Raw genomic sequence first — 56279 nt, forward strand, 5'->3', positions numbered from 1 at the left:
CTGTTCACTGGTAATATCCCGCGAGGTGTTTTTTGTGAGCGAAGGTCACAGAAAACCCGAGACATATCGCGCGAATTTATGCGATTAGCATAAATTCTGTGCATCGCGCAGCGTGTTGCTGGGCACGGAGTGAACAGTAACAAATAATATAAAATATCTATAAAATCAGGGCATCGGCTTTTACGCCGGTGTCCTTTTTGTTATAATAAATTATAAAACAACATTTCTCCGTATACCGGCATATAGTAAAAGAAGAAAAGAAATACGGGCGGAAAAATATGGCATATAAGATTGTAGTGGACAGTGGACACGGAGGAGAAGATCCGGGTGCAGTCTATCCTGGCAGGCAGGAAAAGGAAGATACGTTACGGCTCGCACTGGAAGTAGGGAGACTTCTGGAGGCAGGAGGACAGGATGTGGTGTATACAAGAACCACGGATGTCTACCAGACACCCTTTGAAAAAGCGCAGATTGCAAATCGGGAAGAAGCGGATTATTTTATTTCGATTCACAGAAATTCCAGTCCAAGACAGAATCAGTATCAGGGGGTAGAGACACTGATCTATGACAAGTCGGGAATCAAACTGAAGATGGCAGAGGCAATTAACGGGGCTCTGGAGGAGGTGGGATTCCGTAATCTCGGGGTGAAAGAACGACCGGGACTTGTAGTGTTGCGAAGAACAAATATGCCGGCACTTCTGGTGGAGGCAGGATTTATTAACAACGATCAGGATAATCAGCTGTTTGATGAAAAATTTACAGAAATCGCAGGAGCAATTTCTGAGGCGATTCTCGGTACACTGGATCAGGAAACTGTGGAAGATCCACTTTTATATCGGGTGCAGGTGGGAGTTTTCAGAAATAAAGAAAATGCAGACCGGCTGAATTATGAACTTCTGGATAAGGGATATCCATCTTATATTTTACAGCAGGACGGATATTATAAAGTCCAGGTGGGAGCTTTTGAACAGCTTGGGAATGCTGTTTTGATGGAACAAAGGCTTCGAAAGGATGGGTATCAGACTCTGATCACAACCCGCTAGAAGACAGGATGAAGAAGGGAGCAGATCCATGGGAATACAAAAGAAAGACAGAGAATATGAACGTTTTTTAGATCAGATCAGTGATTTCATTTTTGTGGAGGATAAACCGGAGAGGGCAGATATCATTTTTGTACCGGGTAATGGATTTCCACAGATGTCCATAGAAGCGGCCAGACTGTGGAAAGAGGGAATGGCACCCTGGATACTGCCTTCCGGAAAATACAGTATCGGAAAAGGTGCATTTACAGGGGTACAGGCCATGAAGGAAAAATATCAGGGACCGTATCAGACGGAATGGGAATTTATGAAAGATGTGCTGCTAAAAGAAGGCGTGCCGGAAGAAGTGATCCTGCGGGAAGACGGGGCTACATTTACCTATCAGAATGCGATCAACTCCAGAAAAGTGACAGATGCAGTGGGCATTCGGGTGAAAAAGGCAATTATCTGCTGCAAAGCCCAGCATGCCAGAAGATGCAAGCTGTATTATCAGTACTTATACCCACAGACAACCTTTCTCATTTGCCCTTCGGATGTGGGAATCAACCGGGAAAACTGGTTTGATACGCAAAAAGGCAGAAAGGAAGTACTGGGAGAAGTAGAAAAATGTGGGGAACAGCTGCAACGGATCTTTTGCAGGGAAGCGGATTCATGGAGTATCTGAGAGATTCGGATAAACAGATGATACGAACAGGATGTTATCATTTCATACGGAAGGCAGGAGGGTGTTATGGCAGCATATGTGGAAATGGATCAGGTTACAAAAACCTATCAGATGGGAGAAGTGACGATCAAAGCTGCGGATGGTATTTCTTTTCAGGTAGAAAAGGGAGAATTTGTGGTCGTGGTCGGACCAAGTGGAGCAGGAAAAACAACGGTGCTAAATATTCTCGGCGGCATGGATACTGCAACGACCGGAAAAGTATCTGTGGACGGAACACGGGTGGATAAGCTGAAAGGGAAAAAGTTGATCCAGTATCGGAGAGAGGATATTGGTTTCGTGTTTCAGTTTTATAACCTGATGCAAAATCTGACTGCACTGGAGAATGTGGAGCTGGCACTTCAGATCTGTAAAGATCCGCTGGATGCAAAGACAGTTCTTGAAGAAGTGGGGCTTGGGGAACGGATGTATAATTTCCCGGCACAGCTTTCAGGTGGGGAACAGCAGAGGGTGGCGATAGCCAGAGCCCTGGCAAAAAATCCAAAGTTACTGCTCTGCGATGAACCGACGGGTGCGCTGGACTATGTGACCGGAAAATCGATACTGAAGTTATTACAGGATACCTGTCACAAAAAGGGAATGACTGTGATCGTGATCACACATAACTCTGCACTGACACCTATGGCGGATCGGATCGTCCGGATACGAAACGGCAGGGTGGCAGAGATGATACAAAACGAGAATCCAACACCGGTGGAAGAGATAGAATGGTAGGTGGAGAGGATGAAAGCATTTCGGAAAGATTTTTTCAGAGAGATTTTAAAGAATAAAGGACGGTTTTTATCTGTTTTTTTCATCTCCCTGCTGGGTGCGGCGTTCTTTTCGGGTATTCGGTCAGCAGAAGGAGATATGAAAACTTCAGCGGATGCTTATTACGATCAGACAAATTACATGGATCTGCGGGTGCTGGGAACGCTCGGTCTTACAGACACGGATATGGAAGATATCGCAAAGGTGAAAGGCGTAGCACAGGTAACCGGCGGGCATACGTTAGAAGTATTACATAAAGAAGGGGAAAAAGAACAGACAGTGAAGCTGATCGCGTTAGAAGATGGCGTAAATGAACCACAGATTCTGGATGGGCGGCTGCCGCAGAAAACGGATGAAATTCTGGTGGATCAGAAATTCCTGGATGGAACCGGAAAAAAGATCGGCGATCAGGTGATATTTGAGAGTGGTACGGACACTGCACTTTCGGATGACCTTGTTCATGAAACGTTTACGATTGTGGGATCGGCAACGTTACCCTATTATATGGAACTGACCCGTGGAACGGGAAGTATCGGAAACGGCAGTATTGACAGTTTTGGGCTGTTACTTCCGGAGACGTTTACCAGTGAGATTTATACAGAAATCTATGTGCAGGTGGATGGGGCAAAGGAGCTGGAAAGTTACAGTACCTCTTACGAAAAGGCTGTAAAACAGGTACAAAACCGGGTAGAAGAGCTGGAAGAGGAAGCATGTCAGAGGAGATATGATACGGTTTATCAGGAGGGGCAAGACAAGCTTTCCGATGCCAGAAAACAGGTAACAGACGGTGAAAAGGAACTGGCGGATGGAAAAAAGACGCTGGAAGACGGTACTTTGCAGATCGAAGAGGCAAAAGATACCGTCGCTGAAAAGGAAAAAGAACTGAAGGAAAATGAATCCCTTCTGGCAGAAAAAGAGACAGAATTGCAAAATGGGGAGAATCAGCTTGCTGCAAAGGAGAAAGAACTGACTGCCGGAGAACAACAGCTGCAGCAGAAAATGCAGGAACTTGCAGCCGGAAAACAGGAGCTTGCGACAAAGCAGACAGAACTGACGGATGGAAAGGTACAGCTGCAGATACAGGAAGAAGAGCTGAATACAGCCAAAAGTCAGCTTGAGGAGCAGGCGGCGAAACTGGAAGAACAGAAAAGTCAGCTGGAAGAAAAAGAAAAGGAGCTGGATGAAAATGAGGTGACAGTAACTGCGGGTATCACACAGGTACAGGAAGGGCAGGAACAGCTTGCCACCGGTATGCAAAGTGTGCAGGAAGAAATCACCCGACTGGAAGCACAGAAAGAACAACTCTCGCAGATGGAAGAACCGGATGCGGAACAGCTGCAGCAGATCGAGACTGCTTTGCAGGAGTTAAAACAGCAGCTTACCGGACTGGAAACACAAAAGGAAGTGCTGTCACAGAAAGAGACGGAACTGACCGGGAATCTTACACAGATCCAGTTGGGCAAAGGAGAACTCGAGCAGGCAAGGACGCAGCTGGATGCCGGAGAAGCGGAAATCAGTATGCATCGTCAGGAACTTGCGGCGGGCGAGGAGAAAATCGCACAGGCAAAGGAACAGCTTGCAGCAGGAGAAAGACAGATCAGTCAGGTACAAAAACAGCTCGCGGATGGTGAGGCGCAGATTGGGCAGGCAAAAGCACAGATTGCGGACGGAAAGAAGCAGCTTGCCGGAGCAAAAGCTGCACTTGCAGATGGAAAGACGCAGCTTTCTGCCGGAAAACAGCAGATTGTGGATGGAAAAAGCGCACTCCGGGAGGCAAAAGATGAGATTGATGCGAAAGAGACGGAACTGGAGGACGGCTGGAAGGAATACAGAAAAGAAAGCCGGAAAGCAGAGAAAAAACTGGCAGACGCAAAAGAAGAAATTGCAGACGGAGAGAAAAAACTGGAAGATCTGAAGGTTCCGGACTGGTATGTATGGGGACGAGATCAGGTGTCTTCCACGGAAAATTACGGACAGGATGCAGTGCGCATCACAAATATAGGAAAGTTCTTTCCGGTCATTTTCTTTCTGGTGGCAGCGCTTGTCAGCCTGACGACGATGACTCGAATGATCGAGGAACAGCGTCAGCAGATCGGTACACTGAAAGCTTTGGGATACGGAGACGGTGTGATCGCGGTAAAATATCTTGCCTACGGACTGATGTTTACCATCTCCGGTGCATTTGTCGGAGTGCTGCTCGGTGAGAAAATTCTGCCGTGGGTGATCATGAATGCGTATGGTATGCTGTATACGGGTATGAAAGAGTATCTGACCCCGTTAAACTGGGAAGAGGGCGGACTTGCGATCCTTGCGAGTGCACTCTGTACCGGTGTGGCAACTGTAGTGGCATGTTATAAGGAACTGGCAGCGCGCCCGGCACAGCTGATGCGCCCGGAGGCTCCAAAAAACGGAAAGAGGATTCTGCTGGAACGGATTCCATTTTTATGGAAATATCTGAACTTTACAACAAAATCAACGATCCGGAATCTGATCCGATATAAAAAGCGGTTCTTTATGACTGTCATTGGTATCGGTGGATGTATGGGACTGATCGTGGTGGGATTTGGCTTGCAGGATTCGATTACTGCGATTGCAAAGAATCAGTTTGTCAATCTGTTTACCTATCAGGCAAGCGCTGTTTTTAACGGGGATGCCACGGAAGAGAAAAAGGCACGGGTACAAAGCGAGATGGAGACGTATCCGGGGATACAGCAGATTCTGGAGATGTATTGCCAGAGTGTGGAACTGCAGTCACCGAAGCGCAGTGTGGATGCGGTGATGGAAGTACCGAAAGATCTGACTTGTTTTGGAGATTTCTTTGATCTGCGTGATCGCATCAGTGGAAAACATTATGATTTCCCGGCGCAGGGGGCTGCCATCAGTGAGAAGACGGCAGATATTCTGGGACTCAAAGTCGGTGATACAGTGCAGATGAAAAAGGGTGATCAGATTGTGAAAGTCGAAATCACGGAGATTGTTGAAAATTATGTGCGGCATTTTATCTATATAACGACAGACACATATCAGACCTTGTTCGGGGAAGCGGCAGAGTATAATCAGCTGTTGCTTCGCTACGAAGATACGTCAGACAGTTACGAGGACGGACTGGGACAGACGATCATGGAATATCCGGAGATCGCAGCTATCTCCTTTACGTCAGATCTGATCAGTGAGATCGACAACATGCTTCGCTCTCTGAATATCGTCATTGTGGTTCTGATCGTATCGGCAGGTTTGTTGGCATTTGTGGTGCTGTATAATCTGAACAATATCAATATCACAGAACGTCAGAGAGAGCTGGCAACACTGAAAGTGCTTGGATTCTACGACGGAGAAGTGGCTTCGTATGTATATCGTGAGAATATGGTGCTTACGGTATTCGGAATCCTCGCAGGTGTGGGAATCGGTGCTTTTCTGCATGGAAAGGTGATCCGAACCGTAGAAGTGGATATGATGATGTTCGGAAGAAGTATATTTTTCAGAAGTTTCTTGTACAGCGGACTGATCACACTGGCATTTGCATTGTTAGTCAATGGAATGATGTATTACCGGCTGAAAAAGATTGATATGATCGAATCACTGAAAAGTGTGGAATAAAAAAGAAGAAGAGGTTAATCCTCTTCTTCTTTTTTATCGTAAAAATCTTCCGGTATATAGATGTGTACAAGTTCGATACGGTTTTTGTCCACCTGATCAACGACCAGTTTCAGATGATTATCTGTGATACAGGATTCACCGGGAACCGGCAGGTGATCGAGCTGTTCGATCACAAAACCTCCGATAGAATCGTAATCTTCCGTTTCCAGATGCAGATCCAGAGCTTCATTCAGATCGTCCAGTTTGGCAGAACCTTTTGCAAGATATTCTCGTTTTGGAACGATTTCTTTAAAGTCTTCCTCTTCGTCGGCATCGTATTCATCACGGATCTCTCCGACGATTTCCTCGAGCAGGTCTTCCAGTGTGATCATACCGGCGGTTGCGCCATATTCATCAAGGACTATTGCCAGATTGACGGCATATTCTTTCATCTCCATCAGAAGATCTGCCGTACCTTTGTATTCATAGGTAAAATATGGGTTTCTGAGAAAATCCCGTACAGAAAACGTTTTTTTCGGATCTCGCAGAATCAGGTCTTTCATATTCAGAGTGCCGATGATGGTATCTGTTGAATTTTCATAGACCGGATAACGTGTATAACCGTCTTCGCGGAATGCCTGAATTACTTCGTCATAAGTGGCATCCACATTAATCAGAGACATATCGATACGGGGAACCATCACATCCTTGGCCTGAGAATCACCAAAATCGAAAACGTTATAGATCATCTGCCGTTCTTCGCTCTCGATGACACCGTCTTCATGACTGACATCCACGATGGTACGAAGTTCCTGCTCTGTCATGGCATTTGGCTTGGCATCGGGATCTACATGAAGCAGAAATAAGACACCGCGCGAAAGCAGATTCACAAGGAAAATTACAGGAGTCAGCAGCCTGGTCAGAGGATAGATTACCGGTGCATAGGCAAGAGAGATTTTTTCTGCCTGTAATGTTGCCAGGGTTTTCGGAGTAATCTCACCAAACAGAAGAATCAGCAAGGTCAGAACGCCGGTGATAAAACCAATAAAGGCATTACCAAGAACTCTCGTGGTCCAGGTGGTTGCCAGAGAAGATGCCGACAGGTTGACAATATTATTGCCGATCAGGATCGTACTCAGAAGCTTTCCCGGATTTTCAATAATTTTCAATAAGGTTTTTGCTTTTTTATTCCCATCGTCAGCAAGAGACATGATACGGATCTTGTTGACTGTAGTCATGGCCGTCTCTGCGGAAGAGAAAAATGCGGAAAGCAAAATTAACAGCAGTAACACAATTAGTTGTATGGCGTCGCCAGAATCCAAAAATATTCACTCCTTTGAAAATATGTAGTAGTTGTACTTGAATATACAGGAATTCGATTCAAAAATCAAGACAAATTCTTGTAAAATCATATTTTTTGGGGTGTTGAAAAAGAGAAGTATATGTTATAATATAAAATTGAATAACTGTGAAAGTAGTAAAAAAAGCTGCGAAACCGCAGCTGAGAATACAAAGCAGGAGAGATGTGGATAATGAAGAAAAATAATAAACCGGCAGCGAAGCGATACATGAAGACGGTGGGAATGGTGATGGCATCTGTGATGGTTCTTTCTTCCACAACCGGTCAGATGGTATATGCGGAGTCTGCAAAAGACCAGAAAGATACTCAGGATGGGGAAAAGAAAGAAGAAAAAACTATCGTATATCTGAATGGAAAAACGGGAAATGATAAGAATAGCGGCGAGAGCCAGGATGAGGCAGTAAAAAGCTTTGAAAAGGCAGCAGAACTTGCAGGATCCTGCGGTGTGATCCGAATCTGTGGTACAGTTACTGTAGATGAGGAAGAAACCTGGGAATTACCATCCGGAGTTTCTATCCGCCGCGCAGAAGATTTTGAAGATGCACTGGTTCGCGTGACCGGCTGTCTGAAGCTGGATAATGTCCGCCTGTATACAGAAGATATCACCGGCGATGGTGAAGTAGAAGGAGCAGCAGAAAAAGAAAAAGTTTATGTTCCGAAAGTAATTACGGTAAAAGATACAAAAGCACTGTCAGAGATTTCCCTGGAAGGCTGCGATGGAGACGGAGTATTTTCCTGGGAAAAAGAGGATGCAGTTCCAACAGAATACGAGACAGACTATCAGGTGGTTTTCCATCCCTATGACGCGAAAAAGATTGATTACAGCAAGGAAAAAGGATGGGACGAAGACAGCGAAACTGTGACCAGAAAGGTTACTGTTCGCGTAAGTTCTCTGAAACCGGAAGTCACACCAACGCCGGAAGCAACCGATACACCGGAAGTCACACCGACTCCGGAAGCAACACCTGAGGTTACAGTGACACCGGAACCGACAACAACACCGGAAGTCACACCGCAGCCGGAGAGCACGCCACAGCCAACACCTGAGGTTACGGAACCGGCAGATCCGGGTTCAGAAGTGACACATCCGGACACAACGATTACCCCGGAGCCAACAGAAGTGCCGGATGTTCCGACGGAACCGGAAGTACCGCCAACGGATCCGGCAGCACCAACGCCTGAGACACCAAAACCACAGCCGGAGGTACCGTCTGATACCGTACCAGAGACACCGGCAGATACAGAAAGCACAGAAGGATCCGGACTTACCTGGGAGCAGATGAATGAGATTGCAACGGTACAGGAACAGCTGGATTTCCTTCCAAGCGAAGTGACGACAACGGAAGAGGTAGAAGCAATCATAGCGGCTACAAAAGAATACGAGGCACTGTCTGAAGCACAGAAAGCTTATATAGAGGCTGACAGTCTGGTACTGTTACAGACAGCCCAGGAACAGGCGAAGACGGTCAACCGAACAAGCAACGACGTTACGGTAGACGGTGATTTTCCATGGTACATACAGTTTCAGGTACAGTTGAATAATGATAAATCTGACAGTTCCGTTCTGAACGGTCAGAATGTAGATACTTTTATCAGCCCATATGAGATGAAGCTGTGGGATATGATGAATGATAATGAATATCAGTTGAACGGACAACAGGTGCGCATCACGATGCCGGCACCGGACGATCAGCTCTATACACAGCTTGTTGTGATTCATTATCTGAAAGATGGAAGCATCGAGTATATTACTCCGATTTATAATGCAGACGGAACACTGAGCTTTGTGACAACTTCTTTCAGTCCGTACAATGTGGCAGGTCTGAAGATTGCAGGAAGCCAGTCTCTGGTAGGCAATACGGATAAGGCATATACAAATAAAAATACAACAACTTCCGGAAGTACTACGACAAAACTGACACCGAATGTGTCCGCAGGAAATACAGGCAGCAGTTCAAACGGAAGCACATCCGGCAGTGTGACAAAGAAAAACACACAGAAGAGCCAGACACAGCAGGCTTACGGTACGACACTGAAAAGAGTCAATCCGAAGACCGGAGACTATCAGCAGACAGCCTGGTATGCAGGACTCGCGGCAGCAGCGCTTGCAACACTTGGTATCGCAGGCAAGAAAAACCGAAAAAAAGAAATCTGAAGCCGATAAGGTATAGAATGTACAACCCTCCCATATAGTACTGTATGGGAGGGATTTTTTTGGATACAGGGAAAAACATCTGGATACAAAAGAGCAGCAGAGTCATAAAAGGTCTGATCGTGTCCTATCTGGTCAGCGGGGCAGGGCTTTTGCTTCTGGCATTGCTGTTGCTGAAGTACCAGCTGGATGAGAGAAAAGTGTCCGCTGGTATTCTGGCTGTTTATATTCTATCCGGATTATCGGGAGGAATTTATATGGGAAAAACAGCAGAAAGAAAAAGATATCTGTGGGGAATGATACTTGGCAGTATATACTGGGGTATTCTGATGCTGCTTACCATCTTTTCCGGTGGAGGTACGGGATCGGGGGTAAAAGGTGCATTTCTTACACTTCTTATCTGTGCAGGGTCGTCAACTTTGGGAGCAATGGTGACGGGAGCCTGAAAACAGTGGCAGATCGTGAAAATAGCCGGAAGTTGCGAAAAAAACTCTTTGAAAATGAAAGAACATATGCTATAATGCAAGAAGTAATAACATAAGGAGGAAGCAAAATGAAACATATTAAAACTTTAAATACAAAAAGTTTACAGAACACAATGAAAAAAGGTGGATGTGGTGAATGTCAGACATCCTGCCAGTCTGCTTGCAAGACTTCTTGTACAGTAGGAAATCAGAGCTGCGAAAACACAAAATAAGAAATCAGCAGGCTCTATGATGCTTGGAACATACAGGCAGCGGTCCAAAAGCCGCTGCTTGCTTTTTGTTACATAGCATATCAAGAATTGATCCGGTGGATCAATTGTGATTACATTGTATATCGAAGCAGAAGATGCTGCTGCTCAAGAAAAGAAAAAGGAGAACAAATAAGTGATTCATCAGTATAAAAGTAATGGATACGCAATTGTTCTGGATGTAAACAGCGGATCCGTTCATGTGGTGGACGATATTGTATATGACTGTATCGCCCTGCTGGATCAGGGATGTTCCAACGAAGAAGTGACAGAAAAACTGTCGGCTTCTTATTCCGGAGAAGACCTGAAGACAGCTCTTAAAGAGATTCAGGAATTGACCGATGAGGGAATGCTGTTTACCGAGGACATTTATGAAAATGCGATAGAGCATTTTAAAGAACGGCCAACTGTAGTCAAAGCACTGTGCCTGCATATTGCCCACGACTGTAATCTGGCCTGTAAGTACTGCTTTGCGGAAGAAGGAGAATATCATGGAAGACGTGCACTGATGTCCTACGAAGTAGGAAAGAAAGCACTGGATTTTCTGATTGCCAACTCCGGAAGCAGGAGAAATCTGGAAGTAGACTTTTTCGGAGGGGAACCTCTGATGAACTGGCAGGTTGTCAAAGACCTGGTAGCTTACGGAAGAGAGCAGGAAAAGATACATAATAAAAACTTCCGTTTTACCCTGACCACCAATGGTGTTCTGGTTAACGATGAAGTGATGGAGTTTTGTAATAAAGAGATGGGCAATGTGGTTATGAGTATCGACGGACGAAAAGAAGTCCACGATCATATGCGTCCGTTCCGCAAAGGTGCCGGAAGCTATGACCTGGTAGTTCCGAAGTTCCAGAAATGGGCAGAGAGCCGTAACCAGGACAAATATTATGCCCGCGGTACATTTACCCATTATAATCTTGACTTTTCCAAGGATGTACTGAACCTGGCAGATCTGGGATTCAAACAGATATCTGTAGAGCCGGTTGTAGCACCTTCGGATGCGGACTATGCACTGCAGCCGGAAGACCTTCCGAAATTGTTTGAAGAATATGATACCCTGGCAAAAGAGATGATCAAACGAAATAAAGAAGGAAACGGATTTAATTTCTTCCACTTTATGCTTGATCTGACCGGGGGTCCTTGTGTATACAAACGTCTGTCCGGATGTGGGTCAGGAACAGAGTATCTGGCAGTTACCCCATGGGGAGACCTGTATCCGTGCCATCAGTTTGTAGGAAACGAAGATTTCCTTCTTGGTAATGTGGACGAGGGAATCACAAAACCTGCAATCTGTAAAGATTTTAAAAATTGCAACGTCTATGCAAAAGAGGCATGTAAGAAATGTTTTGCACGATTCTACTGCAGTGGCGGCTGTGCGGCAAACTCCTATAACTTCAAAGGGAAAATCGATGATGTTTACGAAGTGGGCTGCGAGCTGGAACGTAAGCGCGTAGAGTGTGCAATCATGATAAAAGCTGCTATGGCAGAAGAAGAGGTATAAGAAGATGAAGAAAAAACAGGGAGTTCTTGTGCTGATTCTTACAGTGGTTCTGATTGGTCTGTTAGCCTTTACAACCGCTGTGGGATTCGGCCCGACCGGAACCGGGTCTGCAAAAAATATCAAGACCGGTCTGGATCTGTCCGGTGGTGTAAGTATCACATACCAGGCAAAAGGAGACGATCCGTCTCAGGAAGATATGGATGATACCGTCTATAAACTTCAGAAACGTGTGGAAGACTACAGTGAAGAAGCACAGGTATATCAGGAAGGTGATGACCGTATCACCGTAGAGATTCCTGGTGTAACCGATGCAAATAAGATTCTGGAAGATCTTGGTAAACCGGGATCTCTGGAATTCCAGGATGAAAGCGGCAACGTAGTTCTGGACGGAAGCGATATCGCAGGTGCAGACGGCGGTGTCACAGAAGATCAGACAACCGGAAGCAAACAGTATGTCGTAGAACTGACACTGACCAAAGACGGTACCACAAAATTCGCAGAGGCAACTGCAGCAAACCTGAAAAAAAGAATCTCTATCGTATATGACGGAGAAACTATCAGTTCACCGGTTGTACAAAGTGTGATCTCTGACGGTAAAGCACAGATCAGCGGACAGCAGTCCATCGAAGAAGCAAAAGAACTGGCATCTATTATCCGTATCGGTTCTCTGAAACTGGAACTGGAAGAACTTCGTTCTAACGTGGTAGGTGCACAGCTGGGACAGCAGGCAATCAAGACAAGCCTGATCGCCGGTGCCATCGGTCTGGTACTGGTCGGAATCTTTATGATTATCGTTTACGCTCTGCCGGGTGTGGTAGCTGCTTTGTCACTGGCTATCTATACCGGACTGGAACTGGTAATGCTGAATGCTTTTGACCTGACGCTGACCCTTCCGGGTATCGCAGGTATCATTCTTTCCATCGGTATGGCGGTGGATGCAAACGTTATTATCTATGCACGTATCCGTGAGGAAATTGCAGCAGGTAAGAGTGTAAGAAGCGCCATTAAGACCGGTTTCGAGAAAGCTATGTCCGCCATTGTGGACGGTAACATCACAACTCTGATCGCAGCTGCTGTTCTGGGAGCAATGGGAAGCGGAAGTGTCAAAGGATTTGCCATGACACTGGCTCTTGGTTTCGTTCTTTCCATGTTTACCGCACTGGTAATTTCCAGACTGCTGGTGAACGCATTCTATGCAGTGGGACTTCGGAATGAAAAGTTCTACGGAAAACAGAAAGAAAGAAAAACCATCGATTTCCTCGGAAAGAGAAAATTATTCTTTACGATTTCTGTTATCCTGATTCTGCTTGTTCCGGTTGGAATGGGCGTGTTCCATGCAAAAGACGGAAAAGCATTGAACTACAGCCTGGAGTTCATGGGTGGTACGTCTACGAACGTAACTTTCAATGATGACATGTCCATCGATGACCTTGACAGCCAGGTAAAACCGGTAGTACAGGAAGTAACCGGTGATGCAAATATTCAGATATCCAAAGTCGCTGACAGCAATGCGGTTATCATTAAGACAAGATCTCTGAGCCTGGATGAGAGAGAAGAACTGAACCAGAAACTGGTAGACAGCTTTGGTGTGGATGACAGCAAGATCACCGCAGAGAGTATTTCCTCTACGGTAAGTTCTGAGATGAGAAGAGATGCGATTGTGGCAGTCCTGATCGCTACGATCTGTATGCTGCTGTATATCTGGTTCCGTTTCAAAGATGTACGTTTTGCATCCAGTGCGGTTCTGGCACTGTTACATGATGTAATGGTAGTACTTGCATTCTATGCACTGTCAAGAATCTCTGTAGGTAATACCTTTATTGCCTGCATGCTGACGATAGTTGGTTATTCTATCAACGCGACCATCGTTATTTTCGACCGTATCCGTGAGAATCTGAAGAGTGCCGGCAAGAAAGCGGATCTGAAAGAACTGGTAAATATGAGTATTACCCAGACACTGACCAGAAGTATTTATACATCCTTCACTACATTTATTACCATATTTGTAGTATTTGTTATGGGTGTATCTTCTATCCGCGAATTCGCACTTCCGATCATGGTAGGTATCGTATGTGGTGCTTACTCTTCTGTATGTATCACCGGTGCTCTGTGGTATGTCATGAAAACGAAATCAGGAAAAAGTACAAAGTAGAAGAAATGGGTAATCAAAAAGCTGTTGCAGCGATGCAGCAGCTTTTTTCAATCACAGCGAAGATGAGGAGCAGACAACATGGAAAAATGGATGGTAGCAGCTAAGCGGGCTGATTTTAAAGGGATCGGAGAACGGTTTGGCATTGATCAGGTTACAGCGAGGATTATCCGCAACCGTGATGTGATCGGGGAGAAAGCAATTGAGAAATATCTTCACGGAAGCCGGAAAGATTTTTACAGTCCCTGGCTGTTGAAAGATATGGAAAAGGCAGTGGCTATCCTGCAGGAGAAAATAGAAAACAGAAACAGGATCCGGATCATCGGAGATTATGATATTGACGGAGTAATGTCTACATATATTTTACTGGAGAGTCTCCGGGGGCTTGGATGTGATGTGGATATGATGATTCCAAACAGGATCACAGACGGATATGGAATCAATGAACATCTGATTGAACAGGCCTGGCAGGAGGGGAGAGATACGATTATTACCTGTGATAATGGAATCGCTGCAGTGACGCAGATACGGAAAGCAAAAGATCTGGGAATGACCGTGATCGTGACAGATCATCATGAGGTGCCGTTTGAAGATCTGGAAGGGGGAAGAAAGGAGATTCTGCCACCTGCAGATGCCATAGTCAATCCAAAACAGAAGGCCTGTTCCTATCCTTTTGCAGGACTCTGCGGTGCAGTAGTTGCAATGAAAGTGATGGAAGCGTTATATGAAAAAATGGCACCGGAAGTGGATCTGGTGGACAAAATGCTTCCATTTGCAGGAATCGCTACAATCGGTGATGTGATGGATCTGCAGGATGAAAACCGGATTCTGGTGAAAGAAGGATTGCAAAGGCTTCATCACACCACGAACCTTGGTCTGCAGGAGTTGATCCGGGTAAATAATCTGGAACCGGAGAATATCAGTCCGTACCATATCGGATTCATTCTTGGTCCGTGTCTGAATGCTTCCGGACGACTGGATACGGCAAAACGGGCATTACAGCTGTTGCTGGCAGATAGCAGAGAGGAAGCGGCCGTACTGGCAGGTGACCTGAAAAATCTGAATGAGAGCCGTAAGGAGATGACGGCACAGGGACTGGAAAAAGCCATCGAGCAGGTGGAATCCACATCTATGATGGAAGATACGGTTCTGGTAGTCTTTCTTCCGGAATGTCATGAGAGTCTGGCGGGCATTATTGCCGGGCGGCTGCGGGAGAGATACCATAAACCCTCCTTCGTGCTGACAAGAGGAGAAGAGGGTGTCAAAGGTTCCGGACGGTCGATCGAATCGTATTCGATGTATGAAAAACTCTGCGAGTGCAAAGAATATCTGACAAAGTTCGGTGGACATCCGATGGCAGCAGGTCTCTCACTGGAAGAAGAAAATGTGGAACGTTTCCGAAGAAAACTTAATGAACAATCAGGACTGACAGAAGAAGATCTTGTGGAAAAGGTGACGATTGATGTGCCGATGCCAATTCATTATATCCGAAAAGATCTGGTGCAGGAACTGTCACTGCTCGAACCCTTCGGAAAAGGAAATGAGAAACCACTGTTTGCACAGAAAAATCTGTGGATCAGCCAGATGCGTGTGTTCGGGAAGAACCGGAACGTGGTAAAGATGCGTCTGACGGATGAAAACGGATATCCGATGGACGGTGTGTACTTCGGGAATGGAGATGAATTTGCGGAAGAAGGGAGCGGAAAAAGGAAAATTTCTATCGTATACTACCCGGATATCAATATGTATCAGGGACGTGAAAGCTTACAGGTGATCATCCGGCATTATCAGTTTGATTGAGAACGTTATTGAACAGTTACAAAATAACAAAAAATATTGCTCAAAAAGATAGTATATGGTACTATATATACAAAAGTATGGTATGCAGACCATGAATATAATGAAGCAGGAGAAAAGAGCGAGCTTACCTGGCGGCGCGCGCCGCTTTGGTTTCGTTTGCTCTTTTTCTTTTGAAATGTTTTGGGAGGAAAGAATGGCAAAATATGTAATGGCACTGGATGCAGGAACAACCAGCAACCGCTGCATCCTGTTTGACGAAAAGGGAAAAATGTGCAGTGTGGCACAGAAAGAATTTACCCAGTATTTTCCCAAGCCGGGCTGGGTAGAGCATGATGCCAGTGAAATCTGGTCCACTCAGCTTGGGGTAGCGGTGGAGGCTATGTCAAAGATTGGAGCATCAGCGGAAGATATCGCAGCTATTGGGATCACGAATCAGAGAGAAACTGCTATCGTGTGGGATCGTCATACCGGAGAACCGGTGTACCGGGCGATTGTCTGGCAGTGCCGCAGAACTTCAGAGTACTGTGACTCTCTGAAAGAAAAAGGACTGACAGAAGTTTTTCGTAAAAAAACCGGTTTGATCATAGATGCATATTTTGCCGGTACAAAGGTAAAATGGATCCTTGATAATGTACCGGGTGCACGGGAAAAAGCAGAAAAAGGAGATCTGTTATTCGGAACAGTGGAAACGTGGCTGATCTGGAAATTGACAAAGGGAGCTGTTCATGTGACAGATTATTCCAACGCATCCCGTACATTGTTGTTCAATATTAATACTCTGGACTGGGATGAAGATATTTTGAAAGAATTGAATATTCCAAGATGTATGCTTCCAAAACCGATGCCGTCAAGCTGTGTATACGGTTGCGCGGATCCGGCATTTTTTGGAGGAAAGATTCCCATCGGTGGAGCGGCAGGAGACCAGCAGTCTGCATTGTTCGGACAGACCTGTTTTACACCGGGAGATGCAAAAAACACCTATGGAACCGGTTGTTTTCTGTTGATGAACACCGGAGAAGAGCCGGTATTTTCGGAAAATGGGCTGGTTACAACCATCGCCTGGGGAATCAATGGGAAAGTTTATTATGCACTGGAAGGATCCATTTTTGTGGCTGGAGCTGCGATACAGTGGCTGCGCGATGAACTGCGGGTGATTGATTCCGCGGCAGACTCCGAGTATATGGCTAAGAAAGTAAAAGATACCCACGGCTGCTATGTGGTTCCGGCATTTACCGGACTGGGCGCACCGTACTGGGATCAGTATGCCAGAGGAACCATTGTGGGTCTGACCCGTGGAGTCAACAAATACCATATTATCCGGGCAACTCTGGAATCAATAGCTTATCAGGCACATGATGTCATCAAGGCTATGGAAGCAGATGCGGGGATCCGGCTGAACGGGTTGAAAGTAGATGGCGGAGCAAGTGCCAATGATTTTCTGATGCAGACCCAGGCAGATATGATACAGGCTCCGGTAAAACGTCCGTCCTGTGTGGAGACAACAGCGATGGGTGCCGCGTATCTTGCGGGACTGGCTGTGGGATACTGGAGGGATCAGGAAGAGGTAAGAGCCAATTGGTCTATTGACCGTACCTTTGAACCGGAGATTACTGTGGAAGAACAGGAAAAACGGATGAAGGGATGGAAAAAGGCGGTCCGTTATTCATTTAACTGGGCAAAAGAAGAAGACTGAGAACAACAGCAGTCAAGGTAAAGTAAACAATCAAATAAGAACTTGCAGAGAACAGAGACAGGCAGGAAAAACATCCGGTGACGGGTGCTTTTCTGTCTGTCTTTTTTATTGAGTTACAGGAGGAAACAGTATGTATGATGTAATCGTTATAGGAGCCGGTGTAAGCGGAAGTGCGACTGCCCGGGAATTATCCAGGTATGATCTGAAAGTGGGAGTACTGGAAAAAGAAGAGGATGTATGTTGTGGAACATCCAAGGCGAACAGCGGGATCGTTCATGCCGGATTTGATGCCCGTCCCGGCAGTTTGATGGCAAAGATGAATGTACGGGGGAATCAGATGATGGAACAACTGACAGAAGATCTGGATATTCCTTTCGAGAGAAACGGTTCTCTGGTGTTATGTTTTGCAAAAGATGAAATGGAACGCCTGGAAAAACTGAAAAAACAGGGTGAAGAAAATGGGGTAAAAAGACTTCAGATTCTTTCCGGCGAAGAAGTACGCCGGATGGAACCGGATCTTTCCAAAGAAGTATATGCTGCACTGTATGCACCGACCGGTGGTATCGTGTGTCCTTTTGAACTGAATCTGGCTCTTGCGGAAAATGCCTGTCAAAACGGAGCAGAATTTTATTTTGATACGGCGGTGGAGCAGATAGAAAAGACGGAAGGTGGATATCGGATCCATGCCGGAGAGAAAACATATGAGACCCGTTGTGTGGTAAATGCAGCGGGTGTTTATGCGGATGTTTTTCACAATATGGTCAGTGAAAAAAAGATCCGTATTACACCACGGAAGGGAGAGTATTATCTGCTGGACAAAAAAGCGGGCACAACCGTACACCATACGATCTTTCAGATACCGGGAGCATACGGGAAAGGAGTCCTGGTGACACCTACTACTCACGGCAATCTTCTGGTGGGGCCAACGGCTGTGGATATTGAGGAAAAAGAAGGAACGAATACCACAAAAACAGGTCTGGATGAAGTGGCACAGAAAGCAATGCGAAGTGTTCCAAATCTGCCGCTTCGCCAGGTGATTACTTCTTTTGCAGGGCTGAGAGCCCATGAGGACGGACATGAATTTATCATTCGGGAAGCGGAAGATGCAGAGGGATTTTTTGACTGTGCGGGAATCGAATCGCCGGGACTTACCAGTGCACCGGCAATCGGAGAACTGGTGGCAGAACTTGTAACCGGATATTTGTGTGCAAAGAAGAAAAAGCATTTTGTGGAGAAAAGAAAAGGGCTTGTGAATCCGAAAAATCTTTCCAGAGAAGCTTATCAGGAGCTGATCCGGGAAAATCCGGCCTACGGCAATGTAATCTGCCGGTGTGAGACGGTGACAGAGGGGGAAATTGTGGAAGCCATTCATCGATTGATTCCCGCGAAGTCACTTGACGGGGTGAAACGGAGAACCAGGGCCGGTATGGGAAGATGTCAGGCAGGCTTTTGCTCTCCGAAAACCATGGAGATTCTGGCAAGAGAATGGAAAGTGCCGATGGAGACAATCACAAAGGCCGGAAAAGATTCCCGGCTGATCAGAGGATACAATAAGGACAGCCTGTAGGCGAGGAGGAGTAAGATGAAGACAACATATGATATCGTAGTTATCGGTGGAGGACCTGCAGGTCTTGCCGCAGCCTGTGCAGCATACGACCAGGGGATACAGGATGTTCTGATCCTGGAGCGTGACAAAGAACTGGGAGGTATCTTAAACCAGTGTATTCATAACGGATTTGGACTGCATACATTTCAGGAAGAACTGACAGGACCGGAATATGCAAAAAGGTACGAGGTGGAAGCAGAAAAGAGAAAGATTTCCTGCCTTCTTGAGACGATGGTTCTGGATATCAGTCCGGAAAAAGAAATCACAGCCCTGAATCGGAAAGACGGATTATTTACCATTCAGGCGAAAGCGGTGATTCTTGCCATGGGGTGCAGGGAACGGCCGCGAGGGGCTTTGAATATTCCGGGGTATCGTCCGGCAGGCATCTATTCTGCAGGAACTGCCCAGAGGCTGGTTAACATTGAGGGATATCTTCCGGGCAGAGAAGTTGTGATTCTTGGCTCCGGAGATATTGGACTGATCATGGCAAGGAGAATGACGCTTGAAGGTGCGAAAGTCAAAGTTGTGGCAGAACTGATGCCGTATTCCGGCGGACTGAAACGTAATATTGTCCAGTGTCTGGATGATTTTGGAATCCCGTTGAAATTAAGTCATACAGTGGTGGATATCAAAGGAAAAGAACGGGTGGAATCTGTGACACTGGCACAGGTGGATGAAAACCGGAAGCCGATTCCGGGAACGGAAGAAGAGTATGCCTGTGACACCCTGCTGTTATCCGTGGGACTGATTCCGGAAAATGAACTTTCTGATAAACTCGGTGTTCAGCTTCATCCGGTGACCGGCGGTCCTGTGGTAAATGAGAGCCTGGAAACCAGTATTCCGGGTATATTTGCCTGTGGTAACGTCCTGCATGTGCATGATCTGGTGGATTTTGTATCTCAGGAGGCAACTATGGCAGGAACCTGCGCGGCTGCATATGTAAACGCAGGAAGAACAGAAGAAACAGAAGAGATTCCGGTAAAATGTGGATCCGGTGTGCGCTATACAGTTCCGGCAAAGATCCGTCCGGCCTGTATGGATGAAACACTGCCGGTGAGATTCCGGGTGGGACAGGTGTATCAGAGGGCAAGCATTATGGTACGATCCGGTGATACCGTACTTTTGAGAAAAAAACGTCCCATAATGGCACCGGGAGAGATGGAGACGGTATACATAAAAAAAGATTCTCTCTCACCGGACAATATCGGGAATGACATAACCATCAGCATAGAGGAGGAGTAAACCATGGAAGAGAAAAAACTGACCTGTATCTGCTGCCCCATGGGATGTCAGCTGCAGGTTACAATCAGAGACGGACAGGTGGAAAAGGTAGAAGGAAATACCTGTAAAAGAGGAGCAGAATACGGGAAAAAAGAGGTGACCAACCCGACAAGAATTGTGACAACGACAGTGCGGGTACATGGTGGCAGCCTTCCGGTGGTACCGGTAAAGACAGCTTCAGATATTCCGAAGAGTGCAGTGATGGACTGCATCCGACAGTTAAAAGAAGTGGTTGTAGAGGCTCCGGTGTACATCGGGGATGTGGTGCTGACAGAAGTTGCAGGAACAAAAATCGCGGTAATAATTACTAAAAATATCGAAAAACTTTGTGAAAAACAGAACTTGTGATCCCTCAGACTCTTAGGTAAAATAAATCGTAACTATTCAGTAGGTAGTATCTCGCAAGGCGTTTTGGCTCGTAACTGTGAAGGTACTGAACAGTTACAATAAATCAAATAAAAGCAAGAAAAGGAGACGGGAAGGAAATAATTATGGCGGTAAATGAAAAAAATATGACCAGCGGATCCCCTGGGAAACTGATCATCGCCTTTGCCATTCCACTGATGCTTGGAAACGTGTTCCAGCAATTTTATGTGATGGCAGATACGATGATCGTCGGTCAGGTGGTCGGTGTGGAAGCTCTTGCAGCAGTGGGGGCTGCAGACTGGCTTGTCTGGCTGGTATTTGGTATCATGACAGGGATGACGCAGGGCTTTTCAATTCTGATATCCCAGTATTACGGTGCAGGAGAGAAAGAAAATCTGAAAAGAGCAGTAGCAAAAAGCTATGTACTGACAGCGATACTTTCAATAATTGTACTGGTATTGAGCGAAGTGACCGTTCAACAGGTACTGCAGTTTTTACATACTCCGGAGAATGTTATCGGACTGAGTTTGATGTATATACGAATGGTATTTGCAGGAATTCCAATCATTGCAGCGTATAACATTTTTGCCGCAATCCTGCGGGCACTGGGAAACAGCAGATCTCCTCTGATTGCCATGATTATGGCAGCGTTTATCAATGTGGGACTGGATCTTCTGTTTGTGGCAGTGTTTGGCTGGGGTGTACTGGGAGCAGCGATTGCCACGGTGATCGCACAGGGGTTTTCAGCAGCGTATTGTCTGTCGGTCCTGTGGCACATTCCGGATGTGCGTCTGACAAGAGAAGATTTTCATCAGCAGCCGGCGATGAGTCTGCGGCTTTTAAAACTGGCAGCTCCGCTGGCAATACAGAATGTGATTATTTCTGTAGGAGGACTTACGGTACAGTACGTTGTGAATGGATTTGGATTCCTGTTTGTGGCAGGATTTACAGCTGCTAATAAGTTGTACGGTGTGCTTGAGATGGCATCGGTATCCTATGGCTATGCCATTACCACGTATGTAGGACAAAACCTCGGTGCAAAAGAATATCGCAGGATCCGAAATGGTGTTCGCAGTGGCGTTTACATGGCACTGATTACATCTATTGTGATATCCGGTGTGATGGTAATTACCGGAAGAAATATCCTGTCACTGTTTGTATCCGGAGAAGCGGGGCAGGTAAAACAGGTATTGGATATTGCATATAAATATCTGTTTATAATGGCAATATTTCTGTGGGTTTTATATCTTCTGTATGTCTATCGCTCAGCCATTCAGGGACTGGGTAATACACTGATACCGCTTACCAGCGGTGTTGTGGAATTCTGCATGCGAGTGGTTGTGGCACTGTTGTTGCCGAAACTGATCGGTGAGGATGGAATTTTTTATGCGGAAATCTGTGCATGGAGCGGAGCGGCGATTTTACTGATCGTCAGTTATGTGGCAATTATACGAAAATATAAAGAATAAGGTTTCCTCTTCAATTTTTCCCGGTTTCGTGGTATGATGAAGCCAGTTCGGGATTGTCCGGTAAGCTATCGGCGCAGAGAGAGGAATCAATATGAAATGTGAAGAAGCACTGACAAAAATAGAGGCATATATCAATCATACATTAAACGGGAGGGAACTGGAAGAGTTTCTGGAACATGTAACATCCTGTCAGGAGTGCTATGATGAGCTTGAGACCTATTATATTATCAGTGTGGGTATGCGATATCTGGAAGAGGAAAATCTGGAATCTTATAATATTCCAAAGATGTTGCAGGAAGATCTGCACACCAGAGAACGGCGTGTGAGAAGGAGAAATATTCTCCGGAAAACAGCGGTTCTTCTTGGTGTGCTTTTTTTTATAGTGATACTGGTTCTGGGACTTTCCTATCTGGGACATCTGGAACTGCCCAGACTTTTTAATTTACATTCGTTGTTCAGTTTGTAAAAGTCTGAGAAAGGAATAAAATATGAGTGAAAAAATTTTACTGATTGACGGACACAGTATTTTGAATCGTGCCTATTATGGACTGCCGAATCTGACCAACTGGGAGGGATTGCATACAAATGCTGTGTACGGATTTTTAAATATTATGACGAAGGTGCTGGAAGAAGAAAAACCAGAATATCTGGCGGTTGCGTTTGACCTTCATGCACCTACATTCCGCCATAAAATGTATGATGCATATAAAGGTACAAGAAAACCCATGCCGGAAGAATTGCGGGAACAGGTTCCGCTGATCAAGGAGGTTCTGACGGCAATGAAGGTAGCCATTGTTACAATGGAAGGATATGAGGCAGATGATCTGCTGGGAACTATTGCGGGAATGGCAGAAAAGAAAGGGATAGATGCGACAATTCTGTCCGGTGACCGTGATCTTTTGCAGCTTGCTTCAGATCATGTGTTGATCCGAATTCCAAAGACCAAGGGCGGAAAAACACAGATAGAAGATTATCACGCAAAAGAAGTACTTGAGACGTATCAGGTGACACCAGCGCAGATTATTGAACTGAAGTCCTTGATGGGAGATACAGCAGATAATATTCCGGGAATTCCGGGTGTTGGAGAAAAGACGGCGACAAAAATTATTGCTGCTTACGGTTCTATTGAGAATGCGCATGAACATCTCGAAGAAATCAAACCGAACAAAGCCAAAGAATCGCTGCGGGATCACTATGACCTTGCAGTGCTCAGTAAAAAACTGGCGACTATTGATACAGAAAGTCCGGTAGAATTTTCCTGGGAAGATGCAAGAATGGGAAACCTGTATACACCGGAAGCATATGATTATTTTAAACGGCTGGAATTTAAAAATCTCTTATCCAGATTTGGACAGCAGGAGACAGAACAAAAAGCACTCCCTTCCTGGCGTATCGTAGAAGATTTCGCAGAAGCGGAGAATATCTGGAAACAGGCAGAACAGGCAGAACAGATAGGAATCGCTGTTATTGACGGTATGGACGGAGTACGCGGCGTTGCGGTAGCACTGGAAGATCAGAATACAGTATATTTCCCGGTGGAAGGTTTTCAGACGGAAGGTGTGTTATGTGGTCACCTGGAACAGCTTTTTGCCGGAGATTCGCAGATCGGTGCCTGGGATGTGAAAGCGATCCGTAAAAAGATAGAGATTCCGGAACGGAAAGGAATCTTTGATCTTGGTATCGGTGCATATCTGCTGAATCCGCTGAAAAACGATTACACCTATGACGATGTGGCAAAAGAATATCTGGGAGAACAGCTTCCGTCGCAGGAAGAAGTATTCTCCGGTATGAAAAAGCCGGATCCGAAAAAAGCAGATAATGAACAGGTGGCAGCGTATGGAGCTTACCAGGCATATGTGGCACTTCATGGAAAAGACACACTGAAAAAAGCACTGCAGGAAGCAGGTATGTGGGATCTGTTTGAAGATATTGAGATGCCGCTGGTATTCACTCTTGATGATATGGAAAAAGAGGGAATCCTTGTAAAAGGAGAAGAACTGAAGCTGTACGGTGAAAAATTAGAGGTACGGATCAGGGAACTGGAAGAGAAGATTTATGAGGAAGCCGGAGAAAATTTCAATATCAATTCACCGAAACAACTGGGTGTGATTCTGTTTGAAAAGATGAAGATGCCGGGTGGAAAGAAGACAAAGACCGGATATTCCACAGCAGCGGATGTTCTGGACAAACTTGCACCGGACTATCCGTTTGTTGCCGATATTCTGGAATACCGGCAGCTGACAAAATTAAAATCCACGTATGCAGATGGACTGGCGGGATATATCGGAGCAGACGGAAGAATTCATTCAACTTTTAATCAGACTATCACTGCGACAGGAAGAATCAGCAGTACGGAACCGAATCTGCAGAATATCCCGGTGCGTATGGAACTGGGACGTCTGATCCGAAAAGTATTTGTTCCACGGGATGGTTTTGTATTTCTGGATGCGGATTATTCTCAGATTGAACTGCGTGTTCTTGCCCATCTTTCCGGAGATGAGATGCTGATCAAAGCGTACCGGGAAGCACAGGATATCCACCGGATGACAGCTTCTCAGGTTTTTCATATCCCGTTCGATGAGGTAACACCTCTGCAAAGAAGAAATGCGAAAGCAGTAAATTTCGGAATCGTCTACGGAATCAGTTCTTTCGGTTTGAGTCAGGATCTGAGCATCACAAGAAAAGAAGCAGCAGATTATATTGAAAAATATTTTGCCACTTATCCGAAAATCAAGAGTTATCTGGACGGAGAAGTGGAAAAAGCAAAAGCGGATGGTTACAGTCTTACGATGTTCGGCCGCCGCCGTCCGGTTCCGGAATTAAAATCCAGCAACTTTATGCAGCGTTCTTTCGGGGAAAGAATTGCCATGAATTCTCCGATTCAGGGAACCGCTGCAGATATTATTAAGATCGCCATGATCCGGGTCAACCAGGCACTTCGGAAAGAAAATCTCCGTTCCCGTCTGGTGCTGCAGGTGCACGATGAGTTGCTGATTGAGACGGCAAAAGAAGAAGTGGAGCAGGTATCGGCGATCCTGGAGCGGGAGATGCGTCAGGCAGCAGTACTGTCTGTTCCGCTGGAAGTGGATATGCACACAGGCGAAAACTGGTATGAAGCAAAATAACAGTTAACGGAATGAGCGAAACGATAACAAAAGAAAGGGGAGATACCAGATGAAGGTGATAGGAGTAACCGGTGGCGTAGGTGCCGGAAAAAGTGAGGTTCTGGGATATATTGCAGAACATTGGAATGCAACTGTTGTGGAAGCAGATGAAGTGGGGTATCTGGTCATGCGGCCGGGAAAAGCCTGCTACAGTTCCATTGTTGACCTGTTTGGAACGGAAATCGTGAAAGAAGATCAGACGCTGGACCGGGAACTGATTGCAAAAATTGTATTTGAGAACAAAGAAATGCTTACGAAGATGAATGGAATTGTTCACCCGGCAGTGAAAGAATATATCAAAAAAGCAATAAAACGAGAAGAAGAGAATGAGACAAATATTTTTATTGTAGAAGCAGCTCTGTTGATTGAAGATAAATATGATGAAATCTGTGATGAATTATGGTATATTTATGCAGATGAAGAGACCCGCATGGAGCGATTGAAGCAAAACAGAGGATATTCGGAAGAAAAATGCCGTAGTATTTTCAGAAATCAGCTCAGTGAGGACGAATTCAGTGATCACTGTGATTTTGAGATTGACAACAGTGATGATTTTGAAAAAACAAAAGAACAGATTCAACAAAAGATGCAAAGGATGCAGATTGATGAGGTTATGTAGTATTGCAAGCGGAAGTAGCGGAAATTGTATATATGTGGGAAGTGATAAGACGCATCTTCTGGTAGATGCGGGAATCAGCGGAAAGAAAGTGGAGTTCGGACTGAATTCTCTGGATCTTACTACAGGTGATCTGGATGGTATTCTGGTCACGCATGAACATTCGGATCATATTAAGGGTCTGGGTGTAGTGGCAAGAAAATGCGGAGTGCCGATTTATGCCACACAGGGAACGATCCGTGCTATGGAAAATTCCGGGAGTCTTGGGAAAATGCCGGAAGGCATTTTTCATGAAGTGACACCGGATCAGGACTGCCCGATCGGAGATCTTACGATTCATCCTTTTCGAATCTCTCACGATGCTGCCGAACCGGTTGCTTATCGAATCGGACAGGGCGACAGAGAAGTGGGAATTGCCACGGATATGGGTGTTTATGATGAGTATATCGTGAAAAATCTGGAAGGATTGGATGCATTACTTCTGGAAGCAAATCACGATGTAAATATGCTTCAGGTAGGTAAATATCCTTACTATCTGAAACGCAGAATATTAGGTGATAAAGGTCATTTATCCAATGAAACGGCAGGACAGTTGCTTTGTCGGCTACTTCATGATAATATGAAACAGATCCTGCTGGGACATCTGAGCAGAGAAAACAACTACGAGGCGCTGGCTTATGAAACCGTCTGTGCAGAGGTGACAATGGGTGATAATCCATACAAAGCAAAGGATTTCCGAATTGATGTCGCTCACAGAGATACAGCATCAGAAGTAGTAGAAGTGTAAAGGAGAAGAAAGATGAAAAAAACAATTATCACAGTAGTAGGAAAAGATACTGTAGGAATCATTGCAAAAGTTTGTACTTATCTGGCAGATAATCAGGTGAATATCCTTGATATCACACAGACTATCCTGGATGGCTACTTCAACATGATGATGATCACAGATGCCAGTGCATGTGAGAAAACAACCGGTGAGATCGCAGAAGAACTCAACACACTGGGTGAAGAAATCGGTGTAAATATCCGTTGTCAGCATGAGGATATCTTTAACAAGATGCATCGTATCTGAGACCGGCGCAGGAGGGCAGAAAAATGATTAATATGTTTGAAGTAAACGAGACCAATAAGATGATTGAGCAGGAAAACCTGGATGTGCGTACGATCACACTGGGTATCAGTCTGTTAGATTGTATCGACAGCGATCTGGAGAAAGTCAATCAGAAGGTTTACAATAAAATCACAGGACTGGCCAAAAATCTGGTACAGACCGGTGAGGATATTTCCAAAGAATACGGAATCCCGATTGTAAATAAACGAATCTCAGTTACACCGATCGCACTGATCGGCGGTGCAGCATGTAAAACACCGGAAGACTTTGTTACGCTGGCAAAGACACTGGATAAAGTAGCAAAAGAAGTAGGTGTAAACTTCATAGGCGGTTATTCTGCACTGGTATCAAAAGGTATGACAAAAGCAGATGAACTGCTGATCCGTTCTATCCCGCAGGCTCTTGCCGAGACTGAGCGTGTCTGCAGTTCCGTAAACCTCGGTTCCACAAAGACAGGTATCAACATGGATGCTGTAAAACTGATGGGTGAGATGGTTCTTGCCACAGCAGAAGCCACCAAAGAAGATGATTCTCTGGGATGTGCAAAACTGGTCGTATTCTGTAACGCACCGGATGATAACCCGTTTATGGCGGGTGCCTTCCATGGGGTGACAGAAGCAGATGCAATCATCAATGTGGGCGTCAGCGGACCTGGTGTTGTTAATTACGCCCTGTCACAAGTAAGAGGTGAGAACTTCGAAGTTTTGTGTGAAACTATCAAAAAGACTGCATTCAAGATTACCCGTGTCGGACAGCTGGTTGCACAGGAAGCATCGAAAAGACTGAACGTACCTTTTGGTATCGTAGACCTGTCTCTGGCACCGACTCCGGCAATAGGAGATTCTGTTGCTCAGATTCTGGAAGAGATCGGTCTGGAACGTGTAGGCGCACCGGGAACCACAGCAGCACTTGCCATGTTAAATGACCAGGTGAAAAAAGGCGGTGTTATGGCCTCCTCTTATGTCGGTGGCTTAAGTGGGGCATTTATTCCGGTCAGCGAAGATCAGGGAATGATCGATGCGGTCAATCTGGGAGCTTTGTCTCTGGAAAAACTGGAAGCCATGACCTGTGTCTGCTCGGTAGGTCTGGATATGATCGCGATTCCTGGAGATACACCGGCAACTACAATTTCCGGTATGATCGCAGATGAGATGGCAATCGGTATGGTAAACCAGAAAACCACAGCAGTCCGTGTGATTCCGGTCATCGGAAAAGGTGTGGGCGAAACTGTAGAGTTTGGTGGATTACTCGGTTATGCACCGGTAATGCCTGTGAATACTTTCCGGTGTGATGATTTCATCAATCGCGGAGGAAGAATTCCGGCACCGATCCACAGTTTTAAAAACTAAAAGATTCCTGAAAAAATACTTGCGTATTTTTAGAGAGACTGTTATACTTGGTTCTATCAGATAGTTCTTTATCTGATAGAATCTTTTTCATAGGTTCATTCCGGCAGTTCTGCCAAAGATTCCAATTTTAAAAAATTAAAACAGGATGGATAAAATCTTTATACCCGGAGGGATTTTTGCGTCCATGAACAGGAGAGCAGGTGATAGGAAAACAGAGCATTAAATATATACATATCTGGTACGATATCTAAAAACACGTCAACAAACATAGAAACAATCATATCAACAAACATATCAAAAAAAGCATATCAGAAACAAATCAAAGGAGAAATACACAATGAAAAACAAAACATGGAAAAATTATCTTGGTGCGGCAGCGTTGGTAACTGTTCTTTTTGCAGGCTCTGTATCTGCTTATTTTACTGATCAGGATGAGAAAGTAAATACGTTTACTGTGGGTAAAGTAACGATTGAGCTGGAAGAACCAAAATGGGAGAAAAAACCGGATGATAACGGCAATAAGATTCCGGATGAAGCAGAGCGTATGACGCCGAATCAGACGATCATCAAGGATCCACAGGTGAAAAATACGGGAAATAATGATGCATTTATCTATATGACAGTAGAAGTTCCATGCAGACAGATCATTTCAGTAAATAATGATGGTACGAGAAATCCACTGGCGATGAGAGAGTTATATAACTATCAGGTGGATAATTCCTGGAAACTGCTGGGAACTGTGGACGTGAGCGATGAAAGTGGAAAGAAGGTTGCGGTAAAACATCTGTATGCGTATGCAGGGGCACAGGGAATCTGTACCGTAGTAAAACCACAGGAGACAACAAAACCACTGTTTAATCAGGTGACCTTTATCAATGCGATGGAAGGACAGGGACTGGAGGAAAATACCTATAAGATCAATATTCAGGCATATGGGATACAGACAACGGATCTGAATGGCGGAACAAAAGATGCAGCTGAAATCTGGAATATTATCACCAATCAAAGAGAACTTACGGAACGATTTTCTTAACAGAGGAGAGTGACGAGGATGAAAAAAATTTTATCCATAGCGGGGATCGTCTGCTTCAGTATGCTGGTTGCGGTCGGTACACATGGAATCTACAGTTGGTTTACCGATCAGAGCCAACGAGTCAATTCTTTTTCTGTTGGGATGAATGAAGTAGAGATCAGGGAAGAATTTCCGGATCAGGAACTTACACCGGGGAAAATCATTAAAAAAGAAGCTGGTTTTACGAATACAGGAATGGTTCCCATGTATGTGAGGGCGGTTTACCTGTTCAGCAACAAGGAGGCGGAAGAAGGAAGTGAACTTCTGATGGGGAGTACTTTGTGGGAGAAAGCAGACGATGGATATTACTATTATAAAAAGATAGTACAGCCACAGGAAAGCACGGAACTTTTTCTGAAAGGAATTCACTGGAAAAAACAGAAAATTACGGATGGATTTGATCTGACGATATATACCGAGACAGTACAGGCAGCTGGACACAGTAGTGCAAAAGAAGCATTTGCGCGGATGATGGAGCGGCAGGAAGGTGGGCAGGTATGAAAAAAACAGGGAAAATCAGTGCTTTGTTATGTGGGTTACTGCTGATCGGAATCTCAGGAATCTACGGATTGCCGAAAGCTTATGTCCTGTATCAGGCAAACAGTGGAAAAGTAGCGATTCATCTGGAAGAATATCGGATGAATGGGGAAAAGGAAGTTCCATGGGAAACAGAAGAAAATGTACTTCCGGGTGGGCTGATATCCAAGATTCCACGGATCGTTAATGATGGAGCAGATTGTTATGTGCGTGCGAAAATAGTATTTACATCGGAGGAGACATCGGATCAGCCGTTGTCTGCGGACAATCTGGAAGGGATTGGCAGTGAATGGGTGCAGGATGGAGAGTATTTTTACTGTAAGGAAGTGGTAAAGAGCGGGGAGAGCGTTGACTTTTTCCGGGGAATCCGGTTACCTGCAGAATGGAAAGAAAGTCCTGAGGCAGAGAACCGATGGCAGGCGAGTGTACGGGCGGAAGCAGTACAGGCAGAGTGTTTTTTTCCTGATTTTTCTGTCAGTGATCCGTGGGGGATGAAGACGAAGCAGTTTGTTATTCGCCAGGCAATGGAAGGAGAAGCAGAAGAACAGGATGGTGACAAAGACCAGATGGAACTCGTGATTGCATCGGATCTGCAGGGGTTCACGATGGAACAGGAAGGGTGTATGAAACAACTGGAGACATTTATGCCGGGAAAAAGTCAGTCCGGAAAAGTTGTGATCAGAAATGGAGCAGATCATAAACGGGAAGTATTTTTCAGGGCAGAAGCCCCGCAGATGACACCACTTCTGGAAAAAATGGAACTTACTGTGCAGGTCAGAGAGAAAGATCAGATACAGATTCTCTATCAGGGAACGGTGACAGAGACGATGTTAAAACAAAATCAGTCTCTGGGAGAAATTCTTCCGGGAAAGGATAAACAAGTAGAATTCTTATTTTCTCTTCCGGAAGAGGCAGATAATGTATATGCGGCACAAACCGGTCAGGTAAAGTTTTGGTTTACCACGGGAGCACCACAAAAGACTCAGATAGTGAAAGTGGCAAAAACGGGAGACAGCCAGTATCCGGGGCACTATCTTATAACCGGTATTGCGGGAGCTGTACTGGCAGTTGTAGTTCTTGGAAAAGAAAGCATCAGGAAGAAAGGAATAAAAAGCAGATGATAAAAGCGACAGAAAGAATTCTGCGATTCTTTCTGACGGCTGTGGGGATGGCAGGATTTTGCCTGTTCCTTCTCCCACAGACTGCAGGATGTACACCACGTGTGGTGATCAGCGGATCTATGGAACCTGCAGTTCCGGTGGGAAGTATCGTATACACAAACAGATGGATCAAACAGGAAAATATAAAAGAAGGAGATATTATTGCCTATGGGTTATCAGGGGGAGTATCGGTTCTTCACAGAGTCGTGGAAACAGATAAAAACAGCAGAATATGGAGAACAAAGGGAGATGCCAATGAGGTCAGTGATCCCGGAGCAGTATCGTATGAACAATATCTTGGGAAAATGATCTTTTCACTCCCTTATGTGGGATATTTGATATCTGTGTTTAAAAGGAGGAGTATCTGGCTGGGAACTATTGCAGTCGGTATATTACTGATCATATTACAACAGAAGGAAATATGGAAAAGCGGAAAGGAGAAGACGGTTTGAAAATATGGAAAAGAAAAGTAATCGGGCATGGTGTACTGGGAATCTTACTTTCTTTCGTCATTGTCGGCAACGCAACCGGAATCTACGGAGCCGACATCGACGATACAGTACCGGTAGAGGCAGAAAGTGAAATGACAGATAACGGCAAAGAAGAACAGCAGGAGATTACGCAGGATAAAACACAGGATCCAGATGATCCGGAACCGTCGGCAGAAGAATCGCAGGAGATCAGTCACGAAAGTGAGGAGAAAGAGAATCCGGAAAAGGATGAAGCAGACAAAATACCGGAGACAGAAGATGGGCTGTTCTATCTGGAAAACAGCGAGGAAGAGATAGATACATATTCTTTTGACAACAGCAGCGAACAGCCGGTAGCAAATGTTCGATATGACAAATTTTTATGGCCATCCGGTGGAAAAGGTTCTGCATCCTGCCCGAACCTTGGCATGGGAATGAAATATATTGTCGGGGATGATAAGAACGTTGACGGGGGTGGAAAATGGAGATATGTCTATTGTGTGGAATATCAAAAGGACTGCCCAATCGGAGGACTTAAGATGCAGTTTAAAGGCTGGAGTAACCGAAAAGTTGCCTATGCACTGTATTACGGTGCGCTGTATTATGGATATCCATGCCGTTATGAGCCATATTCTACCGGTGACTGGCAGATGGACTACTTTGTAACGCAGGTAGCTGTACACATTCTGAATGGAGAATTTACCCTTGCAGCGGCGAGAAACGGGATGGACAAAAGTAATGCCACAACAGCAGAAAAAAATCTCGCCTATGACCGGATCAGTAAAATTGTGGCAGCAGCCAATGAAACAAGCAATTATGGTGGGTTTAGTGCTGACGGATGGCTGGATATGGAAAGCTGTACGTTTTCTCTGAATGGTTATAATAACAGCTGGAGCCTGCAAAATGGAAGGTACCTTTCAGGAGGGAACTTTCATGGGAACTTTCAGTCCTATTATGGATATGATTTTCGCGAACAGTTGACAGGTTATGAGATCAGTGCTCCACAGGGCGTTCAGATTGAAAAAAACGGTAATCAGACATACGCAGATTTTCGGGCAGCGATTCCACAGGCACAGTACAGAAAATGGCAGCTGACAGGCATGCAGATACCGATCACGGTGACAGCTTCCCTGCCAAGATACTGGGGTGGAGGAATCTATAAAAGCAATTCAGCTTCAAATTTCCAGAGTATCTGCTTGCTGACCTGGGATGCTTCCGGAGGTACGACAAGAAAACAGGCAAGAGCCGATTTGAATATTGAAAAAGTGACAAGGAATCTGACAATCTACAAAAAGGATCAGGAGACACAGAGAACTTTAAAAGGTGCACTGTTTTCGTTGTGGGCATATGACGGAAATGGATACAGCAAAAAGATCGGCAATTTCCAGGATATGCAGGATGGAAGTTACCAGATAAAAAACATTTCTTATACACAGACAAAAGATGGCTGGTTTCTGATCAAAGAAGAGCGTGCGCCGGAAAACTATAAAAAGACATACCAGCTGGCAAACAGTCTGGATGAAGAAAACTACCGCCAGTATGGAGGTCGTGAAATACGTATGAATGAGAATGGTTTTTATTCTGACCGTGTGGAACAGCCGTGTATCTTTTATGATGAGAAAAAAGAACCGAAGGCAAATGTATATGTAAAAAAATATGATATTAAATCCAGAAAATTACTTACAGGAGCACAATTCCAGATTTATCCGTGGATACAAGAGGAGGAAAAGTACAGTGATCAGGCACTTCAGACATTATCTTATAACAGTCAGAAACAACAGTATGAGACAGAAAAAGAAGTGATTGCAGATAAAGCAAATCAGGGAAAGTTCCTGATCCGGGAGACAAAGTCGCCACAGCATTACTGTGGAATCTGGCAGCAGGAAATTACCGTAACGAAACCGGGAACGACGACACTGGAACTTGAAGCTTGGAACTATCCGGAACGAAAATTTACGATCTATAAAAAAATTCGGACAGATGAGCTGGTATGGGCACACGGTAATCCCACGTTCTTTTTCAAAATTTCAGGGAAAGATCTGAATGGGGAAGAACACTGGTATCAAAGTGTGATATCATTCACAAAAGAAATGGAAAAACAACAGGAATATATCATCGGAAAATCCGAGATCACCGGAATTCCTGCAGGAATTTACCAGATAGAAGAACTTCCTCTGACGGCACGGTATATTCTGACAGGTGTTACCTCGGAGGATGCCAATGTGACTGTGGTCAATACTCCGACAGATACCGTGAATGGAGTTCAAAAGATCAGATCGGAAGTGACAGCAGATCTGACGATAGAAGACGGAAGCGCAACTTTTGAAAACAGGAAAGTATTCTTCGACGAATACTCTCACGATGATGTAGAAGTCAATCATCTTAAAATATCGGAAGAGAAAAGCAGTAAACAGTAAAAAACTGCAGATAACAGGAAAAACAGTTATCTGCAGAAAAAAGATATCGTTATCAGGGAAGAATTACGAGAGGTTTTCGGTATTCATGCACAAATGTGGTGCGATATTTTTCACACCAGACAGTCTCGTAAAGATTTGAAATCTCCACATTTTTTGAAAAAACAGCTGCGGTTTCGTCGGACAACAGGGAAGATGCATCTGCTGCTTTTGTAATGACCGGAATGGAACTGTGTTTTTTGAGCTCAGAAAGAACCGGTGCTGCTTGACGGCGAAAACCGAGAAGCCTTGCGTAGGAAAGTGCAGGGACATGGGAAATCTGCAGCAGACAGTGCATCAGCATACGACAGATCCGGCTGTAGGTGAGTTCCCGCGTTTTTAAGAGTGCTGCATACTGTCCCCAGCTTTCATAAGAACCTCTGGTGTGAAAGAGACGCTGTACAAAGGCCGGTGTAACATCCTGATAAGCTGCAAGCTGAGCCTTGTCAGAAGAAAACAGAAGCCAGCGAAGATAAGGAGAAAAATCTTCCTCATCCAGAAACTGTGGGCAGGAAAAAGTCTGCGAAAGAAGCGCAGATATGGCGGGCGGAAAACAGGAAGACACAGCAGCGTCTGACATCTTACAGTCCGCAGATTTCCACAGGGCACGGATGGCAGATGCAGAGGGAAACTGTCCATTCAATGAGTTGTCGTGATAGGCATTTCCTTCACGTTTTACCGTAAGCGGCCGAATCGTACTGTTCTGCCGACAGAGTGCTTTACAGTATTCCACACCGAGAATATTATTCGGTGTCTGCAAAAAGGTTCCGGTATCGGCATCGGTGTCTGAAAGTAGTTCCTGGAGAGTGAGACTGCGCGCTTTTGGAAAGGATTCTCCTTTTTTTAGATATTTTTTTATAAGATTCTGGTATTCCGGTGTCTCAGCGGAGAGAAAAGACCCGAGTTTCAAAAACGGTTCAATCGTTCCGCTTTCGCTTCCAAAAGAAAGAACGTCCACACAACCGAGTCCGTCAAGAAGTCCGACGGCATTCTGTGCAAAGAATTCTGCACTCTCGCAGGCATGGGTTGACGGCAGCTCGAAGACAAGATCCGCACCACCGAGAAGTGCCATCCGGGTGCGCAGATGCTTGGAATACAGGGCAGGTGCTCCCCGCTGTACAAAATCTCCGCTCAGGACAACAATGATATAATCGGCTCCTGTAAGTTCTCTTGTTTTTTGTATATGATAAGCATGTCCAGTGTGAAACGGATTATATTCCGCAATGATTCCGGCAATTTTCATGGTTGCACCTCAAAAAATACATAAATTATTTTCTCATTCTAACAGGGAAGATGTAGAAAAACAAGGCTTTCCGGAGAAATAGCGAAGATATGTTAAAAAATTAACTAACCTTGTCACTGTAAAGGAAAAAGAGTATAATTTTATGTAGTGAGCAAAATAGGAAAGGAGTCATGAAATCATGGGATTTATTGACACAATCAAAGCAAGAGCAAAAGCTGATAAGAAGGTAATTGTACTTCCGGAAACCGAAGACAGAAGAACATATGAAGCAACTGCACAGATCCTGAAAGAAGGAATCGCAGATGTTGTTCTGGTTGGTAGCGAGGAAGCAATCAAAAAAGGCAGTGAAGGACTGGATATTTCCGGTGCAAAGATCGTAGATCCTGCTACATCCGAAAAAACCCAGGGATATATTGACAAACTGGTAGAACTGAGAAGCAAAAAAGGTATGACACCGGAACAGGCAAAAGAGATTCTGTTAAACCAGTATCTGTACTACGGTGTTATGATGGTTAAAATGGGTGATGCAGACGGAATGGTATCCGGTGCATGCCACTCTACAGCAGATACACTGAGACCGTGTCTGCAGATTCTGAAAACAAAACCGGGAACAAAACTGGTATCCGCATTCTTCCTGATGGTAGTTCCGGATTGCGAATATGGCGCAAACGGTACTTTCGTATTTGCAGATTCCGGACTGAACCAGAATCCGAATCCGGAAGAACTGGCAGCTATCGCAGCTTCCTCCGCAGAATCCTTCAAACTGTTGGTTGAAGAAGAACCTGTAGTAGCTATGCTGTCTCATTCTACAAAAGGCAGTGCAAAACATGCCGATGTAGATAAAGTTGTAGAAGCTACAAGAATCGCAAAAGAACAGAATCCGGACCTGAAACTGGATGGAGAATTCCAGCTGGATGCGGCTATCGTACCGAGCGTTGGTGCTTCCAAAGCTCCGGGAAGTGAAGTAGCAGGAAAAGCAAATACTCTGATCTTCCCTGACCTGGATGCAGGAAACATCGGATACAAACTGGTACAGAGACTGGCAAAAGCAGAAGCATACGGACCTGTAACACAGGGTATCGCAAAACCTGTAAACGACCTGTCCCGTGGATGCTCAGCAGAAGATATCGTTGGTGTTGTTGCAATCACAGCAGTACAGTGCCAGGCGGAATAAAACAGATACATAAAAGTATGTTTAATTGGAGGAAGAAAACATGAACGTATTAGTAATCAACTGCGGAAGTTCATCTCTGAAATATCAGCTGATCAACTCCGATACAGAAGAAGTTCTGGCAAAAGGTCTCTGTGAGAGAATCGGAATTGACGGAAGACTGGTATACCAGAAAGCAGGATGCGACAAAGAAATCACAGAAGCTTCCATGCCGACACATAAAGAAGCGATCCAGATGGTTCTGGATGCCCTGACCAATGAAAAAACAGGTGCAATCGCAAGCCTGAAAGAAGTAAATGCAATCGGACACCGTGTCGTACACGGCGGAGAAAAATTTGCGTCTTCCGTAGTTATCACAGACGAAGTAATCCAGGCCGTAGAAGAGTGCAACGATCTGGCACCTCTGCACAACCCGGCAAACCTGATCGGTATCCGTGTATGCGGCGAACTGATGCCAGGTGTACCGCAGGTAGCAGTATTTGATACCGCTTTCCATCAGACCATGCCTGCAAAAGCATATCTGTATGGTCTGCCACTGGAATACTATAAAAACTACAAAGTAAGAAGATACGGTTTCCACGGTACAAGCCACAGCTTCGTATCCAAACGTGCGGTAGAATTCCTGGGACTGAATCCGGAAAACTCAAAAGTAATCGTTTGCCACCTGGGTAACGGATCTTCTATCAGTGCCGTAGTAAACGGTAAATGTGTAGATACAACCATGGGTCTGACTCCACTGGAAGGCGTTGTTATGGGAACCCGTTCCGGTAACATCGATCCGGCTATCATGGAATTCATCGCAAAGAAAGAAAACCTGGATATCTCCGGTATGATGAATGTACTGAACAAAAAATCCGGTCTGTTCGGTCTGTCCGGCGGTCTGTCAAGTGACTTCCGTGACCTGAATGAAGCAGCAGAAGGCGGAAACCAGGATGCAGCAAATGCAATTGACGTTCTGGCATACGGCATCGCAAAATTCGTTGGTGGCTATGTAGCAGCTATGAACGGAGTAGATGCAATCGTATTTACCGCAGGTATCGGTGAGAATGCAATTCCGGTACGCGAAAAAGTAGTAAGCTATCTGGGTTATCTGGGAGTTACATTGGACAAAGATGCTAACGGACACAGAGGAGAAGAAATTGTAATTTCTACTTCTGATTCAAAAGTAAAAGTTGCAGTAATTCCGACGAATGAAGAGCTGGCTATCTGCCGTGAAACAGTAGCTCTGGTATAAGATCAGAGAGTATATGAAATAGTATATAAAATAGTATATAATAGAAGAAAGTCCCCTTTTGACTGTAAGCCGAAGGGGATTTTCTTCCCACTGAAAGAAAGGATAATCTGCAAATATTAAAAGAATATTTCAGAAATATTGCAGGTTGTCAGGAAAAAAACAGTTGACAAAAAGAAAATGCTTCTGTATAATTGGAGAAGTGTGGTTAGGAGTGAATTATGCTGATTGATTTATCCAAATTACTGACTCATGAAGGAAAGCAACAACAGGTGGAAATATTGCCGTCAGGAGATACTTTTTCCTGTGAACTGGGTGAGTTTTCTTATGGAGAGAAGGAGCCGGTGCTGTTGACAATCAAGCACAAGGAGAATCAGATTCTGAATATCTGTGCAAGAGGTCAGGTTGCTGTATGGATTCCATGTTCCAGATGTCTGGAGCCGGTGTTGGTATCGTGTCCGGTCGATTACGATGAGGAGATTGATATGAAGCTGTCCGAGGAAGAACGGATTGAGGCATTGGATGAAAGCAGTTTTATCCAGAACAAAGAGCTGGATACCGATAAGCTGCTGCATAATGAAGTACTAATCAATTGGCCAATGCGGGTACTCTGCAAAGAGGACTGTAAAGGAATCTGTAGCCGTTGTGGAGCAAATCTGAATCAGGGATCCTGTGATTGCGATACGGCAGATTTAGATCCCAGAATGGCTGTTATCAGTGATATATTTAAGAATTTTAAGGAGGTGTAACTGATGTCCATCTGTCCAAAGAATAAATCATCTAAAGCCAGAAGAGATAAAAGAAGAGCAAACTGGAAAATGGCTGCTCCGAACCTGGTAAAATGCAGCAAATGTGGTGCGCTGATGATGCCTCACAGAGTATGCAAAGCTTGTGGTTCCTACAACAAGAGAGAAATCGTTTCTCAGGAAGCTTAATTCAAGCAATAAAAAACAGATCCGTAAGGGTCTGTTTTTTTGTTGCGTTACATATCAATAATCATCCAGTGGACCAATTTTGATTTTACAGTAAGCTGCTGCTCTGTAAAGTAAAATACCTCGCGGCATATTCGTTGTTTTTATATAAAAGTGGGGAAACGATGTGCTGGCCAGAGCGCAGAAACAGACAGGTGAAATGAGTTTTAATAAAAAGGAGCAACAAAAAACCGACAGACTATCAAAAGCCTGCCGGTTTTCTGTTGTTCTTAAAAATTATAATTTTACAACGTTAGCTGCCTGCATTCCGCGAGCGCCTTCGGTTAAATCATAAGTTACAGCCTGTCCTTCATCTAAGGATTTGAAGCCTTCTCCCTGGATTGCAGAGAAATGAACGAATACATCTGCTCCGTCTTCTCCTGTGATGAAACCATAGCCTTTTTCAGCATTGAACCATTTTACAGTTCCCTTGTTCATGATATTACCTCCATAAAATAAAATAAATAGAAAATATAATGCAGAAGAATAATTCCAGAGATAAAAAAATCCACCCGGCTCTGGAGATTAGCATTGATAAAATAAATAATAATCCCGTTCAGCCCGATGGGTAATATTAGATATATCCAATTTCCTTCTACAATGCTCATTATAGTTGGAATATTTGTAAAAGTCAAGCAGAAAAAGGCTTTATTTCAGTACAGTTTTCGTGTATGATAGTAGATGGAAACCAGGGTTCCTTACAGAGAGAGGGAACGAAAAAAAGTGTGAAGATATGCAAAAGATGCAGAAGCTTCAGGAAAGGATGCAATATGAAAATCCTGATAAAAAATGGTCATGTGATCGATCCGGATACAAAGCTGGATCAGGTTGCAGATGTACTGCTGGAAGATGATAAGATCCAGGAAGTAAAAGAAAACATCAAGGATAAAGCGGACAGGGTGATTGATGCCAGAGGCTGCTACGTCATGCCAGGGCTGATCGATATGCATGTACATCTGCGTGATCCGGGGCTGACACATAAAGAGGATGTATTTACCGGATCGAAGGCTGCGGCAAGGGGTGGTGTTACCACGCTGGTTGCCATGCCAAACACAAAACCGGTCATTGATAATCCGGAACGGCTTTCTTATGTAAAAAATAAAGCAATGCAGTGTAATCTGGTCAATGTCCTGCAGGCAGGAGCTATCACTCAGGGGATGAAAGGCGAGGAGCTTTCTGATATTGAAGGGATGGTTCAGGCGGGCGCGCCGGCGATCAGTGAGGATGGAAAATCTGTTATGAATGCGCAGATTTATAAAGAAGCGATGCAGATTGCAGCACGCATGAATATTCCGGTACTGGCACATTGTGAAGATATTCATATGGTAAACGGAGGCTGTATGAACGAAGATACCAATTCCGAGAAGTTTGGTCTGCCTGGAATTTGTAACGCAGTGGAGGATACTATTGTAGCAAGAGATATTTTGATCGCAAAAGATACCGGATGCCACCTGCATCTTTGTCATTGTTCCACAAAAGACAGTGAAGTGATGCTGCGTCTGGCAAAAGAAGAAGGAATCTCTGTAACCGGTGAAGTATGCCCCCATCATTTTACACTGACTTCGGATGATATCGTGGAAGGTGATACTAATTATAAGATGAATCCGCCACTGCGCACAAAAGAAGATCGGCAGGCACTTCTGGAAGGACTGAAAAATGATGTCTTTGATGTGATCAGCACCGACCATGCACCACATACGATGGTGGAAAAGGGTGTTTCTATGAAGAGCGCACCATTCGGCATCGTGGGACTGGAAACCAGTGTATCGCTGACTATCACTGAACTGGTGGACAAAGGATGGATCACACCGATGCAGATGGCAGAAAAAATGAGTTACAATCCGGCGCAGATCCTGCATCTTACAAACAAAGGTTCCCTGAAACCAGGAAAAGATGCGGATGTGGTTGTGATCGACCCGAAAGAATCTTATGTGATCGATGTGAAAGATTTTGTATCGAAGGGTAAGAACACACCGTTCCAGGGTAAAAAAGTAAACGGTAAAGTTAAAGTGACGATCTGTGGTGGAAGAGTCGTGTACGAAGATAAATAAAACAAGAAAAGGCAACATACAGAAAGCAAAAGGCGAGGAGAAAAACAGATGATTAACAAATTGATTGAAAAAATCCAGAAAACACATGCACCGATCGTAGTAGGTCTTGATCCGATGTTAAATTATGTACCGGAACATATCCAGAAACGTGCATTTGCAGAGTATGGTGAGACACTCGAAGGAGCAGCAGAAGCCATCTGGCAGTTCAACAAAGAGATTGTGGATGCTACCTATGATCTGATCCCGGCGGTAAAACCACAGGTTGCCATGTATGAGCAGTTTGGTATCGAAGGTGTGAAAGCGTTTAAAAAGACCGTGGATTACTGCCATGAAAAAGGACTGGTAGTTATCGGTGATGTAAAACGTGGAGATATCGGTTCTACTTCCGAGGCCTACGCGGTAGGGCATCTGGGAAAAGTAAAAGTAGGTTCCCAGCAGTTCGCAGGATTTGATGAGGATTTCGCTACGGTCAATCCGTATCTCGGTTCTGACGGCATCAAACCGTTCATCAAGGTCTGCAAAGAAGAAAACAAAGGTCTGTTTATCCTGGTAAAAACATCCAATCCGTCCAGTGGAGAATTCCAGGATCGTCTGATCGACGGTCGTCCGCTGTATGAGTGGGTAGGAGAACAGGTAGACGCATGGGGCAAAGAACATATGGGAGATTCTTATAGTTATATCGGCGCGGTCGTAGGAGCAACTTATCCGGAACAGGGAAAAGTATTAAGAAAACTGATGCCGAAGACCTTTATTCTGGTACCTGGCTACGGCGCACAGGGTGGAAGAGGAAAAGATCTGGTACATTTCTTTAATGAAGACGGACTGGGTGCGATCATCAACTCTTCCAGAGGTATCATCGCAGCATACAAACAGGAAGCATATGCACAGTTTGGATCTCAGAACTTTGCAGAGGCATCTCGTCAGGCGGTAAAAGATATGATCGCAGATATCGACGGTGCACTGCAGGCGGCAAAATAAACTGGAAAAGACAGGAGTATCGAACATGAAAAAGAAAGAAATCTGTACTGTGATCCGTCAGAAAGAAATTGGTGACGGAATCTTCAGCATGTGGATCCAGACGGAAAACATTGGGAAAGAAGCAAAACCGGGACAGTTCGTATCGTTGTATAGTAAGGATGGAAGCAAACTACTTCCGCGTCCGATCAGTCTATGTGAGATCGACCGGGAAAACAGCCGACTTCGTCTGGTGTATCGTGTCACGGGAGCGAAGACCGGAACCGAAGAGTTTTCCAGACTGAAAGCCGGAGATACGATCCCGGTGATCGGACCGCTGGGAAATGGCTTCCCTGTAGAAAAAGCAGAAGGAAAACGAGCTTTTCTGATGGGCGGAGGTATCGGAGTACCGCCGATCCTGGAACTGGCAAAACAGATGCAGTGTGAGAAAAAACAGATCGTTGTGGGATACCGTAACGCGCAGACGTTCTTAAAAGAAGAATTCGAAGCAGCCGGAGAACTATATATTTCCACAGAAGATGGCAGTGTGGGAACAAAAGGAAATGTAATGGATGCGATCCGGGAACAGAAATTGGAAGCGGATATCATCTATGCCTGTGGTCCGACACCGATGCTTCGGGCGATCAAACAGTATGCCGAGGCAAATAACATCGAATGTTATATTTCACTGGAAGAGCGTATGGCATGCGGTATCGGTGCCTGTCTGGCATGTGTCTGCAAGTCAAAAGAAAAAGATGCACACAGCAACGTGAACAACAAGAGAATCTGTAAAGACGGACCGGTCTTTCTTTCTACGGAGGTGGAAATCTGATGGATATGAGTGTAAATATTGCCGGCGTAGAATGGCAAAATCCGGTAACTGTTGCATCCGGAACTTTTGGATCCGGAGAAGAATTTTCAGAATATGTGGATCTGAACCGCCTGGGTGCAGTGACCACCAAAGGTGTGGCAAATGTTCCTTGGAGCGGCAATCCTACACCCCGTGTGGCAGAAGTCTACGGCGGTATGATGAATGCGATCGGTCTGCAGAACCCGGGAATCGATCTGTTCTGTAAGCGAGATATCCCGTTTCTGAAAAAGTATGATACAAAAATCATTGTCAATGTATGTGGCCATGCACCGGAAGAATATCTGGCAGTAGTAGAAAGGCTGGCAGACGAACCGATTGATATGATGGAGATCAATATTTCCTGTCCAAATGTAAATGCGGGATTTCTGGCTTTCGGTCAGGATGCACACCATGTGGAAGAACTGACCGGGCAGATTAAAAAAATTGCAAAACAGCCAGTGATTATGAAACTGACACCGAATGTGACAGATATCACAGAAATCGCAGAGGCAGCGGAAGCCGGTGGTGCCGATGCGGTATCTCTGATCAACACACTGACCGGTATGAAGATCGATATCAACAGAAAGACCTTTGCCCTGGCAAATAAAACCGGTGGTGTATCCGGTCCGATCGTAAAACCGATTGCTGTCCGCATGGTCTATCAGGTGGCACAGGCAGTCAACATCCCGATCATCGGTATGGGTGGTATCTCCTGTGCAGAAGATGCAATCGAATTCATCCTTGCCGGAGCAAGCGCCGTATCCGTGGGAACGGCCAACTTCCACAATCCTGCAGTGACGATGGAAGTGATCGACGGAATCGAAGACTATATGAAGAAAAACGGATTCACATCAGTAAAAGATATGGTAGGCATTGTTCGATAGGTGAAAATGGAGATTTATTAATTTATCACTAGAAAGTAACAAAGGTTTTTGCTATAATAAGAACAGGTAAAGGCACCGGAAGAAAAATATTTCTTCCGGTGCCTTTTTGCGGTGTATTGAATTAAGTCGTACTTCTTACTCTCACAATTCTCAAAAATATTTGCAATCCGCTCAGTTTTCGCGAGACCGGAATTTATGCAACAGTTGAAAAAAAGTGCGTAACGTAGTATACTTATACTAAATATGGAAAAATTCGGGCACAAGCCGTAAAACAGGAGGATGACAGAGCATGGAACAGTATAAGCAGGATTTTATTAAATTTATGGTAGAGAGTGATGTATTAAAATTTGGAGACTTTACTCTGAAAAGCGGAAGAAAATCTCCGTTTTTTATGAATGCAGGTGCGTATGTGACAGGATCGCAGCTGAAAAGACTGGGTGAATATTATGCAAAAGCGATTCATGATATCTACGGAGACGATTTTGACGTATTATTCGGACCGGCCTACAAAGGAATTCCGCTTGGTGTTGTAACTGCTATTGCTTACAGTGAACTGTATGGAAAAGAAGTACGTTACTGTTCCGACAGAAAAGAAGAAAAAGATCACGGTGCAGATAAAGGAAGCTTTCTGGGAAGTAAATTAAAAGACGGTGACAGAGTCATCATGATCGAGGATGTTACAACTTCCGGAAAATCCATGGAGGAGACTGTGCCAAAAGTAAGAAATGCAGCAGATGTAACAATCGTTGGTCTGATGGTATCCCTGAATCGTATGGAAGTAGGAAAAGGTGGAAAAAAATGTGCACTGGATGAAATTAAAGATCTGTACGGATTTGACACAGCAGCGATCGTATCCATGGCTGATGTGGTAGAATGCCTGTATAATAAAGAATGTAACGGAAAAGTAGTGATCGACGATACATTAAAAGCAGCCATCGATGCATATTATGAACAGTACGGTGCAAAATAGAAGGGAAAGAGGTAAAAGATATGAGTAATGAAAAAATTTACCGAACAATTTCCCACAGCGGCGGTGCCAGCCTTGCACTTGGCATCGTGGTACTGGTGACAGGAATTGTCTCCGGTGTGCTGATGATCGTAACAGGAGCAAAACTTCTGAAACAGAAATATCAGATTACTTTTTAGAAAGAAGGCAGCCAGAGTACGGGGATCAAGGGGTAAAAAAAGAAGTGAAAGATGAAGCAAAAAACAGAATCCGGGTCATAAGCTGGATTCTGTTTGTGATTTATATAGGATTGCTGATCTACTTTCTGTTTCTCTCGGAAGAATATGGAAGGACAAGTTTTGATCAGCGGATGTATCGATACAATCTGACACCATTTCAGGAAATCAAAAGGTTCTGGATCTATCGCCACCGGGTAGGATTCTGGGTGTCATTTCTGAATCTGGCAGGCAATGTGATCGGCTTCCTTCCGTTTGGGTTCTTTCTTCCGATTCTGAGCAGACGATTACGGAATGGTGTTCTGGTAACTATGTCAGGATTCGGATTAAGTCTTCTGGTGGAGTCCATTCAGCTTATTTTTAAGGTGGGATGTTTTGATGTGGATGATCTGATCTTAAATACACTGGGGGTATTGTTTGGATATCTGTCCTTTTGGATCTGTAATGGGATAAGGAGAATGATTTATGAGAAGAAAATTTAAATACACATTTACCAGAAAAGAAGAGACAGAAGGCGGTTTTTCTTCATTGGTGTTTGCCGCCTGCTCCCTGATACTGTTTCTGGTATCTGCGTGCCTCTCGTTTTTCTGGGAAGGGAAAGCGGAAAGCTGGATCGGAGCGCTTGGTCTGATGGCGGTACTTTTTTCGGTCAGCGGCTTTTTGATCGGAATGAAGAGCTTTAAAGAAAAAGGGAAAAACTATCGGTTCAGTGTGATGGGAGCGATGGCGAACGGAGTGATTTCTGTTGGATGGCTGGCATTGATTCTCATTGGATTATAAAACGAGAAAAGTAAAAGAAATGTAGAGGGAATGTCTGTGGATGAATTAGCAAAAGAAAGATATGATCTGGCAGTGGAACGGATCCGGGAGATTCGGGAGGAAAAGACAGTGGCTGAGCCCTATCTGGATTTTTTTACAAAGACAGCCGGATTTCTGGAAGAGATGATCTGCCTGCGGAACCGGGTAGAAACCGGAGAGATGAAAAAACTTTCACTGGAAGAACTGCGCCTGGAAAATATCGGGTATTATCAGGATATTCTGCCGGAAAATTATCCGACCTCTTATTCAAGTCCGGATTATGCGGCAAAGATACTGGGAGAAGATCTGGGTGTACTGTTAAGCTTCCTGTATACGGAACTTCGAGGTATGATCGTGTATGCCTGGGAACAGAAAGAATGGGATTTTCTGGTAGGATTGGAACTGTTTTTACAGGTGTATAGTGAGTTTGAGGACGGAGAAGTACCGACCAGGGAAAATGTGAGGAAAATCTTATACTGGTATGTGAACGATTACTGTCAGGAAATGGTAGAAGAACGGATACGCCAGGCGGTGGATCCGGCTCTGGATTTTGCAGTAAAGATCATAAAAGATGCAGATCTGACGGATCTGCGTTATCTGTATCAGTTCGGCGAATATGTGACCGAAGAGGAAGAAAAGACCGCCGCCTTTTTAAATACATTGCCGGAAGAAGAAATTACTGCGATGGCGCGCACCTATACGGAAGGCTATCGGATAGGCTTTATCGCTACCGGCAAAGATCTGTCCAGAAAGAAAACCGTGAATATTCGGTATGTGCTGGGATTTGAGCGGATGATCCGTGCTGCGATTACGCAGTTTGAGCAAATGGGATTACAGCCGGTGATCTACCGGAGTGCTGTGCACATGGTAAATAAGGGACTGCACCGGATCGGCTATTACGGAGCGATTCCGAATCCGCAGTTTGACTATGACCATCGTAACGATATTGCACTGTATCTGGATGATGATTTTGTCAGCCGGAAGCTGCGGGCAACCCGCGGGGCATATGAAACTTATAAGGAACTGGCGGGTGTGCATGCCGGACCTGCCGTTGTGGAAATCTTCGGAGAACGGCCATTTGTACCGGAGACCTGTGAATATGCGATGAAGCTTACGGAAAAGCAGCAGAAGTTAAAAGTGCATATGCAAAATGAGATTGGTCAGATTACGAACCGCTATATCAAAGGCGAGGAGAGAAGTTTCACGATCATCGCCTATCCGGTACCGGCGATCGGAGATCAGTTTGAAGAAATCTTTCGTGAGACGGTAAAAATCAATACGTTGGACTATAATCTGTATCAGCAGATTCAGCAAAAGCTGATCGATGCACTGGATCTCGGAACGAGTGTGCATATTCTGGGAAAAGGTGAAAACCGGACAGATCTGCGTGTACAGCTACACAAGCTGGAAGATCCGGAAAAACAGACAAATTTTGAAAACTGCGTGGCAGATGTCAATATCCCGGTGGGAGAAGTCTTTACCTCCCCGAAACTGATGGGAACAAACGGAAAACTGCATGTAACAAAAGTTTATCTCAATGAGCTGCAGTATCAGAATCTGGAACTGGTTTTTACAGATGGAAAGATTACAGAGTATAGCTGCACCAATTTTGATTCCGAAGAGGAAAATAAAAAATATATCCGGGAAAATATTCTCTATCATCACCCGACACTTCCGATGGGTGAGTTTGCGATCGGAACCAATACAACGGCATACCGGGTGGCGAGAGAATATGGTATCGAGGCGAAACTTCCGATTTTGATTGCAGAAAAGACGGGACCGCACTTTGCGGTGGGGGATACCTGTTACAGCTGGGCGGAAGATACGAAAGTATATAATCCGGATGGAAAAGAAATCATAGCAAGAGATAATGAAGTTTCAATTCTGAGAAAAGAAGATGTGAGCAAAGCATATTTGGGCTGTCACACCGATATCACGATTCCGTATGATGAACTGGGAGCCATCCTGGTTGAGACAGCGGATGGAAGAGAGATTCCGCTGATTCAGGACGGAAGATTTGTTCTTGCGGGAACAGAAGAATTGAATAAAGAGCTGGACGCACTGGAAAAATAAAAAAGTACACAGAGGATAAAAAAGCGACCGGAAATCAGAGAGAACCTTGAAAAGTTCTGAGCTGATTTCCGGTCGCTTTTGAAATTTGAGCAGGTAAAAATAAAAATTGACAGAAATTACAGGCAATGCTAATGTAAAAGAGAAAAAAAGCAAAAAACACAGTAACTATTCAGTAGCCACTGTACCGCGAAGTGTTTTGGCATGAATATGCCAAAATCCTGAGACATACAAGCCAAAATGCCATCACCGAAGGTGATTTTAAATGCATTTTGGCTCGTAACTGTGAAGGTACTGAACAGTTACAAAACACAAAATAATACATAAATACACAGGAAACAGCAAGAGGAGGTATCAAAAGATGAAAGTAGGAGTCATTGGATGTGGCGGAATGGGAACTACCCATTATCTGTCCTTAAAAGTTCTGTCTTCCCAGATGGATGTGGAAGTGGTCGCACTGGCAGACTGCCGGGAAGAATTTTTACAGAAAGCAGCAGCAGAATTTCCCGAAGCGCGGACATATACATATGGAATGGAGCTGATCGAACGTGAAAATCTGGATGCAGTACATATCTGCCTTCCAAGCTACCTGCATACAGAGCATGCCGTAGCAGCTATGAAAAAGGGCATGAATGTTCTGGTAGAAAAACCGGTCTGCCTGACCAGAGAAGAAGGAGAACTGCTTTTGGAGACACAGAAAGAAACAGGAGTGAAAGTCATGGTAGGACAGGTGGTCCGTGCCTTTGACGAATACCGCTATCTGAAAGAAGTGTACGATAACAAGACACTCGGAAAGCTTAAATCGATCGTGATGCAACGTGTGAGCGGCAATGTCCGCTGGGGATTTGAGGGATGGTTCCATGATGAGAAAAAGAGTGGTTCCGTTGTGCTGGATCTTCATATCCATGACCTGGATTTTTTGAGATACATGCTGGGTGAGCCGGATGATTTTGAAGTACGGGCAACGACATTTGATTCCGGTATGATTAATCAGGTAATCACCACCTATGAGTTCGGTGATATATTTGCTACGGCAGAAGGGGTGTGGGATGTGTCTCCGATACCGAAATTCCAGGCAGGATTCCGGGCGTATTTTGAAAATGGAACTGTTTACTTTAATCAGGCAGGGCAGCCGGGGCTTGCGGTATACAAAGCTGATGGAACAGAGATCGTTCCCGAGTTGCATCCGGAGTATGAGGGGCAGACGAATACCGGTATCAACATCACGAATCTTGGACCATATTATACAGAAATCAAATATTTTCTGGAATGTCTGCGGGATGGCAAAGAAATCACCCTCGCACCGCTTCAGGAAGGCGTAAAATCCGTAGAACAGGCACTGGAAGAGTGGGAAGCTGCAAAGCTGTATCTTCGTGAGAAAAAAGAAATGTATATCTGAGAACATGCAGGAGGGAACATATGCGGGTAGGAGTGATCGTCCGTATGGAAGCGGACACAGACATTAACGAAAAATTTGCGGAAGTCCGTGCGATGGGCATGGAGAGCTGTCAGCTGGTATGCTGGGAGCGGAAGATTATCAACGATGAGAAGGCAGCAGAAGCGATTCTGGCGGCAGCTGAAAAACACGGGATTACCATCAGTGCATTCTGGTGTGGCTGGGGTGGCCGAAAAGTCTGGGATTTTTATGATGGTCAGCTGACCCTGGGTCTGGTCCCGGCAGATTACCGGGCAGAACGGGTAAGGATGCTTCTGGAAGGCTCTGATTTTGCAAAAAAACTCGGTGTTACCGATTTTGTCACCCATGTAGGGTATATGCCGGAAAATCCATATGATACGAACTATCAGGGAACACTGAATGCCTGTAAGGAAGTGGCAGAACGGTGTAAAAAGAACGGACAGGTCTTCCTGTTCGAGACCGGACAGGAGACTCCGGTCACATTGAAACGGGCGCTGCAGGATATCGAAAAAGATGTGGGCGAAGGATGCGTGGGAGTGAATCTGGATCCGGCGAATCTTTTAATGTACGGAAAAGCCAACCCGGTGGATGCGCTGGAGGTCTTCGGGGAATATGTGCGCGGCGTCCACGGAAAAGACGGAAAATACCCGACGGACGGTCATTTCCTTGGAGAAGAAGTGCCGATCGGGCAGGGAAAGGTCAATTATCCGGTCTTTATCGAACGGTTAAAAGAAGTGGGATATGACGGAGATATTACCATCGAGAGAGAAATCTCAGGAGAAGAACAGAAAAAAGATATTTTGGCAGGAAAAGAATATCTGGAACAACTGATCGGATAACAGAGAAGAAAAGAGAACAGCTTGTTGGGAGGTTCTCTTTTTTTGGCTGTTCCTGGCAATTTTCATGATTTATATTGACAAGAAGTGACAGACTTAGTATTATTACTAATAAGTAGAGATGAATTAATTAAAACTACTTATAAGAGAAACTAATAAGTATTTATGAGCAAAGGAGACAAGCAATGGCTAAAGTAGGAATTGTTATGGGAAGTGATTCTGACATGCCGGTGATGAGCAAAGCCGCAGCAATGTTGGAAAAATTAGGCGTAGATTACGAGATGACGATTATTTCTGCACACAGAGAACCAGATGTATTCTTTGAGTATGCGAAGAGCGCAGAGGAGAAAGGATTTAAAGTAATCATTGCAGGCGCCGGTATGGCTGCCCATCTGCCGGGTATGTGTGCTGCTATTTTCCCGATGCCGGTTATCGGTATCCCGATGCATACCACTTCTCTGGGAGGCAGAGATTCCCTGTACTCGATCGTACAGATGCCGACCGGTATCCCGGTGGCAACCGTGGCAATCAACGGAGGAGCCAATGCAGCGATTCTCGCAGCGAAGATTCTTGCAACATCTGATGATGCGCTGCTCTCCCGCCTGAAAGCATATACACAGGAAATGAAAGAAGAAGTAGAAGCAAAAGACGCAAAATTAAAAGAAGTAGGATATAAGAACTATACAAAATAAAAGTGCCGCAGAGCAGATGGAGGATCAAGATGGATTACAAGAAAGCTGGAGTAGATATTGAAGCAGGTTACAAATCCGTAGAACTGATGAAGGAACATGTAAAAAGAACCATGAGAGAAGAAGTTCTTGGCGGACTTGGCGGATTTTCCGGTGCATTTTCTCTGAAAAAGATCAAAGAGATGGAAGATCCGGTACTGCTGTCCGGAACAGACGGATGCGGAACCAAAGTAAAACTGGCGATGATCATGGACAAACACGATACCATTGGAATCGATGCGGTTGCCATGTGTGTGAATGATATTGCCTGTGCAGGCGGAGAACCATTATTCTTCTTGGATTACATTGCCTGCGGTAAGAACTATCCGGAGAAGATCGCACAGATCGTAAGCGGTGTGGCAGAAGGATGCGTACAGTCCGATGCAGCCCTGATCGGTGGCGAGACTGCAGAACATCCAGGTCTGATGCCGGAAGAGGAATACGATCTGGCAGGATTTGCCGTTGGTGTCTGCGACAGAAAAGAGATGATCACCGGCGAAAACCTGAAAGACGGAGATGTACTGATCGGTATGGCATCCACAGGCGTACACAGCAACGGATTTTCTCTTGTAAGAAAAGTTTTCGATATGACAAAAGAATCCCTGGATACCTATTATGACGAACTGGGAACTACACTGGGAGAGGCTCTGCTGGCTCCTACAAGAATCTATGTAAAAGCACTGAAAAATGTAAAAAATGCAGGTGTGACCGTAAAAGCATGCAGCCATATCACCGGTGGCGGATTCTATGAAAATATTCCGCGTATGTTAAAAGACGGTGTTCACGCAGTGATCGAAAAAGACAGCTATCCGATCCCTCCGATCTTTACCCTGATGGCAAAGAAAGGGAATATCGAAGAGCAGATGATGTACAACACTTACAACATGGGTATCGGTATGATCGTTGCCGTAGATCCTGCAGATGTGGACAAGACCATGGAAGCCATGCGTGCAGCAGGTGATACTCCGTACGTTGTAGGTAAAATCACAGAAGGTGAAAAGGGAGTGACCTTATGTTAAAAATGGCAGTTCTGGTATCAGGCGGCGGTACCAATCTTCAGGCGATCATTGACAGCATAACAAACGGAACCATCACCAATGCGGAGATTTCCGTTGTGATCAGTAACAATGCAAATGCCTATGCACTGGAACGGGCAAGGAAACATGGCATCGAAGCAAGATGCATTTCACCAAAAGAGTATGAGACGAGAGAGGCATTTAACAAGGCTCTTCTGGCGGCTATTCAGTCCTATGGTGTAGATCTGGTGGTACTGGCAGGATGTCTGGTTGTGATTCCGGAGATCATGGTAAAAGCTTATCCGAATAGAATCATCAACATTCATCCGGCGCTGATCCCGTCTTTTTGCGGAACCGGCTATTATGGACTGAAAGTTCATGAGGGTGTGTTGAAAAGAGGCGTAAAAGTAACCGGAGCTACTGTGCATTTTGTGGATGAGGGAACGGATACCGGCCCTATCATTCTGCAGAAAGCGGTGGAGGTGAAAGAGGGAGATACCCCGGAGATTCTGCAGCGGAGAGTTATGGAAGAGGCAGAATGGGTGATCATGCCGAAAGCGATTGATCTGATTGCAAATGATAAGATAGAGGTAGTTGACGGACTGGTAAGATCCAGATAGGAGGAAAAGACATGAAAGTACTGATCGTAGGGAGCGGCGGAAGAGAACATGCTATCGCATGGAAAGTGGCACAGAGTCCGAAAGTTGACAAAATCTACTGTGCGCCGGGCAATGCGGGAATTGAAGAATATGCAGAATGTGTCAATATCGGTGCGATGGAGTTTGACAAACTGGTGGCTTTTGCAAAAGAAAAAGAGATTGATCTGACCGTTATCGGTATGGACGATCCGCTGGTTGGCGGCGTGGTAGATGCTTTTGAGGCAGAAGGACTGCGTGTGTTCGGACCGAGAAAAAATGCAGCGATCCTGGAAGGTTCCAAAGCATTTTCCAAAGATCTGATGAAAAAATACAACATTCCGACAGCTGCTTATGAAAACTTTACCGATCCGCAGGAAGCACTTGCTTATCTGGAAACTGCAAAATTCCCGATCGTTTTAAAAGCGGACGGACTGGCACTTGGAAAAGGTGTACTGATCTGCAACACACTGGAAGAAGCAAAAGACGGTGTGAAAGAGATCATGGAAGATAAAAAGTTCGGCAGTGCCGGCAATACAATGGTGATTGAAGAGTTCATGACCGGTCGTGAGGTGTCCGTTCTGACTTATGTGGATGGAAAAACCATCAAACCGATGACTTCCGCACAGGATCACAAACGTGCGAAAGACGGAGATCAGGGGCTGAATACCGGTGGTATGGGAACTTTCTCTCCAAGTCCGTTCTATACCGAAGAAGTGGATGCATTCTGTAAGGCACACATCTATCAGGCAACGGTAGATGCGATGGCAGCAGAGGGAAGAGAATTCAAGGGAATCATTTTCTTCGGCCTGATGCTGACTGCCGATGGCCCGAAGGTTCTGGAATACAATGCCCGTTTCGGTGATCCGGAGGCACAGGTCGTTCTTCCGAGAATGAAGACGGATATCGTCGATGTGTTTGAAGCATGTATCGATGGAACACTGGATCAGATCGATCTGGAATTCGAAGACAATGCAGCCGTGTGCGTCGTTCTGGCATCTGACGGGTATCCGGTATCTTATCAGAAAGGCTTCCCGATCAAAGGACTGGATGCATTCAAAGAAAAAGAAGGTTACTATGTATTCCACGCAGGAACCGCAAAGAAAGACGGACAGATCGTGACAAACGGTGGTCGTGTGCTTGGAGTAGTAGCTAAAGGAGATGACCTGAAACAGGCGAGAGCGAATGCGTATAAAGCTATCGATCTTGTAGAGTTTGATAATAAATATTATCGTCATGATATTGGAAAAGCGATTGACGAGGCATAAGATAAGGTAAAAAATAACAGGGGCAGAAGACGAAAGAAGAATCGTTTTCTGCCCCTGTTTTGAAAGATAAAAAATCAACCTTCTTCTTCCTCAGGATATCTCATCCCCCAGTCTTTCCGGATCGAGGTCATCATATCCATCACATCGATCGTATAGTCGAGATGCATCCGGTTTTCCTCTCCGGCGACAGCCACTTCCATATCGGCCACTTCGTATTCCAGCGCCCGGTCGGTAGAACCGACGGATACCACTTCTTTGTGACCGTCTTCCGTATAAGTGATGATAGCTTCCTCGCCCCGCGGATACTCGAACAGTTCGATGTAAGCCTTATCAAAAGAGATCGTTCCTCGTTTTGGCTGTTTGGCATGCAGAGACAAAATGACGGTAGCCATCTCCCCCTCCTTGTTTTTCAACAAAATCGATGCCTGCTCATCCACGCCGGTAGGTGCGTATTTTACCTGAGAGAGAATCTGATCCGGCTTTGAGGACATAAACCAGCGAAGGAAAGACAGCGCATACACACCGATATCCAGCAGTGCTCCGCCCGCGAGATTCCGGTTGAAAAAGCGGTTTTTCATGTCATACTCTTTGTAACTTCCGAAGTTCATCTGCAAAAGCCGAAGTTCCCCGAATTCCCCGGTATCCATCCGGCTGCGAAGTTCCTTGTAGATTGGCATGTGGAAAATCGTCATGGCCTCGGCAAGAACTACATGATGTTTTTCAGCGAGACGAACCGCTTCTTCCAGTTCTTCAGCGTTGAGGGTAATGGATTTTTCACAGAGTACATGTTTTCCGGCACTTAAAGCCTTCCGAAGGTAGGAAATATGTGTGTTATGCGGAGTGGAAATATAGATAATGTCCACCTCATTATCCGAAAATACATCGTCAATCTGATCATAAACTTTATCAATTCCATATTTTTCAGCAAAAGCAACTGCCTTTTCGTGCGTACGGTTTGCTACGGAATATAGTTTCCGTCCGTTTGCAGCAAACGCCTGTGCCAGCTGATTGGCGATCACGCCACATCCGAGAGTAGCCCATTTATATTCTTTCATAACGGTGTCCTTTCTTACTCTATCTATAAGATTTTGTCATGTATTTATTATAGCGAAGAGAAAAGAAGGGTGCAAGTGGGAAGTATTGTGTTGACAGTGACTGGGACGGTTCAGATCATTACTTTGCTCCTGTTCACAGTAACATTACTTTTTAGAAACACAGGGAAAATACAGAAAACATTTGCAGAAATAAGGTAAATTGTGTATGATATAACTAAAAATAAAAAGAAAAAAGGGGGTATCCGATGACGTTGCAAATATATCCTTTTTCAGCATCCGAATCAAAGATTGATGGATTGCGTATTATTAATGTAAAAATGGTGACGGATGATCGAGGCACAGTGAGAGAACTCTATCGTGAGAGTAGCCATTCAGAAGTTTTACCGGAAACACTTTCTTCGTGGAAACAGATAAATTTAACACGTACAAAACGTGGAGCGGTTCGCGGTCTGCATGGAGAAGCCATGGCAAAGCTGGTTACAGTGGCAACCGGTTCCGTATTTGGTGTGTATGTGGATACAAGACCGGACAGTAAAACATTTGGTGCAGTAGAAACAGTACATATTACACCTGGAATACAGGTTTTTGTTCCACAGGGCGTGTGCAACGGATTTCAGGCGTTGGAAGAAGGAACAGAGTATTTATATTTCTTTGATAACGAGTGGGCTCCGGGAATGTCAGGAACAGCATTGACTCCTTTAGACAATGAACTGGGAATAGAATGGCCGATTCCTATTGAAAAAGACAATCGTGAACAGCTTTCGGAGAAGGATGCCAAAGCACCGACACTTCGGGAATTGAAAGAAATATTAAAATGTGAATAATGTGATTTTATTCTAAATATTACAATAGAACCTTAGTTGGAAAATTCAAATGAGCACTTGCAAAAACAAGTGCTCAAGTGTATAATCTAATTAGAAAGGTAATCGGATATAACTCCGATTTGCCCTCTGTTAAAAACTATTAAAGAAATAGCATCCTAAACTTTGGGCGGTAGAGGATGCTATTTCTTTTTGCGTTTCTTTTTACGCTTATGCTTCTTTTATGATTGTCTATGTAAGACAGAGCCTCAAAAACTACTAACAATAAAGTAAGGACTTCCATTGTGTTCATAGGGCATCACCCTCCTTTCGTAAGATCAGAGGGCATCAAATAATCGGAAAATCACATCCTGCTTTCTATTCGATTGTACAAATGTAGTGTATCATATTGCGAACAAATGTTCAAATGGAAAGTATTCGTATGAATAGAATAAAAATTAAAACATTACATTTTCACCCGAACCAACACCGAACAAAAAGACCAACTGGTTTTATCCGCCCTACAGCCACCACAAGATATAGTAGCCCCACCACCCAAAAACGTGAGACAGCGTGAGACAAAAATCGTATCATTCAGACAATAAAAAAGCAGAAAACCTGAATAAAATCAAAGCTTTCTGCCCTTTTCTCTGTATGCGGGAGATGGGACTTGAACCCACACGAGCATACACCCACAAGATCCTTAGTCTTGCCTGTCTGCCAATTCCAGCACTCCCGCTCGCTTTCTTTCTCTGAAAGACAAGTGATATTATATCGTTGAAAAACAGAAAAGTCAACACTTTTTTTGAAAAAAACACAAAAAAATTAAAAATAGACAGTCAGAGGTCCGCGCGGTATAATAAAGCCGACATAAACATACGATCCCGACAGCGAATGTCAGGCACCGTTTGGCAGGAGGGTATCAATGAACGAGAAAGAGAAAGTATTAACACATCTGGATATTCCATATTCCTATGAGCTGGCAAAACG

50 protein-coding genes and 1 tRNA gene are annotated in these 56279 nt (G+C 44.8%); 46 read left to right on the forward strand and 5 right to left on the reverse strand.

The genetic code is table 11. The features are described 5' to 3' along the window. Positions 1-278 precede the first annotated feature (278 nt). The 4 genes from MSA64_RS01505 to MSA64_RS01520 all read left to right on the forward strand — a co-directional run bounded on the left by MSA64_RS01505 (position 279) and on the right by MSA64_RS01520 (position 6108). Entirely contained in the window at positions 279-1043 is a 765-nt protein-coding gene (locus tag MSA64_RS01505; protein WP_154431654.1) for an N-acetylmuramoyl-L-alanine amidase, read from the forward strand. Between the two features lie 28 nt (positions 1044-1071). Continuing rightward, entirely contained in the window at positions 1072-1704 is a 633-nt protein-coding gene (locus MSA64_RS01510) for a YdcF family protein (protein ID WP_117524271.1), read from the forward strand. A gap of 66 nt (positions 1705-1770) precedes the next feature. Next, positions 1771-2475, forward strand: a complete 705-nt coding sequence (locus tag MSA64_RS01515) for an ABC transporter ATP-binding protein (protein ID WP_022172549.1) — start codon at positions 1771-1773, stop codon at positions 2473-2475. A 135-nt stretch (positions 2476-2610) separates the two neighbouring features. Beyond that, complete coding sequence (locus MSA64_RS01520; protein WP_287890254.1) at positions 2611-6108, forward strand: FtsX-like permease family protein; 3498 nt, start codon at positions 2611-2613, stop codon at positions 6106-6108. 14 nt (positions 6109-6122) lie between these two features. Here the strand turns inward: MSA64_RS01520 and MSA64_RS01525 are convergent, their stop codons facing one another. Next, on the reverse strand, positions 6123-7409 hold the full coding sequence (locus tag MSA64_RS01525; protein WP_277664282.1) for an HlyC/CorC family transporter: 1287 nt from the start codon (positions 7407-7409) through the stop codon (positions 6123-6125). A gap of 210 nt (positions 7410-7619) precedes the next feature. Between MSA64_RS01525 and MSA64_RS01530 the strand changes: the two genes are divergently transcribed. The 22 genes from MSA64_RS01530 (at position 7620) to MSA64_RS01635 (ending at position 34093) form a co-directional block, all read left to right on the forward strand. After that, positions 7620-9602, forward strand: a complete 1983-nt coding sequence (locus MSA64_RS01530) for a hypothetical protein (RefSeq protein ID WP_287890255.1) — start codon at positions 7620-7622, stop codon at positions 9600-9602. Between the two features lie 59 nt (positions 9603-9661). Then, positions 9662-10045, forward strand: coding sequence for a TIGR04086 family membrane protein (locus MSA64_RS01535; RefSeq protein ID WP_205839907.1), 384 nt, complete (start codon positions 9662-9664; stop codon positions 10043-10045). A 107-nt stretch (positions 10046-10152) separates the two neighbouring features. Further along, positions 10153-10296 (forward strand): six-cysteine ranthipeptide SCIFF, encoded by a 144-nt coding sequence (gene scfA, locus MSA64_RS01540; protein ID WP_022172544.1) that lies wholly within the window; start codon positions 10153-10155, stop codon positions 10294-10296. Between the two features lie 172 nt (positions 10297-10468). Next, positions 10469-11833: a thioether cross-link-forming SCIFF peptide maturase gene (gene scfB, locus MSA64_RS01545; protein ID WP_022172543.1), complete on the forward strand. Its 1365-nt coding sequence runs from the start codon at positions 10469-10471 to the stop codon at positions 11831-11833. Between the two features lie 4 nt (positions 11834-11837). Further along, positions 11838-13985 carry a protein translocase subunit SecD gene (secD, locus tag MSA64_RS01550; protein ID WP_287890259.1) on the forward strand — a complete coding sequence of 716 codons (2148 nt, stop codon included), beginning with the start codon at positions 11838-11840 and terminating at the stop codon, positions 13983-13985. Between the two features lie 78 nt (positions 13986-14063). Continuing rightward, complete coding sequence (gene recJ, locus MSA64_RS01555; RefSeq protein WP_287890260.1) at positions 14064-15782, forward strand: single-stranded-DNA-specific exonuclease RecJ; 1719 nt, start codon at positions 14064-14066, stop codon at positions 15780-15782. A 193-nt stretch (positions 15783-15975) separates the two neighbouring features. Beyond that, positions 15976-17475, forward strand: coding sequence for a glycerol kinase GlpK (gene glpK / locus MSA64_RS01560; RefSeq protein WP_022170792.1), 1500 nt, complete (start codon positions 15976-15978; stop codon positions 17473-17475). Between the two features lie 130 nt (positions 17476-17605). Then, complete coding sequence (locus tag MSA64_RS01565) at positions 17606-19042, forward strand: NAD(P)/FAD-dependent oxidoreductase (protein WP_154431647.1); 1437 nt, start codon at positions 17606-17608, stop codon at positions 19040-19042. A 15-nt stretch (positions 19043-19057) separates the two neighbouring features. Beyond that, positions 19058-20323: an NAD(P)/FAD-dependent oxidoreductase gene (locus MSA64_RS01570; RefSeq protein WP_154431646.1), complete on the forward strand. Its 1266-nt coding sequence runs from the start codon at positions 19058-19060 to the stop codon at positions 20321-20323. A gap of 3 nt (positions 20324-20326) precedes the next feature. After that, positions 20327-20710, forward strand: coding sequence for a DUF1667 domain-containing protein (locus MSA64_RS01575; RefSeq protein ID WP_022172644.1), 384 nt, complete (start codon positions 20327-20329; stop codon positions 20708-20710). Between the two features lie 143 nt (positions 20711-20853). Further along, a complete protein-coding gene (locus MSA64_RS01580; RefSeq protein ID WP_154431645.1) occupies positions 20854-22197 on the forward strand; it encodes an MATE family efflux transporter in 1344 nt (447 codons plus the stop codon). 91 nt (positions 22198-22288) lie between these two features. Beyond that, positions 22289-22663 (forward strand): zf-HC2 domain-containing protein, encoded by a 375-nt coding sequence (locus tag MSA64_RS01585; RefSeq protein ID WP_022172642.1) that lies wholly within the window; start codon positions 22289-22291, stop codon positions 22661-22663. A gap of 22 nt (positions 22664-22685) precedes the next feature. Next, positions 22686-25322 carry a DNA polymerase I gene (polA, locus tag MSA64_RS01590; RefSeq protein WP_154431643.1) on the forward strand — a complete coding sequence of 879 codons (2637 nt, stop codon included), beginning with the start codon at positions 22686-22688 and terminating at the stop codon, positions 25320-25322. Between the two features lie 49 nt (positions 25323-25371). Beyond that, complete coding sequence (coaE, locus tag MSA64_RS01595; protein WP_277664290.1) at positions 25372-25980, forward strand: dephospho-CoA kinase; 609 nt, start codon at positions 25372-25374, stop codon at positions 25978-25980. Beyond that, positions 25967-26764 (forward strand): MBL fold metallo-hydrolase, encoded by a 798-nt coding sequence (locus MSA64_RS01600; RefSeq protein ID WP_022172639.1) that lies wholly within the window; start codon positions 25967-25969, stop codon positions 26762-26764. Before coaE ends, MSA64_RS01600 begins: the two co-directional genes overlap by 14 nt. A 12-nt stretch (positions 26765-26776) precedes the next feature. Beyond that, on the forward strand, positions 26777-27049 hold the full coding sequence (locus MSA64_RS01605; RefSeq protein WP_022172638.1) for an ACT domain-containing protein: 273 nt from the start codon (positions 26777-26779) through the stop codon (positions 27047-27049). A 23-nt stretch (positions 27050-27072) separates the two neighbouring features. Next, positions 27073-28437, forward strand: a complete 1365-nt coding sequence (locus MSA64_RS01610; RefSeq protein WP_022172637.1) for a PFL family protein — start codon at positions 27073-27075, stop codon at positions 28435-28437. A gap of 337 nt (positions 28438-28774) precedes the next feature. Then, positions 28775-29470, forward strand: coding sequence for a SipW-dependent-type signal peptide-containing protein (locus MSA64_RS01615; RefSeq protein WP_022172636.1), 696 nt, complete (start codon positions 28775-28777; stop codon positions 29468-29470). A gap of 18 nt (positions 29471-29488) precedes the next feature. Continuing rightward, on the forward strand, positions 29489-30010 hold the full coding sequence (locus tag MSA64_RS01620; RefSeq protein WP_106493361.1) for a TasA family protein: 522 nt from the start codon (positions 29489-29491) through the stop codon (positions 30008-30010). Then, positions 30007-31167, forward strand: a complete 1161-nt coding sequence (locus tag MSA64_RS01625) for a hypothetical protein (protein ID WP_117524237.1) — start codon at positions 30007-30009, stop codon at positions 31165-31167. Before MSA64_RS01620 ends, MSA64_RS01625 begins: the two co-directional genes overlap by 4 nt. Continuing rightward, positions 31164-31658, forward strand: a complete 495-nt coding sequence (locus MSA64_RS01630; RefSeq protein ID WP_277664291.1) for a signal peptidase I — start codon at positions 31164-31166, stop codon at positions 31656-31658. Before MSA64_RS01625 ends, MSA64_RS01630 begins: the two co-directional genes overlap by 4 nt. Then, positions 31655-34093 carry an MSCRAMM family protein gene (locus tag MSA64_RS01635; RefSeq protein ID WP_287890266.1) on the forward strand — a complete coding sequence of 813 codons (2439 nt, stop codon included), beginning with the start codon at positions 31655-31657 and terminating at the stop codon, positions 34091-34093. Before MSA64_RS01630 ends, MSA64_RS01635 begins: the two co-directional genes overlap by 4 nt. A 52-nt stretch (positions 34094-34145) precedes the next feature. On the opposite strand, the gene MSA64_RS01640 is transcribed toward MSA64_RS01635, so the two are convergent. Then, positions 34146-35372: a tRNA(Met) cytidine acetate ligase gene (locus tag MSA64_RS01640; RefSeq protein WP_154431636.1), complete on the reverse strand. Its 1227-nt coding sequence runs from the start codon at positions 35370-35372 to the stop codon at positions 34146-34148. Positions 35373-35550: 178 nt separating this feature from the next. On the opposite strand from MSA64_RS01640, the gene pta reads away from it, so the two are divergent. The 4 genes from pta to rpmF all read left to right on the forward strand — a co-directional run bounded on the left by pta (position 35551) and on the right by rpmF (position 38709). Further along, positions 35551-36546, forward strand: a complete 996-nt coding sequence (pta, locus tag MSA64_RS01645; RefSeq protein ID WP_022172630.1) for a phosphate acetyltransferase — start codon at positions 35551-35553, stop codon at positions 36544-36546. Positions 36547-36586: 40 nt separating this feature from the next. After that, positions 36587-37777: an acetate/propionate family kinase gene (locus tag MSA64_RS01650; RefSeq protein ID WP_106493355.1), complete on the forward strand. Its 1191-nt coding sequence runs from the start codon at positions 36587-36589 to the stop codon at positions 37775-37777. Positions 37778-37995: 218 nt separating this feature from the next. Continuing rightward, complete coding sequence (locus MSA64_RS01655; protein WP_154431635.1) at positions 37996-38523, forward strand: YceD family protein; 528 nt, start codon at positions 37996-37998, stop codon at positions 38521-38523. A gap of 3 nt (positions 38524-38526) precedes the next feature. After that, positions 38527-38709, forward strand: coding sequence for a 50S ribosomal protein L32 (rpmF, locus tag MSA64_RS01660; protein WP_022172627.1), 183 nt, complete (start codon positions 38527-38529; stop codon positions 38707-38709). 273 nt (positions 38710-38982) lie between these two features. Here rpmF and MSA64_RS01665 read toward each other — a convergent pair whose 3' ends face one another. Further along, the gene (locus MSA64_RS01665; RefSeq protein ID WP_022171257.1) at positions 38983-39183 is read right to left on the reverse strand and encodes a cold-shock protein; all 201 of its coding nucleotides are present in this window, start codon (positions 39181-39183) and stop codon (positions 38983-38985) included. Between the two features lie 332 nt (positions 39184-39515). Between MSA64_RS01665 and MSA64_RS01670 the strand changes: the two genes are divergently transcribed. The 15 genes from MSA64_RS01670 (at position 39516) to purD (ending at position 53434) form a co-directional block, all read left to right on the forward strand. Then, positions 39516-40796: a dihydroorotase gene (locus tag MSA64_RS01670; RefSeq protein WP_154431634.1), complete on the forward strand. Its 1281-nt coding sequence runs from the start codon at positions 39516-39518 to the stop codon at positions 40794-40796. Positions 40797-40844: 48 nt separating this feature from the next. Continuing rightward, a complete protein-coding gene (gene pyrF, locus MSA64_RS01675) occupies positions 40845-41774 on the forward strand; it encodes an orotidine-5'-phosphate decarboxylase (RefSeq protein ID WP_022399842.1) in 930 nt (309 codons plus the stop codon). Between the two features lie 25 nt (positions 41775-41799). Next, complete coding sequence (locus tag MSA64_RS01680) at positions 41800-42582, forward strand: dihydroorotate dehydrogenase electron transfer subunit (protein WP_287890269.1); 783 nt, start codon at positions 41800-41802, stop codon at positions 42580-42582. Continuing rightward, entirely contained in the window at positions 42582-43484 is a 903-nt protein-coding gene (locus MSA64_RS01685) for a dihydroorotate dehydrogenase (protein ID WP_287890271.1), read from the forward strand. Before MSA64_RS01680 ends, MSA64_RS01685 begins: the two co-directional genes overlap by 1 nt. A 289-nt stretch (positions 43485-43773) precedes the next feature. Then, complete coding sequence (gene pyrE / locus MSA64_RS01690; protein ID WP_022171252.1) at positions 43774-44454, forward strand: orotate phosphoribosyltransferase; 681 nt, start codon at positions 43774-43776, stop codon at positions 44452-44454. 20 nt (positions 44455-44474) lie between these two features. Next, the gene (locus MSA64_RS01695; RefSeq protein ID WP_022171251.1) at positions 44475-44630 is read left to right on the forward strand and encodes a hypothetical protein; all 156 of its coding nucleotides are present in this window, start codon (positions 44475-44477) and stop codon (positions 44628-44630) included. Positions 44631-44674: 44 nt separating this feature from the next. Continuing rightward, the gene (locus tag MSA64_RS01700; protein ID WP_277664294.1) at positions 44675-45148 is read left to right on the forward strand and encodes a VanZ family protein; all 474 of its coding nucleotides are present in this window, start codon (positions 44675-44677) and stop codon (positions 45146-45148) included. Further along, positions 45132-45446 (forward strand): DUF6142 family protein, encoded by a 315-nt coding sequence (locus MSA64_RS01705; protein ID WP_277664295.1) that lies wholly within the window; start codon positions 45132-45134, stop codon positions 45444-45446. The genes MSA64_RS01700 and MSA64_RS01705 overlap by 17 nt, the downstream gene beginning before the upstream one ends. A gap of 30 nt (positions 45447-45476) precedes the next feature. Beyond that, positions 45477-47537 carry an aminopeptidase gene (locus tag MSA64_RS01710; protein ID WP_287890273.1) on the forward strand — a complete coding sequence of 687 codons (2061 nt, stop codon included), beginning with the start codon at positions 45477-45479 and terminating at the stop codon, positions 47535-47537. A gap of 358 nt (positions 47538-47895) precedes the next feature. Beyond that, the gene (locus MSA64_RS01715) at positions 47896-48933 is read left to right on the forward strand and encodes a Gfo/Idh/MocA family protein (protein WP_154431630.1); all 1038 of its coding nucleotides are present in this window, start codon (positions 47896-47898) and stop codon (positions 48931-48933) included. Between the two features lie 20 nt (positions 48934-48953). Beyond that, positions 48954-49790 (forward strand): sugar phosphate isomerase/epimerase family protein, encoded by an 837-nt coding sequence (locus tag MSA64_RS01720; RefSeq protein ID WP_154431629.1) that lies wholly within the window; start codon positions 48954-48956, stop codon positions 49788-49790. Positions 49791-49972: 182 nt separating this feature from the next. Then, a complete protein-coding gene (purE, locus tag MSA64_RS01725; protein ID WP_022171245.1) occupies positions 49973-50479 on the forward strand; it encodes a 5-(carboxyamino)imidazole ribonucleotide mutase in 507 nt (168 codons plus the stop codon). Positions 50480-50508: 29 nt separating this feature from the next. Continuing rightward, a complete protein-coding gene (gene purM / locus MSA64_RS01730) occupies positions 50509-51534 on the forward strand; it encodes a phosphoribosylformylglycinamidine cyclo-ligase (RefSeq protein WP_022171244.1) in 1026 nt (341 codons plus the stop codon). After that, on the forward strand, positions 51528-52151 hold the full coding sequence (gene purN / locus MSA64_RS01735; RefSeq protein WP_287890274.1) for a phosphoribosylglycinamide formyltransferase: 624 nt from the start codon (positions 51528-51530) through the stop codon (positions 52149-52151). The genes purM and purN overlap by 7 nt, the downstream gene beginning before the upstream one ends. A gap of 11 nt (positions 52152-52162) precedes the next feature. Further along, positions 52163-53434: a phosphoribosylamine--glycine ligase gene (gene purD, locus MSA64_RS01740; RefSeq protein WP_022171242.1), complete on the forward strand. Its 1272-nt coding sequence runs from the start codon at positions 52163-52165 to the stop codon at positions 53432-53434. 74 nt (positions 53435-53508) lie between these two features. Here purD and MSA64_RS01745 read toward each other — a convergent pair whose 3' ends face one another. After that, positions 53509-54489: a Gfo/Idh/MocA family protein gene (locus MSA64_RS01745; RefSeq protein ID WP_287890276.1), complete on the reverse strand. Its 981-nt coding sequence runs from the start codon at positions 54487-54489 to the stop codon at positions 53509-53511. 245 nt (positions 54490-54734) lie between these two features. On the opposite strand from MSA64_RS01745, the gene MSA64_RS01750 reads away from it, so the two are divergent. Then, the gene (locus MSA64_RS01750; protein WP_022171240.1) at positions 54735-55313 is read left to right on the forward strand and encodes a dTDP-4-dehydrorhamnose 3,5-epimerase family protein; all 579 of its coding nucleotides are present in this window, start codon (positions 54735-54737) and stop codon (positions 55311-55313) included. 631 nt (positions 55314-55944) lie between these two features. Here MSA64_RS01750 and MSA64_RS01755 read toward each other — a convergent pair. After that, positions 55945-56028, reverse strand: a tRNA-Leu gene (locus tag MSA64_RS01755). Positions 56029-56279: the final 251 nt, after the last annotated feature.

This window comes from Oliverpabstia sp. (genome assembly GCF_022785585.1).
GTDB classification, from domain to species: domain Bacteria; phylum Bacillota; class Clostridia; order Lachnospirales; family Lachnospiraceae; genus Oliverpabstia; species Oliverpabstia intestinalis.

Bases quoted from the DNA above. Each gene is read 5' to 3' on its own strand.
- MSA64_RS01580 (WP_154431645.1), top strand. From the start codon at position 20,854: ATGGCGGTAAATGAAAAAAATATGACCAGCGGATCCCCTGGGAAACTG.
- MSA64_RS01605 (WP_022172638.1), top strand. From the start codon at position 26,777: ATGAAAAAAACAATTATCACAGTAGTAGGAAAAGATACTGTAGGAATC.
- MSA64_RS01715 (WP_154431630.1), top strand. From the start codon at position 47,896: ATGAAAGTAGGAGTCATTGGATGTGGCGGAATGGGAACTACCCATTAT.
- MSA64_RS01520 (WP_287890254.1), top strand. From the start codon at position 2,611: ATGAAAACTTCAGCGGATGCTTATTACGATCAGACAAATTACATGGAT.
- MSA64_RS01710 (WP_287890273.1), top strand. From the start codon at position 45,477: ATGTCTGTGGATGAATTAGCAAAAGAAAGATATGATCTGGCAGTGGAA.
- MSA64_RS01685 (WP_287890271.1), top strand. From the start codon at position 42,582: ATGGATATGAGTGTAAATATTGCCGGCGTAGAATGGCAAAATCCGGTA.
- MSA64_RS01750 (WP_022171240.1), top strand. From the start codon at position 54,735: ATGACGTTGCAAATATATCCTTTTTCAGCATCCGAATCAAAGATTGAT.
- pta (WP_022172630.1), top strand. From the start codon at position 35,551: ATGGGATTTATTGACACAATCAAAGCAAGAGCAAAAGCTGATAAGAAG.
- coaE (WP_277664290.1), top strand. From the start codon at position 25,372: ATGAAGGTGATAGGAGTAACCGGTGGCGTAGGTGCCGGAAAAAGTGAG.
- MSA64_RS01620 (WP_106493361.1), top strand. From the start codon at position 29,489: ATGAAAAAAATTTTATCCATAGCGGGGATCGTCTGCTTCAGTATGCTG.
- rpmF (WP_022172627.1), top strand. From the start codon at position 38,527: ATGTCCATCTGTCCAAAGAATAAATCATCTAAAGCCAGAAGAGATAAA.
- MSA64_RS01630 (WP_277664291.1), top strand. From the start codon at position 31,164: ATGATAAAAGCGACAGAAAGAATTCTGCGATTCTTTCTGACGGCTGTG.
- MSA64_RS01670 (WP_154431634.1), top strand. From the start codon at position 39,516: ATGAAAATCCTGATAAAAAATGGTCATGTGATCGATCCGGATACAAAG.
- glpK (WP_022170792.1), top strand. From the start codon at position 15,976: ATGGCAAAATATGTAATGGCACTGGATGCAGGAACAACCAGCAACCGC.
- MSA64_RS01720 (WP_154431629.1), top strand. From the start codon at position 48,954: ATGCGGGTAGGAGTGATCGTCCGTATGGAAGCGGACACAGACATTAAC.
- MSA64_RS01615 (WP_022172636.1), top strand. From the start codon at position 28,775: ATGAAAAACAAAACATGGAAAAATTATCTTGGTGCGGCAGCGTTGGTA.
- purD (WP_022171242.1), top strand. From the start codon at position 52,163: ATGAAAGTACTGATCGTAGGGAGCGGCGGAAGAGAACATGCTATCGCA.
- MSA64_RS01745 (WP_287890276.1), bottom strand. From the start codon at position 54,489: ATGAAAGAATATAAATGGGCTACTCTCGGATGTGGCGTGATCGCCAAT.
- MSA64_RS01570 (WP_154431646.1), top strand. From the start codon at position 19,058: ATGAAGACAACATATGATATCGTAGTTATCGGTGGAGGACCTGCAGGT.
- MSA64_RS01565 (WP_154431647.1), top strand. From the start codon at position 17,606: ATGTATGATGTAATCGTTATAGGAGCCGGTGTAAGCGGAAGTGCGACT.
- purN (WP_287890274.1), top strand. From the start codon at position 51,528: ATGTTAAAAATGGCAGTTCTGGTATCAGGCGGCGGTACCAATCTTCAG.
- scfA (WP_022172544.1), top strand. From the start codon at position 10,153: ATGAAACATATTAAAACTTTAAATACAAAAAGTTTACAGAACACAATG.
- MSA64_RS01625 (WP_117524237.1), top strand. From the start codon at position 30,007: ATGAAAAAAACAGGGAAAATCAGTGCTTTGTTATGTGGGTTACTGCTG.
- MSA64_RS01530 (WP_287890255.1), top strand. From the start codon at position 7,620: ATGAAGAAAAATAATAAACCGGCAGCGAAGCGATACATGAAGACGGTG.
- MSA64_RS01585 (WP_022172642.1), top strand. From the start codon at position 22,289: ATGAAATGTGAAGAAGCACTGACAAAAATAGAGGCATATATCAATCAT.
- MSA64_RS01575 (WP_022172644.1), top strand. From the start codon at position 20,327: ATGGAAGAGAAAAAACTGACCTGTATCTGCTGCCCCATGGGATGTCAG.
- MSA64_RS01680 (WP_287890269.1), top strand. From the start codon at position 41,800: ATGAAAAAGAAAGAAATCTGTACTGTGATCCGTCAGAAAGAAATTGGT.
- MSA64_RS01610 (WP_022172637.1), top strand. From the start codon at position 27,073: ATGATTAATATGTTTGAAGTAAACGAGACCAATAAGATGATTGAGCAG.
- MSA64_RS01695 (WP_022171251.1), top strand. From the start codon at position 44,475: ATGAGTAATGAAAAAATTTACCGAACAATTTCCCACAGCGGCGGTGCC.
- MSA64_RS01505 (WP_154431654.1), top strand. From the start codon at position 279: ATGGCATATAAGATTGTAGTGGACAGTGGACACGGAGGAGAAGATCCG.
- secD (WP_287890259.1), top strand. From the start codon at position 11,838: ATGAAGAAAAAACAGGGAGTTCTTGTGCTGATTCTTACAGTGGTTCTG.
- MSA64_RS01600 (WP_022172639.1), top strand. From the start codon at position 25,967: ATGAGGTTATGTAGTATTGCAAGCGGAAGTAGCGGAAATTGTATATAT.
- MSA64_RS01650 (WP_106493355.1), top strand. From the start codon at position 36,587: ATGAACGTATTAGTAATCAACTGCGGAAGTTCATCTCTGAAATATCAG.
- MSA64_RS01515 (WP_022172549.1), top strand. From the start codon at position 1,771: ATGGCAGCATATGTGGAAATGGATCAGGTTACAAAAACCTATCAGATG.
- pyrF (WP_022399842.1), top strand. From the start codon at position 40,845: ATGATTAACAAATTGATTGAAAAAATCCAGAAAACACATGCACCGATC.
- pyrE (WP_022171252.1), top strand. From the start codon at position 43,774: ATGGAACAGTATAAGCAGGATTTTATTAAATTTATGGTAGAGAGTGAT.
- MSA64_RS01510 (WP_117524271.1), top strand. From the start codon at position 1,072: ATGGGAATACAAAAGAAAGACAGAGAATATGAACGTTTTTTAGATCAG.
- purE (WP_022171245.1), top strand. From the start codon at position 49,973: ATGGCTAAAGTAGGAATTGTTATGGGAAGTGATTCTGACATGCCGGTG.
- MSA64_RS01655 (WP_154431635.1), top strand. From the start codon at position 37,996: ATGCTGATTGATTTATCCAAATTACTGACTCATGAAGGAAAGCAACAA.
- purM (WP_022171244.1), top strand. From the start codon at position 50,509: ATGGATTACAAGAAAGCTGGAGTAGATATTGAAGCAGGTTACAAATCC.
- MSA64_RS01665 (WP_022171257.1), bottom strand. From the start codon at position 39,183: ATGAACAAGGGAACTGTAAAATGGTTCAATGCTGAAAAAGGCTATGGT.
- polA (WP_154431643.1), top strand. From the start codon at position 22,686: ATGAGTGAAAAAATTTTACTGATTGACGGACACAGTATTTTGAATCGT.
- recJ (WP_287890260.1), top strand. From the start codon at position 14,064: ATGGAAAAATGGATGGTAGCAGCTAAGCGGGCTGATTTTAAAGGGATC.
- MSA64_RS01705 (WP_277664295.1), top strand. From the start codon at position 45,132: ATGAGAAGAAAATTTAAATACACATTTACCAGAAAAGAAGAGACAGAA.
- MSA64_RS01640 (WP_154431636.1), bottom strand. From the start codon at position 35,372: ATGAAAATTGCCGGAATCATTGCGGAATATAATCCGTTTCACACTGGA.